48 protein-coding genes, 1 tRNA gene and 1 pseudogene (2 of these 50 running past the window's edge) are annotated in these 57671 nt (G+C 58.1%); 29 read left to right on the plus strand and 21 right to left on the minus strand.

Translation table 11 applies throughout. The features are described from left to right. The 3 genes from HMPREF2820_RS01240 to HMPREF2820_RS01250 all read right to left on the minus strand — a co-directional run. On the minus strand, window positions 1–466 hold the beginning of the coding sequence (locus HMPREF2820_RS01240) for a virulence RhuM family protein (RefSeq protein WP_083308392.1). The gene continues 572 nt to the left of window position 1, outside the view; 466 of the gene's 1038 nt are visible here — the first part of the coding sequence; it begins with the start codon at window positions 464–466; its stop codon lies off the left edge, out of view. Then, a complete protein-coding gene (locus tag HMPREF2820_RS01245; protein ID WP_070602374.1) occupies window positions 459–2036 on the minus strand; it encodes a type I restriction-modification system subunit M in 1578 nt (525 codons plus the stop codon). The genes HMPREF2820_RS01240 and HMPREF2820_RS01245 overlap by 8 nt, the downstream gene beginning before the upstream one ends. 98 nt (window positions 2037–2134) lie before the next feature. Next, on the minus strand, window positions 2135–3025 hold the full coding sequence (locus tag HMPREF2820_RS01250; RefSeq protein ID WP_246821362.1) for a class I SAM-dependent methyltransferase: 891 nt from the start codon (window positions 3023–3025) through the stop codon (window positions 2135–2137). A 93-nt stretch (window positions 3026–3118) separates the two neighbouring features. Here HMPREF2820_RS01250 and HMPREF2820_RS01255 point away from each other — a divergent pair, with 93 nt between their 5' ends. Continuing rightward, window positions 3119–4297, plus strand: coding sequence for a glycosyltransferase family 4 protein (locus tag HMPREF2820_RS01255; RefSeq protein WP_070602376.1), 1179 nt, complete (start codon window positions 3119–3121; stop codon window positions 4295–4297). On the opposite strand, the gene HMPREF2820_RS01260 is transcribed toward HMPREF2820_RS01255, so the two are convergent. Both HMPREF2820_RS01260 and HMPREF2820_RS01265 read right to left on the minus strand, forming a co-directional pair. Continuing rightward, a complete protein-coding gene (locus HMPREF2820_RS01260; RefSeq protein WP_070602379.1) occupies window positions 4277–6109 on the minus strand; it encodes an MmpA family trehalose lipid delivery protein in 1833 nt (610 codons plus the stop codon). The genes HMPREF2820_RS01255 and HMPREF2820_RS01260 overlap by 21 nt on opposite strands. 81 nt (window positions 6110–6190) lie before the next feature. Continuing rightward, on the minus strand, window positions 6191–7351 hold the full coding sequence (locus HMPREF2820_RS01265) for a cell envelope lipid trafficking protein PgfA (protein WP_048734381.1): 1161 nt from the start codon (window positions 7349–7351) through the stop codon (window positions 6191–6193). Window positions 7352–7547: 196 nt separating this feature from the next. Here HMPREF2820_RS01265 and HMPREF2820_RS01270 point away from each other — a divergent pair, with 196 nt between their 5' ends. Beyond that, entirely contained in the window at window positions 7548–8828 is a 1281-nt protein-coding gene (locus tag HMPREF2820_RS01270; protein ID WP_048734384.1) for an acyltransferase family protein, read from the plus strand. 6 nt (window positions 8829–8834) lie between these two features. On the opposite strand, the gene HMPREF2820_RS01275 is transcribed toward HMPREF2820_RS01270, so the two are convergent. The 3 genes from HMPREF2820_RS01275 to HMPREF2820_RS01285 all read right to left on the minus strand — a co-directional run bounded on the left by HMPREF2820_RS01275 (window position 8835) and on the right by HMPREF2820_RS01285 (window position 13346). Next, on the minus strand, window positions 8835–12446 hold the full coding sequence (locus tag HMPREF2820_RS01275; protein WP_070602382.1) for an alpha-(1->3)-arabinofuranosyltransferase domain-containing protein: 3612 nt from the start codon (window positions 12444–12446) through the stop codon (window positions 8835–8837). Between the two features lie 29 nt (window positions 12447–12475). Beyond that, the gene (locus HMPREF2820_RS01280) at window positions 12476–12670 is read right to left on the minus strand and encodes a DUF2613 domain-containing protein (protein ID WP_005510537.1); all 195 of its coding nucleotides are present in this window, start codon (window positions 12668–12670) and stop codon (window positions 12476–12478) included. 196 nt (window positions 12671–12866) lie between these two features. Beyond that, window positions 12867–13346 (minus strand): universal stress protein, encoded by a 480-nt coding sequence (locus HMPREF2820_RS01285; RefSeq protein ID WP_005510532.1) that lies wholly within the window; start codon window positions 13344–13346, stop codon window positions 12867–12869. 184 nt (window positions 13347–13530) lie between these two features. On the opposite strand from HMPREF2820_RS01285, the gene HMPREF2820_RS01290 reads away from it, so the two are divergent. The 10 genes from HMPREF2820_RS01290 (at window position 13531) to HMPREF2820_RS01335 (ending at window position 24029) form a co-directional block, all read left to right on the plus strand. Then, window positions 13531–14862: an MFS transporter gene (locus HMPREF2820_RS01290; RefSeq protein WP_083308393.1), complete on the plus strand. Its 1332-nt coding sequence runs from the start codon at window positions 13531–13533 to the stop codon at window positions 14860–14862. Window positions 14863–14918: 56 nt separating this feature from the next. After that, on the plus strand, window positions 14919–16088 hold the full coding sequence (locus tag HMPREF2820_RS01295; protein WP_070602383.1) for a sensor histidine kinase: 1170 nt from the start codon (window positions 14919–14921) through the stop codon (window positions 16086–16088). After that, on the plus strand, window positions 16085–16750 hold the full coding sequence (locus tag HMPREF2820_RS01300) for a response regulator transcription factor (protein WP_070602385.1): 666 nt from the start codon (window positions 16085–16087) through the stop codon (window positions 16748–16750). The genes HMPREF2820_RS01295 and HMPREF2820_RS01300 overlap by 4 nt, the downstream gene beginning before the upstream one ends. A gap of 91 nt (window positions 16751–16841) precedes the next feature. Then, window positions 16842–17231 carry a recombinase family protein gene (locus HMPREF2820_RS10995; protein WP_070429408.1) on the plus strand — a complete coding sequence of 130 codons (390 nt, stop codon included), beginning with the start codon at window positions 16842–16844 and terminating at the stop codon, window positions 17229–17231. Window positions 17232–17246: 15 nt separating this feature from the next. Next, window positions 17247–17714 carry a recombinase zinc ribbon domain-containing protein gene (locus tag HMPREF2820_RS11005; protein WP_224433374.1) on the plus strand — a complete coding sequence of 156 codons (468 nt, stop codon included), beginning with the start codon at window positions 17247–17249 and terminating at the stop codon, window positions 17712–17714. Window positions 17715–17798: 84 nt separating this feature from the next. Next, window positions 17799–19586 (plus strand): ABC transporter ATP-binding protein, encoded by a 1788-nt coding sequence (locus HMPREF2820_RS01315; RefSeq protein ID WP_070602446.1) that lies wholly within the window; start codon window positions 17799–17801, stop codon window positions 19584–19586. Further along, window positions 19583–21331 (plus strand): ABC transporter ATP-binding protein, encoded by a 1749-nt coding sequence (locus HMPREF2820_RS01320; RefSeq protein ID WP_070437222.1) that lies wholly within the window; start codon window positions 19583–19585, stop codon window positions 21329–21331. The genes HMPREF2820_RS01315 and HMPREF2820_RS01320 overlap by 4 nt, the downstream gene beginning before the upstream one ends. 34 nt (window positions 21332–21365) lie before the next feature. Next, window positions 21366–21962 (plus strand): MptD family putative ECF transporter S component, encoded by a 597-nt coding sequence (locus HMPREF2820_RS01325; protein ID WP_070437219.1) that lies wholly within the window; start codon window positions 21366–21368, stop codon window positions 21960–21962. Next, window positions 21955–22641: an energy-coupling factor transporter transmembrane component T family protein gene (locus tag HMPREF2820_RS01330; protein WP_070437217.1), complete on the plus strand. Its 687-nt coding sequence runs from the start codon at window positions 21955–21957 to the stop codon at window positions 22639–22641. The genes HMPREF2820_RS01325 and HMPREF2820_RS01330 overlap by 8 nt, the downstream gene beginning before the upstream one ends. Beyond that, complete coding sequence (locus tag HMPREF2820_RS01335) at window positions 22638–24029, plus strand: ABC transporter ATP-binding protein (RefSeq protein ID WP_070602388.1); 1392 nt, start codon at window positions 22638–22640, stop codon at window positions 24027–24029. Before HMPREF2820_RS01330 ends, HMPREF2820_RS01335 begins: the two co-directional genes overlap by 4 nt. Window positions 24030–24178: 149 nt before the next feature. Here the strand turns inward: HMPREF2820_RS01335 and HMPREF2820_RS01340 are convergent. Then, window positions 24179–24252, minus strand: a tRNA-Gly gene (locus tag HMPREF2820_RS01340). A gap of 208 nt (window positions 24253–24460) precedes the next feature. On the opposite strand from HMPREF2820_RS01340, the gene dcd reads away from it, so the two are divergent. Beyond that, window positions 24461–25042 (plus strand): dCTP deaminase, encoded by a 582-nt coding sequence (dcd, locus tag HMPREF2820_RS01345; RefSeq protein ID WP_005511764.1) that lies wholly within the window; start codon window positions 24461–24463, stop codon window positions 25040–25042. 201 nt (window positions 25043–25243) lie between these two features. Further along, window positions 25244–26626 (plus strand): UDP-glucose dehydrogenase family protein, encoded by a 1383-nt coding sequence (locus HMPREF2820_RS01350; RefSeq protein WP_070602390.1) that lies wholly within the window; start codon window positions 25244–25246, stop codon window positions 26624–26626. Here HMPREF2820_RS01350 and HMPREF2820_RS01355 read toward each other — a convergent pair. The 3 genes from HMPREF2820_RS01355 to HMPREF2820_RS01365 form a co-directional block, all read right to left on the minus strand. Then, window positions 26623–28065 (minus strand): YibE/F family protein, encoded by a 1443-nt coding sequence (locus HMPREF2820_RS01355; RefSeq protein WP_070602391.1) that lies wholly within the window; start codon window positions 28063–28065, stop codon window positions 26623–26625. The genes HMPREF2820_RS01350 and HMPREF2820_RS01355 overlap by 4 nt on opposite strands. A 556-nt stretch (window positions 28066–28621) precedes the next feature. Further along, window positions 28622–30004 carry a pyridoxal phosphate-dependent aminotransferase gene (locus tag HMPREF2820_RS01360; protein ID WP_306295413.1) on the minus strand — a complete coding sequence of 461 codons (1383 nt, stop codon included), beginning with the start codon at window positions 30002–30004 and terminating at the stop codon, window positions 28622–28624. Window positions 30005–30139: 135 nt separating this feature from the next. Then, window positions 30140–30676, minus strand: coding sequence for a YceI family protein (locus tag HMPREF2820_RS01365; RefSeq protein WP_070602394.1), 537 nt, complete (start codon window positions 30674–30676; stop codon window positions 30140–30142). A gap of 303 nt (window positions 30677–30979) precedes the next feature. On the opposite strand from HMPREF2820_RS01365, the gene HMPREF2820_RS01370 reads away from it, so the two are divergent. Together HMPREF2820_RS01370 and HMPREF2820_RS01375 are read left to right on the plus strand one after the other, a co-directional pair. Further along, window positions 30980–32101 (plus strand): CE1758 family FMN-dependent luciferase-like monooxygenase, encoded by a 1122-nt coding sequence (locus HMPREF2820_RS01370; RefSeq protein ID WP_070602396.1) that lies wholly within the window; start codon window positions 30980–30982, stop codon window positions 32099–32101. Beyond that, window positions 32101–32867: pseudogene (locus HMPREF2820_RS01375) on the plus strand (FMN reductase). The gene HMPREF2820_RS01370 and the pseudogene HMPREF2820_RS01375 overlap by 1 nt, the downstream one beginning before the upstream one ends. Window positions 32868–32917: 50 nt before the next feature. Here the strand turns inward: HMPREF2820_RS01375 and HMPREF2820_RS01380 are convergent. After that, the gene (locus tag HMPREF2820_RS01380; RefSeq protein WP_049191052.1) at window positions 32918–33109 is read right to left on the minus strand and encodes a hypothetical protein; all 192 of its coding nucleotides are present in this window, start codon (window positions 33107–33109) and stop codon (window positions 32918–32920) included. A gap of 518 nt (window positions 33110–33627) precedes the next feature. Between HMPREF2820_RS01380 and HMPREF2820_RS01385 the strand changes: the two genes are divergently transcribed. Genes HMPREF2820_RS01385 through HMPREF2820_RS01395 form a run of 3 tightly spaced genes read left to right on the plus strand, consistent with a single transcriptional unit; the run spans window position 33628 to window position 35549 of the window. Continuing rightward, the gene (locus HMPREF2820_RS01385; protein WP_016421574.1) at window positions 33628–34221 is read left to right on the plus strand and encodes a hypothetical protein; all 594 of its coding nucleotides are present in this window, start codon (window positions 33628–33630) and stop codon (window positions 34219–34221) included. A 45-nt stretch (window positions 34222–34266) separates the two neighbouring features. Next, window positions 34267–34941 carry a hypothetical protein gene (locus HMPREF2820_RS01390; RefSeq protein ID WP_070595699.1) on the plus strand — a complete coding sequence of 225 codons (675 nt, stop codon included), beginning with the start codon at window positions 34267–34269 and terminating at the stop codon, window positions 34939–34941. Between the two features lie 8 nt (window positions 34942–34949). After that, entirely contained in the window at window positions 34950–35549 is a 600-nt protein-coding gene (locus HMPREF2820_RS01395) for a hypothetical protein (protein ID WP_005511781.1), read from the plus strand. A gap of 140 nt (window positions 35550–35689) precedes the next feature. Here HMPREF2820_RS01395 and HMPREF2820_RS01400 read toward each other — a convergent pair whose 3' ends face one another. The 3 genes from HMPREF2820_RS01400 to HMPREF2820_RS01410 all read right to left on the minus strand — a co-directional run bounded on the left by HMPREF2820_RS01400 (window position 35690) and on the right by HMPREF2820_RS01410 (window position 41233). Continuing rightward, complete coding sequence (locus tag HMPREF2820_RS01400) at window positions 35690–36343, minus strand: response regulator transcription factor (RefSeq protein ID WP_016421571.1); 654 nt, start codon at window positions 36341–36343, stop codon at window positions 35690–35692. 133 nt (window positions 36344–36476) lie between these two features. After that, window positions 36477–37583 (minus strand): histidine kinase, encoded by a 1107-nt coding sequence (locus HMPREF2820_RS01405; protein WP_222865240.1) that lies wholly within the window; start codon window positions 37581–37583, stop codon window positions 36477–36479. 263 nt (window positions 37584–37846) lie between these two features. Continuing rightward, on the minus strand, window positions 37847–41233 hold the full coding sequence (locus tag HMPREF2820_RS01410) for a heterodisulfide reductase-related iron-sulfur binding cluster (RefSeq protein ID WP_070602399.1): 3387 nt from the start codon (window positions 41231–41233) through the stop codon (window positions 37847–37849). A 788-nt stretch (window positions 41234–42021) separates the two neighbouring features. On the opposite strand from HMPREF2820_RS01410, the gene HMPREF2820_RS01415 reads away from it, so the two are divergent. Then, on the plus strand, window positions 42022–42630 hold the full coding sequence (locus tag HMPREF2820_RS01415; RefSeq protein WP_049189446.1) for a YdcF family protein: 609 nt from the start codon (window positions 42022–42024) through the stop codon (window positions 42628–42630). A 6-nt stretch (window positions 42631–42636) separates the two neighbouring features. On the opposite strand, the gene HMPREF2820_RS01420 is transcribed toward HMPREF2820_RS01415, so the two are convergent. Continuing rightward, on the minus strand, window positions 42637–43413 hold the full coding sequence (locus tag HMPREF2820_RS01420) for an enoyl-CoA hydratase (RefSeq protein WP_070602401.1): 777 nt from the start codon (window positions 43411–43413) through the stop codon (window positions 42637–42639). 381 nt (window positions 43414–43794) lie between these two features. On the opposite strand from HMPREF2820_RS01420, the gene HMPREF2820_RS01425 reads away from it, so the two are divergent. Beyond that, window positions 43795–44853, plus strand: coding sequence for a chymotrypsin family serine protease (locus HMPREF2820_RS01425; RefSeq protein WP_016421566.1), 1059 nt, complete (start codon window positions 43795–43797; stop codon window positions 44851–44853). Window positions 44854–45076: 223 nt separating this feature from the next. On the opposite strand, the gene HMPREF2820_RS01430 is transcribed toward HMPREF2820_RS01425, so the two are convergent. Continuing rightward, window positions 45077–45808, minus strand: coding sequence for a YcnI family protein (locus HMPREF2820_RS01430; protein ID WP_070602403.1), 732 nt, complete (start codon window positions 45806–45808; stop codon window positions 45077–45079). Window positions 45809–46320: 512 nt separating this feature from the next. Here HMPREF2820_RS01430 and dnaK point away from each other — a divergent pair. From dnaK to HMPREF2820_RS01450, 4 genes are read left to right on the plus strand one after another with little or no spacing between them, the layout of a single operon-like run. Continuing rightward, a complete protein-coding gene (dnaK, locus tag HMPREF2820_RS01435) occupies window positions 46321–48162 on the plus strand; it encodes a molecular chaperone DnaK (RefSeq protein ID WP_016421564.1) in 1842 nt (613 codons plus the stop codon). 2 nt (window positions 48163–48164) lie between these two features. Next, on the plus strand, window positions 48165–48752 hold the full coding sequence (grpE, locus tag HMPREF2820_RS01440; protein ID WP_016421563.1) for a nucleotide exchange factor GrpE: 588 nt from the start codon (window positions 48165–48167) through the stop codon (window positions 48750–48752). Window positions 48753–48812: 60 nt separating this feature from the next. Then, window positions 48813–50009 carry a molecular chaperone DnaJ gene (gene dnaJ, locus HMPREF2820_RS01445; RefSeq protein ID WP_005511752.1) on the plus strand — a complete coding sequence of 399 codons (1197 nt, stop codon included), beginning with the start codon at window positions 48813–48815 and terminating at the stop codon, window positions 50007–50009. Next, window positions 50009–50419 carry a heat shock protein transcriptional repressor HspR gene (locus HMPREF2820_RS01450; protein ID WP_016421562.1) on the plus strand — a complete coding sequence of 137 codons (411 nt, stop codon included), beginning with the start codon at window positions 50009–50011 and terminating at the stop codon, window positions 50417–50419. Before dnaJ ends, HMPREF2820_RS01450 begins: the two co-directional genes overlap by 1 nt. Window positions 50420–50527: 108 nt before the next feature. On the opposite strand, the gene HMPREF2820_RS01455 is transcribed toward HMPREF2820_RS01450, so the two are convergent. After that, window positions 50528–52090, minus strand: coding sequence for an alpha/beta hydrolase (locus HMPREF2820_RS01455; RefSeq protein ID WP_070602404.1), 1563 nt, complete (start codon window positions 52088–52090; stop codon window positions 50528–50530). Beyond that, entirely contained in the window at window positions 52078–52395 is a 318-nt protein-coding gene (locus HMPREF2820_RS01460) for a hypothetical protein (RefSeq protein ID WP_070549985.1), read from the minus strand. The genes HMPREF2820_RS01455 and HMPREF2820_RS01460 overlap by 13 nt, the downstream gene beginning before the upstream one ends. 143 nt (window positions 52396–52538) lie before the next feature. Between HMPREF2820_RS01460 and HMPREF2820_RS01465 the strand changes: the two genes are divergently transcribed. The 3 genes from HMPREF2820_RS01465 (at window position 52539) to HMPREF2820_RS01475 (ending at window position 54826) form a co-directional block, all read left to right on the plus strand. After that, entirely contained in the window at window positions 52539–53387 is an 849-nt protein-coding gene (locus HMPREF2820_RS01465) for a carbon-nitrogen hydrolase family protein (RefSeq protein WP_070602406.1), read from the plus strand. 99 nt (window positions 53388–53486) lie between these two features. Further along, window positions 53487–54104, plus strand: a complete 618-nt coding sequence (locus tag HMPREF2820_RS01470) for a trimeric intracellular cation channel family protein (RefSeq protein WP_016421558.1) — start codon at window positions 53487–53489, stop codon at window positions 54102–54104. Between the two features lie 83 nt (window positions 54105–54187). Beyond that, window positions 54188–54826: a DedA family protein gene (locus HMPREF2820_RS01475; protein ID WP_016421557.1), complete on the plus strand. Its 639-nt coding sequence runs from the start codon at window positions 54188–54190 to the stop codon at window positions 54824–54826. Window positions 54827–54975: 149 nt separating this feature from the next. Here the strand turns inward: HMPREF2820_RS01475 and HMPREF2820_RS01480 are convergent, their stop codons facing one another. After that, entirely contained in the window at window positions 54976–55863 is an 888-nt protein-coding gene (locus HMPREF2820_RS01480; protein WP_070602408.1) for a fructose bisphosphate aldolase, read from the minus strand. Window positions 55864–56222: 359 nt separating this feature from the next. Between HMPREF2820_RS01480 and clpB the strand changes: the two genes are divergently transcribed. Beyond that, window positions 56223–57671 carry the 5' portion of an ATP-dependent chaperone ClpB gene (clpB, locus tag HMPREF2820_RS01485; RefSeq protein ID WP_070602410.1) on the plus strand. The gene runs 1131 nt beyond the window's last position, so 1449 of the gene's 2580 nt are visible here — the first part of the coding sequence; it begins with the start codon at window positions 56223–56225; the stop codon falls past the right edge of the window.

The raw sequence follows: 57671 nt of genomic DNA on the forward strand, positions 1-57671 counted from the left end.
AGCGAATATCACGAATACGCTCCAGCAATTCACGCCAATACGTTCCGCCTCCGCCCTCTTTCAGTCGCTCATCATCCATGGCGAAGCCCTTAACCAGGTATTCGCGCAAAACGCCTAGCGCCCACTGCCGGAACTGAGTACCCCGCAAGGACCTCACTCGGTAGCCCACGGAGATAATAACGTCGAGGTTGTAGTGTTTGACCTGGTAATTCTTTCCGTCGGCCGCAGTTGTTCGGAATTTCCGAACAACTGAATCCTCTTCGAGCTCACCTTCCGCAAACACATTTCTAATATGCTCGGAGACGTTCGCCTTCGACGACTGAAACAGCTCCACCATTTGGGTCTGAGTGAGCCAGACGGTTTCGTCGACAAGCCGTACCTCAATGCGAGTAGCGCCGTCGTCTGTGCGGAGCATCACCAGCTCGCCCGCAGACGCCATGTTCATGTCGCCGTTCATGTCAGGCATCGGTGCGGGTTCCCTCAAGGTCTGCCACAATCTCATCGATTGCCTCGCGCAGCTGGCGCTGGCGCTCCACGATGCCAACAATCTGCTTATTCAGCTCCACGATGTCAATGACCTCGCGGGTGTCCTCGGGTTCGACGTAGGAGGAAACTGCGATGTTGTAGTCGTTTTCTGCAATCTCCTCAGCGGGCACCAGCTTGGTGAAATACTCCACATCCTCGCGGGCAGTGAAGGCATCCAGAATCTTCTTCTGATTCTTCTCATTCAGTCGGTTCTTGTTACCACTGCGCTCAAACTCTGCGGAGGCATCGATGAAGAGAACCGAATTGTCCTTCTTCGACTTCTTCAACACGATGATGCAGGTCGCGATGGTGGTGCCGAAGAAAAGATCCGGCGGCAACTGAATAACTGTATCCACATAGTTGTTATCCACCAGGTACTTGCGAATCTTCTTCTCCGCGCCGCCGCGGTAAAGCACACCGGGGAACTCAACAATTGCGGCAGTGCCATTCGTCGCAAGCCACGAGAGAATATGCATCGTGAACGCCAAGTCTGCCTTCGACTTCGGCGCCAGGACGCCCGCCGGTGCGTAGCGCGGATCGTTAATTAACAGAGGATTGTTATCGCCCTCCCACTTGATGGAGTAGGGCGGATTGGACACAATCGCCTCAAACGGCTGGTTATCCCAGTGCGCAGGTTCAGTGAGGGTATTGCCCAGAGCAATGTCGAAATTGTCGAAGTTCACATCGTGCAAGAACATGTTGATGCGCGCAAGGTTATAGGTGGTCAGGTTGATTTCCTGGCCGTAGTAGCCCTCGCGGACACCGCCTTCGCCAAGCACTTTCTTGAATTTCAGCAGCAGCGAACCTGAGCCGACAGCTGGGTCGTACACCCTGTTCACACTCTTCTTGCCCACCACAGTGATTCGAGTCAGCAGCTCAGAGACTTCCTGCGGCGTGTAGTACTCGCCACCGGACTTGCCTGCCTGAGAGGCGTACATGCCCATCAAGTACTCGTAGGCATCACCGAATAAGTCGATGGAATTATCGTCGGCCTTCACAGTTAGCGGCATGTCGCGAATCTGCTTCATTAGCTCGTGAATCTTCTTGTTGCGGTCAATAACCGAATTGCCGAGCTTGCTGCTGTCCAGGTTTATGTCGTCGAAAAGCCCTTTCAGGTCGCCTTCGCTAGCGGTCCCCTGTGCGGATGCCTCGATATTTTTGAACACCTTTTGCAGTCGCTCGTTGAGGTTCTCGCGGTAATGCTCGTCCGCAGCTTGTTCACAGACGTTTGTAAAAAGCTCAGAGGGCAAGATGAAGTAGCCCTTTTCCTCGACGATGCTGGCCCGGCCCCATTCCGCATCTTCGTCAGAAAGGGAAGCGTAATCTGCGTCCTCATTGCCAGCGGCACGTTCGCCGTCATCGATGTATTCGGAGAGCTTCTCCGAGATGAAGCGGTAGAACATCATGCCGAGCACATAAGACTTAAAATCCCAACCATCCACGCTGCCACGCAAGTCGTTGGCGATGTTCCAAATAGTCCTGTGCAGCTGTGCCCGGTCTGCGTCACGCATAGTGAAAATCCCCGCTCAATCAGTAAAAATGCTTGAGCTCCCAGTCTAGTGGCAGACAGCACGAAGGCAGGGGAGCACGCTCCGAGAGAAACTGGCCCCTACCGCTTCCGCAGCACCAGCACCAGGTTCGACACCGCGAACTCGCGCAGCCCTGGCACGTGCACCATCCACCAGGCCCACCACGGGTGGTAGCGCGGGAAAGCGGCCAGCAGCTCGCAGTCGCCAGCCTCCGCCGCAGCGCGCGCCCACTTCAAACCTTCACCGCAACCGACCTTGAACAGGGACTCGCCAAAGTAGTTCTTCGGCCGCTTGCCGTGCTTCTTCTCATACATGCGCCGCGCGCGGTCGCCACCCAGGTAGTGCGTCATCCCCATCTCGTGGCCGCCGAACGGGCCGTACCAAATGGTGTACGAGTAAACGACCAGTCCGCCCGGCTTGGTTACACGCAGCATTTCCTCACCCATCGTCCATGGATCGGGCACGTGCTCGGCAACGTTCGATGAGTATGTCAGGTCAAAAGCATCATCGCGAAACGGCAGTTCCAGCCCCGATCCGCGTACCGACGACTCCAGCTTGATACCCGCCGCCGCCATCTCGCCCACATCTGGTTCACAGGTGTAATATTCCACGCCACGCTGGGCAAATGCTCGGCCAAAGTACCCAGGGCCGCCGCCGACGTCAAGGATGCGCTTGCCACGCAGTGCGGTATTCGTCGTAACGCTTGACGACGTGCCCCCTGCGCCCGGCGACTCCGCCGTACCGACGGTGCCCGTCGCATCCACCGCGCCCACTGAACCATCCGCGCCAGCCGCGATGCCTTCTAGGAGGCCGATGGTGTCTTCGGCAAGGTGCCCGTAGAAGATATCGGGATCGGTTTGCTCGTATTTGAAGTCGTTGAGCAGCCCAAATGAGCGCGACAGCGTAGCAAAGCTGCGCAGCTCTTTCAGAGCGGGCGGGACGATAAAAGCGGGAAAGCGAAAGCTGGTCACGTCAAACAATCTAATGGACTGGTTGGGTCTGGGAGTATGGATTTGAGCTAAAGCGGCAACGAAAGCCGTGCCGAGCGTTAGGCTCATATTGTTATGAAAATCTTATTGTTGTGTTGGCGCGACACTGGTCATCCCGAAGGTGGAGGTAGTGAGCGCTATTTGGAGCGCGTCGCAGGTTACCTTGCCGACCAAGGCCACACTGTGGTGTTCCGCACGGCCAGCTACCCAGGCGCACCGGCCCTTTCACGTCGTGACGGCGTGACTTTCTCCCGCGCTGGTGGAAACTTCTCCGTCTACGTGCGCTCCTGGACCGCGATGCTGGGGGCTAGATTTGGCGTGGGGCCACTTGCCAAGGCGCTCGGCGGCAAGCCGGATGTCGTGGTCGATACCCAAAACGGTGTCCCCTTTTTCGCGCGGATTTTCTCCGGCGCACCGACGGTGCTGCTGACACATCACTGCCACCGCGAGCAGTGGCCAGTGGCAGGGCCGATTATTAGCCAGCTGGGGTGGTTCATCGAGTCGCGTCTATCGCCGATGATTCACCGCCGCAGCCGCTACATCACCGTTTCCGAACCAAGTGCCGCTGAACTGGTAGAACTCGGAGTGTCGCCCGGGCGTATTGCGGTGATTCGCAATGGTGTGGACCCGATTCCGGAGGAGGTTCAGCCGGCCGAGATTATGGCTGACCTGTCGGAGTGTGACGGCCCAGCACCCCATCTGGTGACGCTGTCGCGTCTGGTCCCGCATAAGCAAATTGAGCACGCCATCGATGTGCTCGCAGATCTTGTGCAGGATCGTCCAGGTGCGATTCTCGATGTTATTGGCTCGGGGTGGTGGCACGACAATCTCGTGGAATATGCCCGTGACAAGGGGATTTCGGATCACGTGGTCTTCCACGGGCAGGTCACAGAGGCGGATAAACACCGCATCCTCTCCAAGGCGTGTCTGCATCTGATGCCTTCCCGCAAGGAGGGCTGGGGGCTCGCCGTCATCGAATCGGCGCAGCACGGCGTGCCGACGGTCGGTTACCGTTCCTCGGCGGGATTGCGCGACTCGGTCAACGACGGTGAAACTGGCCTACTGGCCAGCGATGAAGCTGACCTAATTACCAAGACACGACAGATTCTCGATAACGGCGAACTGCATCGCGCCATGTCCAAGGCCTGCGTCGCCCGTGCCGCAGAATTTGGCTGGGACAAAACCGGCGAGGCAGTTCTGAATGTCTTGGAAAACCCAACTCTGGACAATCTGCTACCTGCGGCGGGGCAGTAGCGCTTCCTTTACTCCAGCCAATAGTCCCGCCAGTAGCCCAGCGAGCAGGCAAAGAGTCCAGATTCCAAAGGCTATCCACGCAGCTGCATAGGCTCCCTGGCTTGGTTCTGTGGTCGGATCGATAACGCCGGGAACATGGTATAGCTGCAGGTCAGGTGTTTCATAGACGGGATCTAGCGCTGCCACAATGTCAGCGGAGTCGCCGAAGTTGCCGGGCGAATTCTCCACTAGGACCCAGCCAACGCCTTGGTCTCGAAGACTCTGGAGCGCAGACTCAAGCTCCTCGTGTCTCTTCGCACCACCGAGCAGCGTGCGCTCAACGGTTGTGGCTCCCTCGCCAGACACCGACTGCCCAGAGACAATCAGTTCGCCAGAGCTCACCACCGGAGCGGGCAAAATCTTCGTAGCCGGGTCGAGGACAGGACGCCCATTAATAATGCGGTAAGAACCGGCAGGTAGAACCGCAACGCGATCGTCGTCAAGCGCGACCACGCCGGAAACCGCCGACCAGCCCTCCCATGACGGAATGGGGCGAAGTGGAGCGACATCGGCGGGCAGCGTGGGGACAGCGGCGATGATGATGAGCGCGCTGACGCCAGTAGCCAACCACTGGCCGATATTGGCGGTGGCCCCGCGAGCGCGGCGTGCCAGGTATTCCGCACCGCTTGCGGCGAGGATGACATAGGCGGGGACGGCGAGCGCGATCCACTTTTGCGTATCACGAAGCAGGCCCGCGCCCGGGATGTGCTCCAGCGCCCAACCCATCATCAAAATGCCCGGCGTTGTTGCGGCGAGAGCGACGAGCATGATGGCTGTGGCGCCAGTGATAATCAGCCCCCGCCAGCGCTCTTGCGAATGCCAGGCACGACGGAATCCCAGACCCATAAGCACCAGGAGTGCCAGCACCATAATCGCCGAAAAACCAACCTCGCGCGTCAGTGGCACAGCCTGCTTATTCCAGATGCCACCCAATCCCAACAGGCTGCCGAGCGTGCCGACGTGTGCCTCTGCTCTGGCCGCAAATGCGGCAGCGCCAGCCGCATCGGAGGACCCAGCTGCACTCGGGTTCAGCAAAGATGCCACTAGCCACGGTGAACTGACCGCTACTGTTGTGGCCACAATCCAAGCGCGGTCGCGGTTATTGCGAGCGGTAACAATGCCGGTGATACCAGCTAAAAGGGCACCGGTCGGTGTGAGACCCGCAGCAGCAATGGCACTGGTGCGCCACAAGGCACTACCCATCTGCGTTGCCAGAACAACTGCCGGAAGTAGCAATACGGCGATGACCAGTGACCACTGTCCCTGGAGTAAACGCTCGACCACGAACGGGTTCCAGAGCAGCATCGTCGGTGCAATCAGCTGGCTGGCCAAGCTCGGAGTCATGGGTACAAGGCCCGCACCGGATGCGCTACTGGTGCCCGAGCCGTGGCGAGTGAACCTGCGGGCGAGCTCAGCAGCTGCAAGACCACCAATCAAACAGGCGCCCACCATGCCGAAGCGCACCCAATGGCTGGCATCCACAAAGTAGCCCAGTGCCCACAGTGCGGTGTCCTGCGGAACAGCTCGTGCCGCAGCGGGGCCGAGTCCCAGGGCCGCGTCGGTAAGCGGTGGGTGATTGGGGATGACCATGTCGCGCAGCAGAAACATCGGTGCCCCAAAGCGACCATCAGCCGGGGCCTTGTGAGGCACAAAGAGAGGCCAGCACACGGCAGCGGTCAGCAGGAGAATCCACGACAACACAAAAACCCAGGCGACTCGCTCCGAATGAGAGCGAGCCGACTGGGTCAGAGTAGTGCGGAAACGTTGTGTCACGTGCCCTATATTAAATTATTTTTCGCTTTCCTCAGTGAAACTTAGGGTAAGCGAGAGCCTGTGGCACCGTAGTTTGGCGTCTTAGGCGGACTTGCTGCGAACACGGAAGCCAATCACGATGAGAACCAGGCCGAGGATACCGAGGATCCACGGTGCGACAGTGCCGCCGATAGTCAGCGACTTACGTGCTTCCTTAGCGCGGTCCATCTGGCGGCCCTTGGAGCCTTCGTCCCACTGAGCGGTGTACTTCATCGCGGTACGGTTCTGCTCCTTGGCTTCCTTTTCACGGCCAGCCTTGGAAGCAATTTCTTCAGCTTCCTTGTCGTCCTTGGCGTAGAACATGAACATCTCTTCAGTACCGTTGACGATCACGCCAGAAGTCGGCTCGACGCGGACAGTACGGACGTTGGTGTAGTAACGATCCAGCTCGACGTCGTCGTCACCCTCCAGGCCCCACTTGTGAGCCGGGAAGCTCAGGCGCATGGAAGCCAGCGAGGACTTGTCAGCCTCGGTGAGCTTGCGGCCGTCGCGAGTGAAGTGCTCGGTCAGGGACTCGTAGAGGTTCTGCGGCGGAATGGTCATGGAGTACTTGTAGACCTTGACGCCATCCTGAGTTTCCTCACCGACAAAGTCAATCTCGAAGTTACGCATCGCCTGGACGTCGTAGTACGGGTAGGACTTCTTCTCAGCACCAAACGGGAACTGGTACTGGATGCCCGGACGGGTGAACGTCGGCGGCTTGGTGTCCGAACCACCCTGCGGTGCGTTAATAGCAACGCTGGAGATCGGGTCATCTACCGGGTACGCAGTGCTGCGGTCAACAGTGATGCGGTCGAGGGTCGCATTGATGAGGTTCTTCGGCTCTTCGCGGTCATCGCGCAGCAGAGTGGTACCGACCTGGAGAGTTGCAATCTTGTCGTCAGCCGGCTCCTCAATCTCAACGTGGCGCTTCGACTGCATCGGAGTCTTGTCGTTGATGAAGCAGTGGACCGGGAGATCGCGCTTCTCTTCGTCCGTCTCTGCCTTGCAGCGCGGGTCATTCTTGCGGTTTGGCGTTGGCTCATTCTTGCCCAGCTGGCTGGAGTCCAACAGAGTGCCGTCGCGCACCTCCGTGATGGTATCGCTCACAGTGTCAAGTGGGATGACCCGGAGGCGAGGCACCAGGAAGGTTGGCAGAAGGACGGCAATGACAATCAATGCAGCACCGATAATAATCAGTGCATGTCCGAGAGTTCTCTTCATCAGCGGATAGTCCTTTAACTGTACGTAACTTTCTGCTGCAAAACCTAGCAGGAAGTTAGGAGTTATGTGGTGTGTTTTTTAAAAATAACTTGTCGGGAAAACAAAAGAGTTTTGGAAAAACCGGCCTGAACAGGACTTATTTCATAATAAAATACAAGTGATTTTACTCATTCCGGTATCCGTGTAAGAAAGTACTATGACGTCCAAGGCATTTGCGGCAGCGCCGAACGCTGGGCAAGACACAGTGTCGAGCTCTGTGCCGAACTCTACGCCGAACACTGCATCCAGCTCGGGATCCAGCACTGCATCGAGCTCTGCCACCATATTCCGCCCAGGCTTCCTGCCTTCGCTGGAGGGCCTGCGAGCTGTGGCTTCGATGGGCATCATCGGCACGCACGTCGCATTCCAGACCGGGCATGATGTGGGAGCCCTGTGGGAGCGCATCCTCGGCCGCTTCGACTTCTTCGTGGCCGTATTCTTCGTGCTGTCCGGATTCCTGTTGTGGCGTTCTCACCGCTCGGGTTACGGCGGAATTCCCCGTCGTAAAGCATTGTCCGATGCCGACGGCGGACGGAAGAAGAGCTGGGCGAAGTACTACAAGAAGCGCGTCGCGCGCATTATGCCCGCGTACTGGGTGCTAGTGCTTATTGTGCTCATCGCACTGCCGGTGGGGCGCGGCGCGGATCTCAAGATTTGGCTAACAAATCTGACGCTGACACAGGTGTATTTCTCCGGCTCGCTGCACGGTGGGTTGACGCACCTGTGGTCGTTGTCGGTGGAGGTCGCGTTCTACATCTCGCTGCCGCTGTTTGCCATTGGGCTTAGCCGGTTGGACCCGCATCGCCAGCAGGGGCGCCGCATAGTGGCAATTTCCCTGCTTGCGATCTTGAGCTTCGGCTGGCCCTACCTGCCACTGCCGTACCCAGAAGGCGTTAACCCGCATATTCAGCCGATTGCCTACTTTTCCTGGTTCGCAGCTGGCATGATTCTCGCCGAGCTGGAATCGCTCCAGGGCGTCGATACCGATGCCGCCCGCGCGAAGGTGGAGACCATGCAGCGCTGGGCACGCCGCCGTTCGCTGTGGCTGGCGATCGCCGTTGGTGCGCTGGTTCTGGCTTCCTACCTGGGTCCCGAAGGGCTAGTCGAGCTCACCAACTGGGAATTCACCCGCCGCCTGCTGTGCGGTCTGGTCTTCGGTGCCGCCATCATCGGCCCCTGGACGATAGCGCCGGAGTCTCGCTTCCTTGAACACCCCATCATGCAGGCGCTAGGGCGCTGGTCGTACGGTATCTTCCTCTGGCACGTGGCGATGCTCTCCATTGCATTCCCGCTGCTTGGCGTGAAGCTGTTCACCGGACATCTGCTCAGTGTCACCATTGTCACGGTCGCACTGTCGATTCCGGTGGCCGCCGCCTCCTACGCGCTCGTCGAGGAACCTGCCCGCCGCTTCTTCGCACGCGTCTGGGTCAACCGCTAACGGCTTTTAATCAGCGGTGTTGTCGGTGTCGCTAGCATCTCTGTCGGTGTCGTCATCAGCACCGCTACCGGAAAGCATCGAGCAGCACGCCACGATTGTCAGCGCCGCCGTCAGCAGTAACTGAAGCGGCCAGCCGGCACCGGCGTAGTCATCCTTTGGCCATGGGTTCGCCGCCAGCACCAAGCCCGCAATCGACATCGTCGCAGCAAGCGCCACAATTAGTGCGTTTCGCACGTTCAGCCATGGCTTGACGACGTCCCCACGCTTCCGTGCCCAGAAAACCGCACCAAGGGTAGCGGCAACCACGACGAGGGCAACGACCACACCAGGCCAGCTGGATACCAGGGTCACTGTCGCGGCAGCCGCAATGCCAATAGCCGCCCGCGGCAAGTCATTGCCCAGCGAAGATACGGAAATCGGGGCGGTGAGAGCGAATCGTCGCCAAGCGAAAGCCAGCCCCACAGCGACCAGTGCGTACACAGCTGCGAGTGCGCCGCCTGCGAGGATTCCAGTACGCCAGGTCTGCTGCGGTGGATAGGTCAGCTCGACTGCACCACCAATTCCAGCCGGAATTGTCCAACCCTGCTGCCAACCAGAGACCGTTACCGGCTTCATGGCGGCACCTCCGACACGAAGCTCGTGGCCGGCATTGACAGAGATTGGCAGCCACACGATGCGATCGTGGTCGGCAGGGTCAATAGGACTGTTCAGGTCGATTGGCGTGGCTTTCTGCTGCTCGGCTGACGGCGCGAAGTAGCCAGTCGAGGTGAGCGATACCCAATCGGACTTGGCATCGATGCGCCATGGCCCCGGCGAGAGCTCAATCTCTTCACCACAGGTCAGCTCGCGGTGATCAGAACCGTCACCTCGTTGGAGGCTGGCCCACGGGTCTCCGATGCTGCTGCGGCAGGTATCAGCATCGACCTTCACCTTTACCGGCTTCGGAACGGTGAACAGGCGCACCAGCGTGCCCTCGTGAATCTCCTGGCCAAAGACCCAACGCTGAGCCAGCGACGAGGAATTCGGTACCACCGGGACACGAACCGGCGTGAGGTCCTCTGCTATATCCTCGGCGGAAAGTCCCGCCTCTTCATCGGAATCGGAGTTGGTGGATTCGAATGCGTCGAAGCCAGTGTCCCGCTTTGGAATCACCAGTCCTAGCTCGGAGATAGCAAACCCCACAGGAGCAATCTTTGCTGTGATGCGCACAGATGTGGTCTTGCCGCCGGGCAGCGGAATGTGGGTCGTCTCACCCGGGACCAACTGTACGGAGCTGGAAGCCGTATCGGTCTGGATGCGCAGTTGCGCCGGAACGCGAGCACCGGTCAGGCTGAGCACTGCGTTATCGGTCGGTTCCTTCCACGACAGCTTGACCCACTCAGCCTGACTCTTGCCTGCCAGGGGTTCCCACCAGGTAGAGGTGTCGCCGTCGAGCATTGCGTTGACCGAGTGGTCAGCCGATGCACCACCGACGTTGTATGGCTCAGAGGCCGACGATGAAACCTCAATTGTGGCGCGACCCGTTGCTGTCTGCGTCAGTGGCAGTCCCGCGACGGGGTAGTCCGGAACGAGGTTGCGGACATATGAGTCCTCGTCTTCGGCCAGGATTGCCGACTCCGCTCCGACGACTTCACCATAGTTGCGGCCGCGGCGTGCGGGAGTGTCGGTGACAGTGCCGGCGTTCTTACCGGACAGGATGCGCACCGGGGCATCGGAATCGACCTCATCAAGCCGCGGGAGCACTTCAGGACCACCGGCGACCAGCGGCACCTGTGTAGTGTCCACCAACCGCGGCGAAAGGGCGTGATTGCGCAGCTCCTTCGGGCCCGCGCCCCAAATCTGGATAGCGGTATGGCCGTCCTCGTCCGTGAACTCCGCCACCTTTTCCATGGTCGGGGAGTCCTGCAGCGTGGAGGTGATGGCGCGCGGCGAATCGCCCCTCGAGGTAACTCTCAAGTCGTGGCGGACCAGCACATAGCCGATGCCATTGTTGCGCAGGGTGGCATCCAGTGCCGGTACCTCGCGGCCCCGAGTCAGCGAATTGCGCAGACCATCGAGGCCGCGAATCGCCTCTGGGGGTACTAGCGGCACGGTATCGCGGACGGCCCAGGGCACGTCGGCAAGCGGCTGGAGCGGTTCGTCGCGAGTATTGCCCCATGTCTGATCAGCAAACGGAGATGACGGCATCACCAGCGTGCGGGTGTCCTCGCCCTGCTCATTCAGCCAGTCGGCCGCTTCGTGCCAGTAGCCCGGAACCTCGGAAAAACCGCCTGCCGGAGCGAGACGGGCGCTCCACGCAGGTGCGGTGGCACTGGCGATAACCACCAGAACCAGCATCGATGCGATAGCGCGCGGGTGCTTCTCAGGGTGCAGCCACTGCTGCCAGCCAGTGGCTGCTGAATCGCTCGCCGTCTCGTTCTTGTGCTCGTTCGCCGGCTCTCGCCACGGCCATGGCAGCTGGGCTGTCGCATGAGCGAAGCCGATAACAAGTGGCAGGCGCACAATTGTGTCGAATTTGTGCAGGTTGCGTACTGCTGCGAGCGTGGAATCGAGCACCTCTCGAGCCGATTCCCACACCAGCCCGAATGGCTCCGTCCAGGCCGCCATGATGACAAGCCCGATCAGCAGCATCATCAGCCACATCCGACGCAGCGGCAGTGAGCGCATGACCAAGCCAAGCAGACCAATCGCCGCCACAGCCAGAGTGGCGTAAATGAGGATGGGCTCCGCGACCAGAGCATTTCCGCCGACTCGCTCGAAAGAGACAAACGGGGTCCACGAGGTGGAACCGCGGAGCGTCTCGCCGAGACTCAACCAACGAGTGGTCACGCCGGAGGACTCAATGTAGTCCGTAAACGGTGGCGAGTACTTGCCCAGCAGTAGTAGCGGCACGATCCACCACATGCTGACCGCTGCACACGCAGCCAGCCAACCGCCGAGCATCGCCCACGCACGCCCGCGGCGAGGCCCCGTAAAAGCGAAGAAGAGCAGCATTAGACCTGCGGGGATGCAAGCCGCCGCTGTACTGACCGCATTGACCGCGCCAGTGCACAGTACCGCTAGACCGGACAGCAATACGGCGCGGGCAGTCGCGCGCCAGGGCAGTTCCTCGCGCCGGGCCGCGACCCGCAGGAGCGGAAGCAGAATCCACGGTGCCAGCGCTACGGGCCAGGTCTCGGACGAAATCGCGCCCAACGTCGTAATCACCCGCGGCGACAACGAGTACAACAACGCCGCCAGTACGCGAGAGGTATGCGTGCCGACGCCTATAGCTTCGGCCACGCGATATGCGCCAGTAAAAGCCAAGCAGAGAGTAAGACTCCACCACAGCGCCTGGATGATCCAGCCGGGCGCTAGGACATCGGGCAGCAAGCTGAACAGCGCGAAGAATGCGCCCTGTGGAAAGAGATAGCCATATGCCTGGTTTTGGAGCTGTCCCAGTGGCATGGTGTCTGACCACATGTTGAGCGAGGCGGACAAAAACCCGATGGGGTCTTCTGTCAGGTCGTGCTTTGTGTCAGCGACAGTCTTGCCGGGGGACTGGATGAATGCCAGCAGGCACAGCAAAACCCACCAAGGTACAAGCACGCGCTTACGCGCTCGAACAAAGGTGGGCATAGCGTTAAAGGAGGGTTAGCGTTAAGGGCTTAACGCTGACCGTACTCGACACCGCCAAGCAGAGCGTCATCGGTGGAAACAGCCTGTGCTTCCGGAATTCGGTCTTCGGTCAGAGCCTGGCCGATGCCGAAGATAGCGGCACCACCGAGAAGGGCACCAATGAGCGCCGAGGCCAGGGCAGGGCCAACGCTACGACGCTGCTCGGAATCAGTTTCGTATGCCATGTTGAGGACTCCTCGTGTGCATTAAGTCAATACTGTTTATAAAACTACACTCTGTGACATCTGTAAACCAGTGGAACAGCTGGGAATCTCTCCCTGCCTTGAATTTTGGGTGGTTTCAGCGGTCATTGAGTTTTCTTAGTTGAGAGATTAACCCATTTTCTATCAGCTAAGTAAGTTTTTAAAAATTTTCTAGAAATTATTCCTTTTCCCCCGGAACGACAAGGACCGGGCGGCCAGCATTCTTCAGCAACGCGTCAGAGGTCGAGGCGGTAAACAGACCACGCAAACCAGTCACACCGCGAGTGCCGGAGATAATCACGCCCGCATCGAGGTCGTGAGCTGCATCGACGATGGCCGACCAGATAGTAGTTTCGGTCTCTACCAAGTAAGGCTCGGCGACGAAGCCGGCCTCAGCGGCAATCTGCACACCCTCACGGCAAATACGAACAGCCTCGTCGTGTGCCGGATCGCCGTCTTCAGTAGTGGCATCCCAGTCGGGCTGCATCATGCCGGAGGCGCCAGCAGTGCGAGCAGCAGCACGCTGTAGGGGCTCCCAGGCAGTCAGAATGTAGGCCTTCTTAACGCGCAGCAGTTTTCCGGCGTAGGCCAGCGCCCGCTTGGCTTCGTCGGAGCCGTCATAGGCAATGAGCATGGAATCAGAAATCGGTTCAACCATTTTCAGTTCAATCCTTACGTCAGAGATAGCCGAAAGACTGTCAATAGATACAGAAAAAGAGATGTCGCTGTAGTCCAGGATAGGACAACAGCGACATCGAGTACGTCAATCTTTAAAGCTACTCCGAACGAGCGGCTTGAATCAGATAGAGAGTCATTAACAGAAAGCGGTAACGTCCACTGTTATGGCAGCAGAACAAAATCCAGGGCAACCTCAATCAAAAGTTCCTGGGTCCTCGAAGAACGCCATTGCACTCGGCGTCCCCGTCCTTGTCATAGCCGTAATCGTTGCGGCGCTGAACTTGCGACCGAGTATCGCGTCGATCGGTCCGGTGCTCGATCAGCTCCTCTCCGACCTCGGCGCATCCTCCGCCTTTGGTGGTCTGATTACGGCCATTCCGGGGCTCGCGTTTTTCGCGATTGGGTTGTCCGCGGTGTCCGTCGGCAAGCGCATGGGTTTAAGCGGCGCACTCACACTGTCTGCAGCGTTGCTATTCGTCGGTCTTGCGGTGCGCCCGTGGGTGAGCAGCATCTGGCTATTCCTGTTGTTTACTGCGTTGTCGGTTGCTGGCATTGCGCTGGGAAATGTGCTGCTACCTGCGTGGATTAAGGTGCACGGCGGTCGCCATACGGTCGTGCTGATGATGCTGTACTCCAGCATGCTCGCCCTCGGCGGTGGACTGGGGCCGGCGACGGCATTTTTGATTAGCGATTCTCCCGAGACATCTGCAGGTGGTATCGAAATGTGGCGCTGGGCGCTTGCCGCATGGGCAATCACCGCCCTGGTGCAGCTCGTCGTGTGGTTGCCGCTGCGTGCACGCATCGGATTCGACTACCCGAAGGCGCCGGTCAGTGCCTCGGCAAGCACACCAATCTGGAAGTCACCGACAGCCATTGCACCGGCAGTTTTCTTCGGCGTGCAGTCGATGAACGCCTACGTGCTCATGGGCTGGATGCCGAAAATGCTTATCGACGCAGGTATCAGCGTAAACATAGCCACTGCAGCGTCCATGATTGTTCAAGGGTTGGGCATCATCGGCGGACTGCTGATGCCGCCGCTGATTGCACGGCTCCGCACCATGTCCTACGTTGCCTTTGTTCTCGGCTGCCTTTTCTTCCTCGGCTATCTGCTGATGATTCTTATCGACCAGCGAGGAGCGGCAGCAACTGGTGCGGGATACGCTATCGGCGCTGCGTTCCTGCTGGGTGTGGGTGGTTTTTGTTTCCCCATGGCTATCGCGCTGATTCCGGGCCGCACGCGCAGCCATGAGCTGACCGCGCGGTTGTCCGGCTTCGTGCAGCCAATCGGCTACATTTTCTCCGCAGTCGGGCCATTCCTGGTGGGCGTGGCCGCCGGAACCGCGGAAACATGGACCCCCATTCTGATTGTGCTGCTTGGCACCACCGTCGTGCTTGCAGTGCTTGGACTGATTATCGGTCGGCCAACGTTCATCGATGACGAATTGGCCGACCGTGGTATCGGAGAAAAGAAGCCGGGACGTATTCAGCTCGACTGATTTTAGGGGAGTTAGCTCCACTGTATTTGAACCCGGGCCAACTTAGCTTTGAACCTATGACAAAGAAAAAGAATTTAATCGCGCTGGCCTGGAGTTTTATTCTCGGCCTGCTGTTCATTCCGGGTTTGATTGCCTCTGTTGTGCTTCTGCCGTGGATTCCGCTCATCGGCCGAGGTGCCGACTGGCTCTCTCGCTGGGTGGCATCGTGGTCCGGCACCCCGATTGCCAACCGCGTGACCAATCGTTGGTTCGACATCCGCAACTTCGTCAACTTGCTCGTCCAGTTGGCCATTGGCTTTGTCACCTTCACAGCGTGGGTCGGCGGTGGTTTTACTGTCGGAGTGCTCTTCGCTGCACCTTTCCTGGTTGATGAAGTGCAGTTTTTCAGCTGGACTCTGACGGATCCAACACAGAAAATTGCTGTTGCCTGGGTTTTCGCCATCCTCTTTTTGGCGCTGACCATCGCCATCAACTTCGGTGCCGGCCTGCTGTCCATTTGGCTCTCCCGCGTCATCCTCGCACCATCCAGCGAAGAAGTTACCCAATCCCGCGACGTGCTCATTGACTCCTTCTCCGGTGAGCGCCGCCGCATCGAACGTGAGCTTCACGACGGCCCTCAGCAACATCTGACCGCCCTGAAGCTCAACATCGCCGCTGCTCGCATGGGTAAGACTGAGGAAGAAGTGACCGAGGCGCTCACCGCCGCCGATAACAATGCAACGCAGGCGCTTGCACAGCTGCGCTCCGTGGTGCTTGGCATTGCCCCGCCGGTACTGTTTGAAAATGGACTGGTCGCTGCCGTGAGGGAGCTGGCAGCGCACTCCGGAATGCAGGTGTCTGTCCGTGAAAATGGTGTTTCCGACTTCGGTCCGCTCGATGAGACCACAGCGTTGCTCGCGTACCACTGTGCAGCGGAAGGACTGACCAATGCCACTAAACATGGCCATGCCCATCGGGCTGACATCACTCTCGCGGTTCAGGCTCCGAAGAAGGCGCTCGTGTCCCATCTCGGTACGCTTACGGTCACCGTGCGCGACAACGGTGAAGGTCTGATGGAACCATCGGGGGCGGACGCTGCAGACGTCGTAAAGCATGGCAATGGAACCGGCATTGCGGGCTTGCGTGAACGGGCGGCAGCGCTCGGCGGAACCGTATCGCTCGCCAACGCAGATAGTGGTGCCGAATTGCGGCTGGAACTGCCGATTCGCCAAGGAAGGACACGATGAAAGTACTGCTGGCAGAGGACTCCGTACTCCTGCGCGAGGGGCTGACCGGTCTGCTGCGAGCGCTGGGGCACGAGGTCGTCGCCGTCGGCGATGCGGATCAGCTGCTCGCCACCGCCGAAGGGCAAGCGTTCGATGTCATCGTCACCGATGTCCGGATGCCGCCGAACATGCGTGACGACGGACTGCTCGCGGTCTCCACACTTCGCCAGGACACCCCTGACCAGCCGGTTGTGGTGCTCAGTCAATACGTAGCGGCCAGTTATCTGGATCGCCTGCTGCAGCATGGTGGCTTTGGGTACCTGCTTAAGGAACGCGTCTCGGATGTCGACCACTTCGTCGCAGCACTGGAAGAAGTGCGTGGTGGTGGTACCGTGGTTGACCCTGAAGTGGTCGCAACGCTGCTTACTGCAAAGCAGGACGGCATCGCCGCGCTGACCCCGCGCGAGCGCGAAGTGCTCGACCTGATGGCGCAGGGGCTTAGTAATAAGGAAATGGAAAAGCGCCTGGTGCTGACCGCTGGTGCAGTGAGTAAGCATGTGGCGAATGTGTTTTTAAAGCTCGGCTTCCAGCCGGAGGATAGCAACCGTCGTGTTAAAGCAGTGTTGCGGTGGCTGAGATACACTGCACCGTCGCCGTCGCCGTCGTCGTCGCCGTCGGCTTAGGTTGCGCCCCTGAATCAGCTCCATACCCACGCAAAAGCCCCCGCGCCGACTCCTTCGAAACGGGAGTCGGCGTGGGGATTATGGGTAATTGGTGCTACTCGGATATAAGAAAGGCGAGGGTGGAAGCCTCGTCATCGACGAGACGCAGGCTCCGACCGTGCGGTTGATCTACCAGCTGTTCCTTGATGGGATAGCGATCAGTGAGATTAAAACCGAGCTCGCTGCCCGCAAGATTCTCACCCCGCGCGGGAAAGAAGTGTGGTCAACCTCGACAGTGTGCTCCATCCTGTCCAACGAAAAATACAAGGACGACGCCCTGCTGCAAAAGACGTTCACCACCGATTTCCTTACTAAGAAGATGAAGGTCAACGAAGGCGAAGTACCCCAATACTATGTATCAGGTAATCATGAGCCGATTACCGAACCGCGTATCTGGGATCAGATGCAATACGAACTCGCCACCAGGCATGGCAACATATAGTCAGCGAAAGTCGGGTTGTTCTCCACCCGGCTGGAATGTGCTCGGTGTGGGGCGTGGTATGGGCGTAAAACGTGGGCGTCGAACACGAAATGCAAAGACGCAGTTTGGCAATGCAACCATAAATACACAGACGAACATCCCTGCAGCAGCGCGACGGTGAAAGACGAGCAGATCGAAGCGCTGATTGCGGAAAACCAGCGGTGTGCGCTCGACCAGGACGCCTGCCAATCCGCGTACGCCGAACTCGATACTACCTACCGTAAGACGCTCGCACGTAGAACAAGCCTGGAAAAAGATATCGCAGCGAACACCGCCAAGCACGCCGCCATCACCACAACCCTGAATGATCTGACAGGGGAACCTGTGAGCGAGTTTCACCCCGCACAATGGAGCGCACTTATCGACCACGCCATTGTCACCGAGGACGCGATCCGGTTCGTGTTCCGCACCGGTGAACAGGTGAGGATTGCCCTGAAAGGGTGATGTTCGTATCAGTTGACGTGCACAGTAGACACACCTCCCAGAAATATAGTAAGGTTAGGCATGCCTAAGAAGGATGGTGCTTACGTGAACGAAAGTGCAACGGATCAGGTTGTTGAAGGCGAGTATGGGTCGGCGAAGGAAAAATCAGTCGCTGGCCAGAACGCGATCCGTCAGCTATCGCAGCCGGTGAAAGGCAAACTGTTTATCGCGCAGGCCTTAACGTTCGCCTCTGGGGTGTTGGCTATCGCACCCTATGTGGCTTTGGTGGAGCTGGGAGCTGCGCTGATGCAAGACCGGGTGGACCCGGCGCGGGTGAACTGGATCGTGATGCTCCTTGTTTCTGCTTACATGGCGCGGTTGACTTTGTATTTTGTTGCGTTGGGCGTGACGCATTTTATTGACCTGTCGTTGCGTAATCAGATGCGTCGGCAAATTGCCGCCCGAATGTCGACTGCTCCGCTGTCGTGGTTTACCCGCGAGGGCGAAGGGAAGATCCGCAAGACCATTCAGGATGATACGGCCACGGTGCACACAGTGATCGCACACGGGCCGATCGAGAAACTGAACGCAATCGTCTCCCCGCTCGCCTTGTTGGCCTATGCGTTCGTGGTGGATTGGCGGCTCGCTCTGCTGTCGATTGCGACGATTCCGGTTTATGTGGGCATGTATGGCATGTCGATGCGTGGGATGAATGAGAAGACCGCGGAAATGGACACCAAGCTTGCTCAGGTTTCGGCAACGATGGCCGAGTTCGTTGCCGGTATCTCAGTGGTGAAAGCGTTCGGCAAGGTTGGCCAAGCACATAAAGCCTATTTAGATGCAGCTAACGAGTTTTCTAAGTTCTACCGGGCGTGGTGTATGCCGCTGGTGTCGATGTCGGTCGCCTCATTTTCGTGGGTGTCGATCCCGGTGTTGTTGATCGTGAACCTTGGCGGTGGCGCGTTGATGATGAACGCCGGTTGGGTGAGCATCTACGAGGTGATAGCGACGACGTTGATTGCCTTGGTGCTGCCGGGAGCGTTGATGGCAGTCGCAACCATCGCCTGGTCTTATCAGCTCGCAGGTTCAGCGGCAGTACGGCTGGTGAATGTCATGGAGCTACCGGCGTTGAGTCAGCCCGATGCGCCACAGACACCACACGGTCATGATATCGAGATTCGGGGTGTGTCGTATGCCTATGACGACACCCAGGCATTAGACGAGGTGAGCCTGAGCATTCCGGCAGGCACGGTGACCGCGCTGGTTGGCCCGTCGGGTGCGGGGAAGTCGACGTTGGCGAGTTTGATGGCCCGCTTTGATGACCCGGACGCTGGCACGATCACCATCGGCGGGGTTGATCTAAAGAGCATTTCCCAGGATGTGTTGTATTCGACGGTCGCATTCGTCCTGCAAGATGCACAGCTTATTCGCGACACCATCCACAACAACATTGCCCTGGGCGCGCGAGACGCAACCTTGGATCAGGTGCGGCAGGCGGCGAGAGCAGCGCAGATCGACGAGTTCATCATGAGCCTGCCAGATGGTTACGACACTGTGTTGGGGGAGGACACCCACGTTTCGGGCGGGCAGGCAGCCCGTATCGCGATCGCCCGGGCGCTCATGGTTGATGCCCCAGTGTTGGTGCTGGACGAGGCGACGGCGATGGCGGACCCGGAATCGGAATCGAAAATCCAACAAGCTCTCTCGACTCTTGCCAAAGGCAGAACCGTGATTGTGATCGCCCACCGACTGGCCTCGATCAGGGGCGCGGATCAGATTGTCGTCATGGAACGCGGGGGCATTGCTGTGGTCGGTAAACACGACGAGTTGTTGGGTAATGCGCACTATCAGGCACTTCTTGCCCAAGGTGCATGCGAGGAGATGACACGATGAATCAACTATTGCTGCCACGCTTTAAGCGTTTGATGGAACCCGCCTCGTGGCGAGACCTTTCGGTTGGTCAAGCGTGGGGTGCGGTCTCAGGACTGTGTCACGGCTTTGCCCTGCTCGCGCTACTCCCTGCAGCAAGCGCCTTGGCGACCGGAATGCCGGTGTGGGGGCTGTCGTTTTGGGGCTGGCTCATCGCCTTGGCGGTGTTCGCGGTGCTGGGCGTGGGCACGGAGTTTTATGGCATGCGCACCGGCTATATCGGCGCGCTTGGATTCATTCACGACGTCCACCAGGCAGTAGGTAACAAAGTAGCCCGCCTACCGTTGGGAGTGTTCGATTCGGGTAGCTCTGGACGGCTGTCGCGCATGGTCACCCAGGAAATGATGAACTTGGGCGAGTCGGCGGCACATTTCATTTTCTCTCTCGTCCAAAAACTCTCGGCCGTGCTGGTGATCACTGTGGGAACCTGGTTCTGGGATTGGCGGCTGGGACTGACCTTGACGATCGCGTTCCCGATCATGCTTGCCTTCCTCCATATTTCCCGTGTGCTTCTCGATAAGGGCAAGAAGGTTTCCGAACCAGCCGAATCGGAGCTGGCGGCTCGCATGGTCGAATTCGCCACCTGCCAAGGCGCGCTGCGCTCCTGCCATGTCGCCGACGACTACCCGGCCCTTGATCGGGCATTCAAACAGGCTGACCGCAAGGGTCGCAAAGCATTGTGGATCGAAACACTAGCGAACCTGATTAATGGGATGTTCGTTCAAGCGCTCATTGTGGTGATGATCTGGCTGACCGCCCAACTCGCCCTCGGCGGGCAAATGAATGCGCTGAACGCCGTGGTCACAATCGGCATGTGCCTGCGGTTCACCACCATGCTCCAAGACATCGGTGGCTGCATGACCGGGCTGGAAGAACGCCGCCAGCAGATGAACCACGTCGACAAGGTCATGGATGCCCCCGAACTGTCCGAACCCGATGCCTCTACACCGATAAACGCCCCTGGTGATGTTCGTTTCGAGGACGTCACCTTCGGCTACGATCCGGACACCCCGGTTCTCCGTGATATTTCCTTCCATGTCCCGCAAGGTGGCATGTGTGCCCTGGTTGGTCCATCTGGGTGCGGGAAGACGACGATCGCCCGGTTGGTTGCACGTTTCTGGGATGTGCAGTCCGGCAGCGTGCGCGTTGGCGGAGTGGACGTGCGCGAGCAGACCACCGAAGATTTGATGCGCCAGGTGTCTCTTGTCTTCCAAGACGTCTACTTATTCAACGACACTCTCGAAGCCAACATTCGCCTTGGCAACCCAGAAGCCACCGATGAAGAAATCAGGTGGGCCGCTGACCTGTCGGGCGTGACGGAAATCGTCAACCGCCTCCCAGATGGCTGGAATTCATTGGCGGGTTCTGGCGGGCGTGCACTGTCAGGTGGGGAACGGCAACGCGTCTCTATCGCTCGCGCCTTGGTGAAGAAGGCCCCGATCGTGCTTTTCGATGAGGCCACCAGCGCATTGGACGCGGAAAATGAAGCCAATATTGTTGCGGCGATGAATGAGCTACGCAAGCACTCCACGCTGATCGTGATCGCCCACAAACTTGAAACCATTCGACAAGCTGACCAAATTATTGTGCTCTCCCACGGTGGGCGTATCGCCCAGCGCGGGTGCCACGACGAGCTGGTCAACCAGCCGGGTCAATACCGCGATTTCTGGCAAGAGCGCATCAACGCAGGCGGATGGCAACTCGTCTAAACACAGCGCATATCAGCACATAAAAGGAAAAACTATGTCCACACCCACATCCTCGCGCCTCAACGCGCGCGACTTCATCAATATCGGCGTCTTCACTGCCTTGATGTTCGTCATCGTGTTTGCATTCGGAATGCTCGGGTTCATTCCGGCTGCCATGTATGCCGGCTTCTTGCTTTCTATCCTCGTTAACGGCATCGTCTTTGCGCTGTTTACTGCCCGCACTCCGAAGATGGGGGCGTTGACAATCATGCTGATTATCATCGAAATCCTCTTCTTCGTGACCGGCCACTGGGTGGGAGGAATTGCGATCGCCGCTGTGTTCGGCCTGCTCGCTGACTTGGTGATCACCAAGGGGCCGAAGAGCGTGAAAGTTCGTGTCCCGCTGGCATATGCACTGTTTATTCTGCCGATCTATGTTTCCCCGTGGATTCCGCTATTTATGAACCAAGACGCATATATGTCGCAGATCGCCGAACAAATGGGTGCCGAGTATGCCGCCAAGATGGCACAGGTCGTCACGATTCCGATTCTGCTGGGCTTCTTCGGTGTGATGCTCATCGTGGGCTGGCTTGCTGGTCTGTTGGGAACCAGGGTCGCGCGCAAACACTTTGAACGGGCCGGTCTTGTCTAAACTTCCCGACCCGCGCACCATTATCGCAGCGCTCGTCATCGTCTCCACCACGATCTACAGTGCCTACTCGCCGTGGTTCGTGTGTACTCTGGGCGGATTCGCCGCCGTGATGCTGACGAGCGCTACGATCAACCCCAACACGCTCGTGCGCCCGAGCTGGGTGGCCGTCTACCTGGCCACGTTTGCGGCTCTCGGCACACTCGTCTTCGTGATACCCCTGGTCTGGAAATCAACAGCCAGCGCGTTCCTCGTGCTGTTTCTGCAGTGGATGTGGCGATTCAGCGTCAGCGCAGGAATGGGAGCCTACGCGATCGGCGTAATCCGACCCGCCACCTTGCAAAAAGCACTCGCCAGCTCACGAATCCCGACCTGTTTCACGATCCCGATCTCAGTCGCGTTACGTGTGCTGCCCGTGATCGGCCACGAAGTTAAAGCGATCTCAGATGCCATGAAACTACGCGGCATGTCCGTGCTCTCACTGCGTGCGGCGCAATACTTCACAATCCCTCTGCTATCGACCGTGGTACGCAGCGGGGACGAACTGGCATCGGCCGCCCTCGTGCGCGGACTGGGCGGAACCGCAAAGCCCACCTCAGTCACAGTCGTGAAATTCCGAGTGGTCGACGCAGTCATTCTGCTCATCGTTATCGGCTTCGCGATATGGAGAATCGTCCTATGACAATAGCCCAAGCAACTAGGGTCACCTTCACCTATCGAGGAGCAGACCACCCCTCAATCAACGACGCAACCATCACCATCACACCCGGAACCGTCACCTTGCTGTGTGGCGCATCCGGGTCAGGAAAAACCACCGCACTACGGCTATTTAACGGGCTCATCCCGCACTTCCACGACGGCGACCTTACCGGAAACGTCACAGTCGACGACATTGACGTGGCACAAACAGACCTGCCACGCCTTGCCCACCACTGTTCGACAGTGTTTCAAAACCCGCGCACCCAGTTCTACACCACCCACGTGCGCCAAGAACTCGCCTTCGGCCCAGAAAATCTCGGCCGCGACCCGCAGGAGATCTGTGCCCGCATTGACGAGGTCGCAGCCGAGTTAGGTATCGCCGACCTGCTGGAATCCCGCGTCACACAACTATCAGGCGGACAGATGCAACGCGTGGCCTGCTCCGTCGCCATGTGCAACAACACGTCGCTGATCGTCTTTGACGAGCCAACCGCGAACTTGTCCGCTGACGTTATCGACCAACTCGCCACACTCATCGCCAGGCTCAAAGCCGATGGACACACCATCATCATTGCTGAACACCGGCTAAGTTTCCTTTCCGGGATCGTCGACCGTGTCTACTGCTTCGACAAAGGCAAGATTGTCCTCACCGCAACCGGCGAAGAGTTCTACGCTACCTCGGATGAGGAGCGCAAACAGCTTGGGCTGCGATCCCTAGTGCCCGTATCCATGCCGAGCCTGCCCGAACCAGAAGGTGAAGGGCTCACAATCGACAACCTCGCCTTTGCCTACCGCCACGGAAACACAGTCCTCAATATTAACCACGTGTTGTTTCCGGCAGGGAAAATCACGGCACTCCTCGGCCCGTGCGGGTCAGGCAAATCAACACTGGCACGCATTGTTTGCGGACTAGAAAAAGCCAAACATGCATCCATCACACTCGGCGGACAAAAATTCACCAGCCGCGACGCCTACCTTGTGATGCAAGACCCTACCCGACAGTTGTTCTCAGATACCGTCATCGACGAAGTCACGCTCGGCACGACCAAAGCCGAAAAGCAACACATCGATGCCCACGCGATCCTTGAAGAACTCGACCTTGCCGACCACGAGGCTGATCATCCGCAAGCACTCTCTGGCGGGCAACGTCAACGTCTGGTTATTGCTACAGCGCTTGCTGCGAACAAGAAAGTTTACATCTTCGACGAGCCCACGTCCGGTGTTGGCTACAAACACCTTGTCGCGATTTCCCGAGTAATGCGTAAACTCGCTGACACTGGTGCCGTCGTCATCGTCATCACCCACGATGCTGAACTCGTTACCGAGGTCGCCGACCACGCTATCCACCTCGACCAAATCAACGCCTGCTAACGCAAACGCTCACTCAGCCGAAAGAGAGGAAAGTGTTTCTACAGGTCAGAGTTAACGCGCTATACACTCGCTAACGCAAGCGATTTTCTTGACCCCCTTGGGGCATACTCGCTAACGCAAACGCCTACTTATCATTTTCGACGTCTAAGTGGAGCCGATGACGGGAATCGAACCCGCGCCGCCTGCTTGGGAAGCAGGAGTTCTACCATTGAACTACATCGGCACACAGTAGGCGGAATGATTAAAAGCACGCCACGGGATTGGCACAGTAGGTGTGGCATGCAGGAAATCAGTCGCCCTCTGTAACTTCAATGTAGCACTCTCGATTCGCGTCGAAAAAAATTGGTTGGCAGCAGCTCCGCTGAATTTATCGCGGGCATATCCTGCAACCCGCGCACGCTGTGCATTACAGAGCGGTTAAGCTGGTCTATGTGTTGCTCTCAGATCGTGATATTCGTGCCGCTATCGATGCCGAAGGCTCCGGCCATCTCGGCATTGATCCTTTTGACCCGAAGATGATTCAGCCTTCGTCCATCGACGTGCGTCTGGACAAGTTCTTCCGAGTTTTTAACAACTCGCAGTACACGCACATCGATCCGAAGTTGCCGCAGGAAGAACTGACGTCCCCGCACGAGGTTCCAGAAGGGCAGCCCTTCATTCTTCACCCGGGCGAGTTCGTCCTGGCATCGACCCTGGAGTACTTCACTATTCCTCCGCACCTGGCAGGCCGCCTGGAAGGTAAGTCTTCGCTGGGGCGTCTGGGACTGGCAACGCACTCGACCGCCGGCTTTATTGACCCAGGGTTTTCAGGCCACATCACGCTGGAGCTATCCAATGTGGCGAACTTGCCTATCGCACTGTGGCCGAACATGAAGGTCGGCCAGCTGGCACTGTTTAAGATGTCCTCCCCGGCGGAGGTACCGTATGGCTCCGGCAAACTCGGTTCGAAGTATCAGGGGCAGCGCGGCCCGACGCCGTCGCGTGCGTACCTGAACTTCCGCGATGAGGAATAAGGCACCTGAAACTCGGGATATGAACTCGGAATATAAATGAATTGTGAATAGCCCCGAGTGAATTCTCGGTGAAGAAATGGAAACAATTGTTCAATAAAGAGTTTTCGCAGTTGGAAAGCCTAAATATGGGCCTTTAGTTCACACCATTTAAGGGTTAAATCGGCTTGAGGGCCTTTTATCTTTCGATAAATAATAGCCCTTATGCGTATTACGGTTATTGGTACGGGTTACCTTGGCGCCACTCATGCCGCGGCAATGGCGGAGTTAGGCCACGAGGTTCTCGGCGTAGATGTTGATCCCGCCAAGATTGAGGCATTGTCCGCAGGTCAAGTTCCTTTCTTTGAGCCTGGCTTGCCCGAACTGCTAAAGAAGCACGTTGAGTCGGGGCGACTACGTTTCACCACTAACTACGACGAAGCCGTTGAATTTGCGAACGTCCACTTCGTAGGTGTCGGAACTCCGCAGGTTAAGGGCTCGTACGCCGCCGATGTTCGCTATGTGGACGCAGCTATTACCGAATTGGCTAAGCGCGTCGTCGGCAAGCATTTAGTGTTTGGTAAGTCCACTGTGCCCGTCGGTACCGCACCGCGCCTGCAGGAGCTGGCTGCGAAGATGATCGGTGAGCGCGCCGCAGCCGGTGATGAGCAGTTGAAGAACACCAGCCTCGAGATCGCCTGGAACCCGGAGTTCCTGCGCGAGGGCTTCGCGGTAAAGGACACCCTGGAGCCGGACCGTGTGGTGCTGGGCACCCAGAAGCCGGGCATGATCCTCAATGGTGCTGGTCAGGAGGTCGAGTCAATCGCTGAGGACAGCCTGCGCGAGTGCTTCGGTCCTATCTTCGAGCGCGAGACGCCGCTTATCGTCGCGGACACTGCCACCGCAGAGCTGGTGAAGGTGTCGGCGAACGCATTCCTCGCCACCAAGATTTCCTTCATCAACGCGGTCTCTGAAATCTGTGAGGTCACAGGTGCGGATATCACTACGCTTGCCGACGCCATCGGTATGGATGCCCGAATTGGCCGCCGCTTCCTCAACGCGGGTCTGGGCTTCGGCGGCGGTTGCCTGCCGAAGGATATCCGCGCATTCATGGCCCGCGCCGGTGAGCTGGGCGTTGACCAGGCGCTGACCTTCCTGCGTGAGGTCGATGCAATCAACATGCGTCGCCGTGAAAAGACCGTTGACCTGGTACGCGGTAGCTTCGGCGGCTCGCTGCTCGGCCACACCGTGACCGTGCTGGGTGCGGCTTTCAAGCCGAACTCTGACGATGTGCGTGACTCCCCGGCGCTGTCGATTGCCGGTTCGCTGTCTCTGGCGGGCGCTTCGGTAAGCGTTTACGACCCGCAGGCCATGGAGAACGCCAAGAAGAATTTCCCGACCTTGGAGTACGCACCGAGCATCGAAGCTGCCCTGGAAGGCACGGAGATGGTTGTCGTCGCCACCGAGTGGCAGCAGTTCCGCGACATCGACCCGGTGGCTGCGAAGAAGCTGGTCAAGCGTGCAGCAGTGCTCGACGGCCGCAACTGCCTGCCAGCCGACCAGTGGCGTGCCGCAGGCTGGGATGTCACCTGCCTCGGCCGCGGCTAAATGCTAGCCGCCCTCGAGCGCTTCGGAAACTTCATACCCTCCGGGGCCACGGTATAGGCGGCGATGAGGGTGGTAATCGGCACTGCGAGTACCAAAGCCACCGCACCGATGGTGGAACGCAGCAGCTCTGTGGCCACGACATCGGAGGTCAACGACTGCATCAGCGGCCGGTCGGAGACGCTTAACAAAATCGATAGCGGTAGTGCGGTGCCGAGGTACGCCAGTACCAGTGTGTAGACCATCGACGCGATGTGATCGCGACCGACGCGCATTGCCGAGCGGAAGACCTCCATAGGCCGCGACCGCGGAGCTGCTTCGTAAAGCTCCTGGACGGTCGATGCCTGGGCGATGGTGACGTCGTTAAGCACGCCCAACGCGCCGATGATGAATCCCGCCAGAAGCAGACCTGTGACGGAGACGTCAGGCAGGTAAAGCTGAATGAGCAGGTTGTCCTCGTTGCCGAGACCACGTAGCTGTGACGTGGAGATTGCAAGGTTGGCCAGGCCTGCCGCCAGCACCATCGTGGTGAGTGTTCCCGCCAGTGCGGAAGCTGACTTCCAGTTGATGCCATGTACGAGGAAGAGCACCGGGAAGAGGATCGCCGCGCCCGCCGTGATAGCCAAGGCCACAGGATCGCCACCGCGTAGCAGTGCCGGAACCAGGAATCCCATCACTGCGGCCAGCGTGATGCCAAGACCAATGAGGCTCAAGACTCCGCGAGTCATGCCGACGAGGATGATGAGAAGTACTGCCGCGCCGAGCCACAACCAGATCGTCGTGGTGCGATCCATGTCCAGGAAGGTGTAGGTGTTTCCGATGTTAGCGGTGTCGACAACCTGATGAGGTGCGAGGTCGACGACATTAGTGTCGGTGGCAGGAACCTCGGGAGCAGCGGGGGCAGCGGGGGCAGCGGGGGCTTCTGCGCCGGATTCAGGTGCTGGTTCCTGCTCCGGGGCTGGAGCTGGGGCCGGAGCCTCTGCATCAGGAGCAGGCTCACCCTCTGCGCCCTCAGGGGCAGGCGCGGGCACAACTCCGGGAGCCGGTGTCATCAACCCCGAATCCGGCACGGAACCATTGTCGACAGCTCCGGTACCGGCCGCGTTTGGACGGTGAATTGCCAGGACGACCTTGTCGCCCTCCGCCAGCTCGATTTCTCCGGGCAGGCCGGATGCCTCCAGAAGCGTCTTCTTGCCCTCGTCTGGGCCCGAGGTCAGCTCAATGACCGAGAGCTGGCATTTCGGCGCCGCGGGGTCATTGAGGGAGGCCGCCAGTCCTGGCCGCGGCTGGTCATCGAAGACGCGTCCGTTGTCAGGCGAATTGCACGCGCCGACGCTGTGCTTTACGACGGTTCCCTTGACCGTCTCTGCAGCTGACGTCTGTGACTGCAGGAATCCCGGCCCTGGGCTCGGAGCTTCACCCGATGGCCAGAGCCCAATCACTGCGAGGAAAGTGGCAATACCAGCAACTGTAAGAACTGTGGCCAGTAAGCGACGTGCTCTTGTGGGGGTGTGCCGCGGTTTCGTTGGTTTTGGTTTGGCTTGTGCAGGTTCGTTTTGCCGTACCGGTGCTGTTGGCTGCGCAGTTGCTGCCGGCTGCGCTGGTTCTGCATGTCGAGCAGGAGCTACCGGAGTTGTCCGACGGGGGCTATTCGAGGCATTGACAGCCCGGAACCGGCCGGTAGGGGAGCCGCTGTTCGAGTTCTTCAGTACGTCGAGATGCGCACCAATGTCGGAACCCGGAGCAACGCGAAAAGGTTGCTGGGTGTCAGAGTTCATTGAATCTTTTGAATGCCTGCCCACCCTTAATAACCTAATCGCTGCACCAGCACCGGAAGGCGTACCGCCATTCCGGCGTGCCGGGCCGTGGTCATCAGCGCTATGGCCCACCTATCGATGCAATACTCACTCATCGATGCGCTCCAGTGTGGCCATAAGTGAATAGCGCATCGATATGTGAGAAGGGAAGAACCAGCAGCGTGCGCAACCTTAAGTACTGCTATTGCTTGTAGCTGACCAGGAAGTTGCCCAGACGCTCGATGGCTTCCTTCAGGTCGCGTGCCCACGGCAGGGTGACAATTCGGAAGTGATCCGGCGTCGGGTAATTGAAGCCAGAGCCGCCGACCATCAGGATCTTCTCTTCACGCAGGATGTCGAGCATCAGCTTTTCGTCATCGTGAATTTCGTAGACGTTCGGATCCAGCTTCGGGAATGCGTACATGGCGCCCATCGGCTTTACGCAGCTCACGCCTGGAATTGAGGTCAGTCCCTCGTAGGCGACATTGCGCTGCTCCAGAAGGCGACCGCCTGGCAAGATTAGGTCCTCGATGGACTGGTAGCCGCCAAGTGCCACCTGAATGCCGTGTTGAGCAGGGACATTCGGGCATAGACGGGTGCTGGCCAGCAAGTTGATGCCCTCGATAAAGCCCTCTGCGTGGCGCTTCGGTCCAGTCAGCACCATCCAGCCAGCGCGGTAGCCGGCCACACGGTAGGTCTTGGACAGGCCGTTGAAGGTGATACAGAGCAAATCCGGGGCCAAGGAGGCAGTGGAAATGTGCTCTGCATCGTCGTAGAGGATGCGGTCGTAGATTTCGTCGGAAAGCAGCAGGAGTGAGTGCTCACGAGCGATATCGACGATGGCTTCGAGTGTCTGGCGTGTGTAGACCGCGCCGGTCGGATTGTTCGGGTTGATGATGACAATCGCCTTCGTGCGATCCGTCACCTTCGAGCGAATGTCTTCGACATCAGGGGCCCAGTTATTCTCCTCATCACACGTGTAGTGGACGGCCTTGCCGCCGGCGAGGGTGGTTGCCGCCGTCCAGAGCGGGTAATCCGGAGCTGGAATGAGGACCTCATCGCCCTCGTTGAGCAGCGCCTGCGTGGTGATGGAAATCAGCTCGGAGACGCCGTTGCCCAGCCAGACGTCGTTGACGTCGAAACGGGGGAAGTCCGGGTCCATCTCATAGCGCGTGACGACGGCACGGCGTGCGGAGTAAATACCCTTGGACTCGGAGTAGCCCTGTGCGTGGGGGAGGGCGCGGACCATGTCCTGCACGATGGTGTCAGGTGCATCAAAGCCGAACTTTGCCGGATTGCCGGTGTTGAGCATCATGATGCGGTGGCCGTCGGCCTCCATCTGTTCGGCGAGAGTAGTCACCGGACCGCGAATGTCGTAGAGGACGTTCTGCAGCTTGGAGGATTGGTCCAGTGTCTTCAGTGGAGTGCGGCGAGGTGCCCTGATGTTTCCACGACGGGCGGCAACACGGGCAGCACGGGACTGCTCGGCCTGAGCGGCCTGCGCAGTCTGAGCGTCCTGCGTTGTCTCGTTGGTGGTTTCGGTGCCCTGGGAAGTGTCTTTACTGGAACTCACCTGTCTAAGCATGCCACTTTTTTGCTCCCGCACCATGCTTTTCTCACAGCGGGGGCAGATTAATTGCACATTGATTGCGCAAAAGCGCCCTGCAGGAGGATGCAGGACGCTTTACTGGGTTGCGGGCTGCTGGATCCCGCCTGCTAGTTACTGCTTAACTGCGGAGCCGTCGATCTGCAGGGAAATCTCGTTGCCAAGGAGCAGGCCGCCAGTCTTAATAGGAGCATTGTAATCGATGCCGAAATCGGTGCGGTCAATCTTGGTGGCTGCCTCGAAGCCAACGCGAGTCTGACCCCATGGGTCTTCAGCGGAGCCGAAAATGTCGACATCCAGGGTGACCGGCTTGGTGATGCCGTTGATGGTCAGGTCGCCGGTAACGGTGGCCTTTTCTTCGCTCTGGAGCTCGATAGCGGTGGAAACGAATTCGAAGGTTGGGTTTTCGTCGGTGCCGAAGAAGTCCTTCGAGCGCAGGTGGTTGTCGCGCTCCTCGTTGTTGGTGTTGATGGAGCTCGCCTGAATGGTCGCCTTTGCCGTGGATGCCTCCGGCTTGTCAGCGTCGAAGGTAATAACGGACTCAAACTCAGTGAACTGACCGTGGACCTTAGCGATCATTGCGTGACGAACGGTGAATCCAACGGTGGAGTGCTGTGCATCAAGAACGTAGTTGCCAGGCTGAAGAGCCATAGTGAATCTCCTAAAAGTTAAAAGTATCTCGAATGTTTCGAAGTATTTTTGTCCGCCGGAACCAACTTCCGGTGTTGACGTGTCAACGATAACTCTAGATGTGATGATGTGTCAACAAAGTTCAAAGAAAATGCCGAATATTTTTTAGAAGCGCACATCCGGTCGGGCGATTGGTTCGGGGTTTTGTCATGACTGGGCGAGGCTCCTTTGGTTGGAGGCGGTTCATATGGGGTTGTTTTAAGTGCTTATGCCCAGCATAACAAGCGTTGACATGTCAACAACTGCTATTTAGGATTGAGAATTATGCAATTCGGAATTTTTACAATTGGCGACGTCACAAAAGATCCCACGACTGGACAAATCCCTACTGAACATGAGCGAATTAAGGCAACTGTCGCCCTAGCGAAGAAGGCCGAAGAGGTCGGCCTCGATGTATTTGCTACTGGCCAGCACCACAATCCACCGTTTGTGGCACCGGCGAATCCGCCGATTTTATTAGCCAACCTCGCAGCACAGACCGAAAATCTGATTCTGTCGACCTCGACAACGCTGATTACCACCACCGACCCCGTGCGCATCGCCGAGGATTACGCCTACCTCCAGCACCTTTCCGAAGGTCGCATTGATCTCATGATGGGCCGCGGCAACACCGGGCCTGTTTATCCGTGGTTTGGCAAGGATATTCGCAAGGGAATTCCGCTGGCCATCGAGAACTATCACCTGCTGCGCACCCTTTGGCGTGAGGAGAATGTGGATTGGCAAGGTCAATTCCGCACTCCGTTGCAGTCCTTTACGTCCACACCGCGCCCGCTCGACGGTGTAGCACCTTTCGTGTGGCACGGCTCAATCCGCTCCACTGAGATTGCTGAGCAGGCCGCCTTCTATGGGGACGGCTTCTTCCATAACCACATTTTCTGGAATATCGAGCACACCACAGCCATGGTCAACCTCTACCGCCAGCGCTATGAGCACTACGGTCATGGTGCTGCTGATCAGGCAATCGTCGGGCTTGGCGGTCAGGTCTTCGCCGCTGAGACGGAGAAGAAGGCCAAGGAGATTTTCCGCCCATACTTCGACAATGCCCCGGTCTATGGACATGGGCCATCTCTGGAAGAATTCGAGAACATCACTCCACTGACCGTCGGCACGCCTGAGCAAATTATCGAACGTTACCTGGGCTATGCAGATGCCGTTGGCGACTACCAGCGACAGCTTTTCCTCATCGACCACGCCGGCCTGCCGCTGGAAATGGCGTTGGAACAGGTTGAAATCCTGGGAACCGAAACCGTTCCGGTCCTGCGTGAAGAGTTCGAGCGCCGCCGCCCGGCGCACGTGCCTTCCGACCCGCCGACGCATGCCTCGCTGGTTGCCGAAGGCGTAGATTCCCCGCACCTTCTCGTCCGCCCGGCTGAAAGGAATCAGTAGTGAAAAAACTCGTCGTCGTAAGTGCCGGTGTTTCCGATCCATCAACCACGCGCATCCTTGCCGACCGCATCGCGGAGGCCGTCGAGGCGCAGGTCTCCAAGCGTGGCGAGGGGTCCAAGTTGAGTACGTCGAGCTGCGCGAACTCGCTGTCAGCCTCGGCACTGTGATGTCCACAGGGCTTTACGACGAAAAATTGCGCGCCGCCCTCGATACTGTCAGCGGTGCTGATGGATTGATTGCCGCGACCCCGGTGTTCGCAGCGTCCTACTCTGGGTTGTTCAAGATGTTTTTCGACGCCCTGGATAAGGATGCGCTGACTTCCATGCCGGTCATTATTGCTGCGACGGCTGGCACAGCACGACATTCGTTGGTGCTGGAGTATGCGATGCGTCCGCTGTTTAGCTACCTGCGCGGCACGGTTATGCCGACTGCTGTATTTGCAGCCACTGAGGACTTTGGTGCTGGCGATGGTGCCGGAAATGGCGCCGGCGGAGTGTCCGGCGCGGAGATGAATAATCGCGTGGTGCGTGCAGCTCGTGAGCTTGCCGAGTACCTTGTCGGTGTTCGCTCGGCAGTAGTCGGTTTTGGTCCAGATTTTGGGAACGAAGCTGAAGAAAAGGGTGCGGAGCATTCAGCGGGCGGGGCCAGCGAGGGGAATCGGGGTGTTGGCGAGCCGAACCAGCGACGCAGTACAAACACGCGGGTGGATACTAATGTCACGGATTTTGCCACACTGCTAGAGGGGCTCGACGGCACCGCGAAGTAGCCGCGCTCACGTGAAGGGGCGGCAGAGGAGGGGTAGGGGGTCAGCGCTCTTTAGCGGCACCACGGGAGGTTGTAGTAGTCGCAAGAGAAGGTATCGGAAAGAGCGTATTCCTTAACCTGCAGGTCGTCGCTGCTGGTTGTAGCTGTCGGTGCTGCGGTAGCGGCCGGAGCGCCGGTCAGCGCGCTCAGGGAAAGTGCTGCGGATGCAATGGTGGTAGCAAGAACGGAAGTGCGTCGAAACATTAGGTAGTACTCCGAAAGATATCTGCCTCGGCAAAGTGTCAGGGCTTTGTGGACTGCCGGACTTCGCCAGTGATTAATAAAGAAATCATAACTATTTAATCAAGAGTGTGAAGTGTGGAGGTCTCTCTACCTGCCCGCGCCTGGGGGTGGCTATTCGGCTACTCTCTGGTGTCTTTATGTAGGTGGGCTAGTGGCCGAAATGTTGATTGTCTAGTACCAAGTGGCCGACCGAGGCATTTTTGAATTGGTTCAAAAGGCGTAGTTCTGATGCGATTGAATTGATCGCCGAAATCTTATTGTGGCGCCCATAATCGCTGGTCAAGGTCAATTAGATGTCGTATTTTCGCGTGGTAGAAATCGGTGAGATTCCATTTTTACTATGTGGATAATCGCTGTGGCCGTCGTAAAGCGCGTCGAAAATTTTCCATTACAAAACGCTGAATTTCGACTTACCTTTGCAGGTGTCAGTTCAAGTATTTCCTTACGAGTTGCTCGTCACATCCTGAAAGGATTTCGCCGTGAAGAAGACCCTGCTCTCCGGCTCCATTGCAGCCCTGGTTACCATGTCCTCGCTGGCTGTCGCCCCGATGGCCGAAGCTGCCCCAGCCCCTACCCCGGGCACTGTCGGTGGCACCTGCTCCGTTGAAGGCCAGTCCGGCCAGTCCCTGAAGATCACCGGCTCGAAGTTCGAGGTCGAAGGTACTGCGACTGTCGCTAACTACGGCGACACCGACCTGCCGCTGACTCAGACCCTGAAGGAAGGCAAGACCAAGTCCTGGAACGTCGGCGGTTCGGTCGACTTTGATCTGCTCAAGCTCTTCCACGTCACCTTCAGTGCCGGCTACCAGTCCACTCAGACCTGGGAAGTTGGCCAGACCCTCGGCCCGTACCCAGTCAAGCCTGGCTACACCGGTGTTCTGGAGTATGGCTTCCTGAACCAGTCCTTCGAAGGCACTCACCTGACCTGTAAGGGCGGAAAGTGGATCGACGCAGGTCGTCCGTACTGGGGCACCATCCCGAAGGAGCGTCACATTCGCGTTTCCATGCGCGCCAACGAAGCTGATCGCTCCGTCGACGGTGCTGCTCCGCAGGTCAAGGAGTACGCCGTTTAAGGCGGCCAGAGCCCCTAAAGCCTCGAAGTAGAAGGAAGTTTCTCCATGTTGAGCGTGAAAAAGAAGGCCCTGGCCTGCGCGGTGATGGGTGCAAGTCTTCTTGCGCCAGGCATCGTTGGACAGGTCGCGGCGACCCCGCTGACCCAGACCCCTGACCAAGATGAGCACCACACCGGTTTCACCAACACGGATAAGTGTGACCCGGTCAAGGATGCCAAGCGTCACCCCTGGGAGCAGTGGATTACCGACGAATGGGACCGCTACAACGGCACTAACTCATTCACCAACCGCACTGACCGCCCTATTCAGTACACCCTCGAGGTGACAGAGGGAGTCAACGAGTCTGTGAAGGCCATGAGCTCCGGAAATATGTGGGACGTGTTCCTCCACGGGGTGAAGAACAAGTACGGCATCGTCGAGGTCAGTCAGTGGTCGGTTGGCGACAAGCTGGGCCCGGTGACCGTCAACCCCGGTGAGACTGTTCGCGCAGACTACGGCGTGCACATGAAGTCCTTCATTGGCCGTGTTCGCACCTGTGACCAGAAGACCGGCCTGTGGCGCGGTGAGCCCTACTTCGGTGAGTACAACGGCAAGGGGCCGTCGACTCGCTTCGTGGTCTGGCACAAGACCACCAAGGAGGGCGAGCACCGTCAGCAGTGGGCGCCTGTCAGCGGTAACTCCGGTGACGGCGGCCCGGCATCCGCCACGATTAACGACTAGGAGCAGTTATGAAAAAGCGTGTTGTCGCCATGTGCTTGACGACGGTCTTTGCGCTCGGACTCGGTGCTCCGACAGCGGTGGCCGCCCCGAATCCAGGAGCCGGTGAACCGTTCGCGCCGGAGGAGTGGGTACCAGTGCCCAAGCCGGCGGCAGTTGACCGCGGTCCGGCACCGGGAACCACTTGTGAAGCTCCGGGTTCGGTGGCTGAGTTCGTGGAAATCACCGGCTCTCGCTACGACGTTGAGGGCGTTGTCTCTACGAAGAATGACATCGGTGATGAGCCGATTCCGCTGACGCAGACCATCAAGGAGTCCAAGACCAAGAAGTGGTGGACCAATATCTCTGTCAGCGTGAAGGTCAGTAAGGAGCTCAACCGCAAGTACTCCTGGGAATACTCCCGAGAGATGGTTTGGAGCCTCGGGCAGAAGATCGGACCATACGAAGTGCGCAAGGGTGAAACTGGTCGTCTGAGCTGGGGATTCCTGGTTGACGAGTTCGCCGGACAGACAGTTCGCTGCAACGCCAACTCGAAGACGTGGGAGCCAATTGGGCGCAGCTACTTCGGTGTGGCTCCGCGCGAGCGACATGTCGAGGTGACCATCCAGTAGTTACACAGTTCTCTCTCCACACTCAGCACGGGTAAAAGGGGCATATTCACGAAAGCGAATATGCCCCTTTTTGCTATCTATCTCGGGCTTGCAAAGGCTCGATTCAGAGCCGCTACCCGGCCAAATCTCAGAGCCTCTGGTTATTCTGCGGCAGCGGATGCCGGCGGGTGGAAGCCCGCATCTATTGCTTTCAGCGCCAGGTCCAGGCGAGAGGTAGCTCCAAACTTATTGAACATGCTGGAGAGGTGCTTCTTGATAGTGCCCGGCGACTTGCCGAGTTCCTTGGCGATGTCGTGGTTTGACTTACCGCGGCAGATTAGGCCGAGAACCTCTCGCTCGGCTTGAGTGATCTTGTACGAGGAAATGTTGCGGGACGGCAGAGTTTTAATCAGCCGAGTCGCAGAAATCGGCGAGATGACGGTGCCACCCTGGAAGACATCTTCAACGGTGCCAATGACAGATTCCGGGCGGGCAGTTTTGAGAATGTAGCCATTTCCGCCGAGACTCAAGATTTTCAGCATTGTTTCATCGGTATCAAATGAGGTGATAGCGATGAATTTCGGTGGATTCTCCACCTTCTTAATGCGCTCAAGTAGCTCAACGCCGTCCATGTTGGGCATATGAATATCGGTCAAAACTACGTCAACGCCACCACGGGCAATAATGTTGAGAGCCTCGTGGCCATCGCTGGCTTCATCGACCACGGTGATATGCGGTGCCTTCTTGAAATAGGTTCGCAGCGTCGAGAGTACAAGTGGGTCGTCATCGACAATGAGAACCTTAATGTCAGACATCCGCGAACCTTTCATAGAAGTTATAAAAACCGAACAATATCTGTCATCGTGTGATATTACTACGCTAACCAGGACTTTTCGAGAGATATCTTCGTCACAGGCGGCTACTGCACCAATCTTACGCTAGCGTAACCTACTGGTTGGTAGGTGGCATGTGGAGTTTGCAATTCCACACATTTCCTTCTCGTTCTGACGTGATGGAACCGTCCCACGGTCGCACTCGCCGATGCAGTGAGGAAAGCCCCAAACCGCTCGAGAGCATCGCCCGCGGCAGAAAATGCGGTAGCGCCTTCGATATCTGATTGCTGATGTCGAGCGTGAAGCCATCTTCCTCGTTGCTCAGCGCCAGAATGTGAACGTTCGTTTGCGGTTCGCCGTACTTCTGAATGTTCGTGCAGAACTCCGACAGCGCCGGCGAGATAACCTCTGAAATCTGCGTCAAAGAGGGCTCGGTTTCAATCTTCGTGGCCAGCGAAACGTTAAACCCAGCTTCCTGCAGTTCATCCTTGGCCTGTTGAAGCACCCTGCTCATGCTGGGGACTCGCTCATCCTGGCCGATAGCGGAGGTCAAAGAACTCTCGTCGTCAGCTGATTTCAGCAATGAAAGCAACTGGCGAAGCTGTAGCAGGCCTTCTCGGGAGGTCTCTGCGATGTCCTCCAGGGATTCTTCAAGTTTTTCATCGGTCCCTTCTCGCTCGATGGCGAGCGCCTGCGCCAGCATGGTTACGCGAGTAAAGGACTTGGCAGTGGAGTCGTGCAGTACGGTCGCCAACTCAAGGCGTTGCTCTTCCAGAGCGCGGTTAGATTCAATCGTTGCCCGCCGGCGTTGTTCTTTGTAGCGACTGCGCATCATGCCGATGGCGTAGGCAATTACAAAAAGCAGTGTTGTCACAAAGGTCGCGACATGGTCACGTGCGAAAGTACTTGTGTTGACGTCGTAGTTTGAGATCACCAACAAGAGCAACGCAGTGATCCTCGCCGGCATCTTGTTGTTGTTAGCACGCATCACTTCCACGATGAGAAGCGCGCAGAAAATCTGCATTGGAGCCTGCTCTGTGGGAAGGAAAGTCAATGCCAAGAAATTCGCTGGGACAACCACCATGGCAAAAAGTGGCAGATAGGTCGCCACTGCAACAAGAATGACCTGAAGGCCACCGATAATGGTCGGCAACAACAGATCAGAGTTGCTCTCGCGGAAAATTAGCGCATCGAGAGCCGTGAGAACCAGCGCAATGACCATCTCCACTGACCCCGGAGTCCTCAGAAAGTCCCTTATCTGTGACAGCGATTTCTTAATCACTACGCCAAGACCTCTTTCCACACCACAACGCGGTCATCTCTAACGGGATGCAGTAATCAATATGCAGTAATCAATATATTGTCAGTGCGGTTGAGAGTGCCATTTGCATGATTAATGCCGTGGCGCAGGGATCGTCGTAAAGCACAAAAAATCCGCCCGGGAAGAATAACCTCTCGGGCGGATTCCTGCTTACTTAGCGAGCGCTACTTACGTCGCGCCGATCCTGGCAGCGGAACTCCGTGCTGGTTGCGCGGAAGGTTCTTAGCGCTTGCCGACGGCGCCTGCGTCTCCTCGGCTGGGGTCTCAGTGGCCTGCTCGGTGGAGGTGGCATCTTCCGCCGACTGCTGTTCGGTAACCTCTGGTTGCGCCGGAGCCTGCTCTGCCTCTGGCTGAGCAGGAGCCTCCTGAGCTTCGGTTTCCTCTGCTGCCGGGGCAGGGGTGCTAGCGACTGGCTTGGCCTTGCGTGCGCCACCCGGGATTGGAGCGCCCTTGCGTGCGCCGCCCGGAACCGGAGCACCGGATGCGGTCTTCGGCTGCTCAGCTGCTGGCTGCTCGGACTCGGTGGCCGCTACTTCAGCAGCGGCTTCCTCGGCGGGAGCGGTTTTCTCGGCCTTCGGCTTCGCGGCCGGAGCTGCCTTCTTAGCGCCACCCGGAACCGGAGCGCCCTTGCGTGCGCCACCCGGAATCGGAGCGCCCTTCGTTGCCTTCGGAGCCTCAGTCGGAGCTTCGGTTTCTGCAGCTGCTGGCTCTGCCTGCGCGGCCGGTTTAGCGGCCTTGGCGCCGCCCGGAACTGGAGCGCCCTTCTTGGCGCCGCCTGGAACCGGGGCACCGCCCTTGGCACCGCCTGGCTTCGGAGCGCCGCCCGGAGCTGGAGCACCCTTCTTGGCACCGCCTGGGGTCGGGGCGCCGCCCTTTGCACCACCTGGAACCGGTGCGCCGGCCTTGGCACCGCCTGGCTTCGGAGCGCCACCCGGAGCAGGAGCACCCTTCTTGGCGCCACCCGGAGTTGGTGCGCCGGCCTTGGCACCGCCTGGCTTTGGAGCACCGCCTGGAGCTGGAGCGCCCTTCTTGGCGCCACCTGGGGTCGGTGCGCCGCCCTTGGCGCCACCCGGCTTCGGAGCACCACCCGGCTTCGGAGCACCACCCGGCTTCGGAGCACCACCCTTGGCAGCAGCGCCTGCAGCAGCACCAGCAGCTGCGGCACCAGCGCCGGCAGCGGAAGCCTTCTCTGCCTTCTTCTTCTCGGCAGCCTCAGCCTTCTTGCGCTTAGCTTCCTCTTCCTCGAGGCGCTGACGCTCTTCCTCTTCAGCCTTCTTTGGATCGACCCAGCCACGCTCCGGCTGCTCAATCCACTCCGGTTCGCGTGCCTGCGGCAGCTCGCCGTCGACCTTCACGGAGTCGCGGAGCATCTGGGCGATGTCCAGGACCTCCGGCTTCTTCTCGTCGTCCTCGATGACGTTGTTGACGCCATCGTTCATCATCGTCTTACAGAACGGGCAGCCGATGGCAATTGCCTCAGCGCCGGTTCCGACAGCCTCTTCGGTGCGGTTTACGTTGATGCGCTGACCGATGGTCTCTTCCATCCACATGCGAGCGCCACCAGCACCACAGCAGAAGCCGGTGTTCTTATTACGAGGCATTTCGACGAGGTTGGCGCCGGACGCGCCAATCAGCTCACGCGGAGCCTCGAATACCTTGTTGTGGCGGCCCAGGAAGCATGGGTCGTGGTAGGTGACCTGGCGGCCCTGACCCGAAGCAACCGGCTGCAGGCGGTTAGCACGAACCAGCTTGTTCAGCAGCTGGGTGTGGTGGACAACTTCGTACTGTCCACCCAGCTCCGGGTACTCGTTCTTGAAGGTGTTGAAGCAGTGCGCACAGGTGACGACAATCTTGCGCTGCTTCGGCGGCACACCGTCGAAGACCTCGTCGAGCTGCTCGATGTTCTGCTCAGCCAACATCTGGAAGAGGAATTCGTTACCAGCACGGCGAGCGGAGTCGCCAGTACAACCCTCGGCCTGGGAGAGCACAGCGTACTTCACACCTGCGGTGTAAAGCATCTCTGCAACAGCCTTGGTGGTCTTCTTCGCATTGTCGTCGTAAGCACCGGCACAACCGACCCAGAACAGGTACTCGGTATCGTCGAAGCTCTCGACATCCTCGCCCCAAATCGGGACAACGACGCCTTCCTTGCGGACCTCATTGATCCAGTCGGCGCGAGTGGAAGCGTTCTGGCCCCACGGGTTGCCCTTGGTCTCAAGGTTCTTGAACAGGCCAGCCAGCTCGGTCGGGAAGTCCGACTCCACCAGGACCTGGTAGCGACGCATATCAACGATGTGGTCGATGTGCTCAATGTCAACCGGGCACTGCTCAACACAGGCACCACAGTTGGTGCAGGACCACAGAACGTCCTGGTCGATGATGCCCTCGTCGCCGTCGCCAACCAGCGGCTTGGTCAGGAGTGCTGCGCCAGCACCTTCGCCCTCGCGAGCGGTTTCGATGGTCTCGCCAGCCAACAGGTACGGGGCAGAAGCGTAAGCGTGGTCACGCAGCTGGTTAACCAGCAGCTTCGGGGACAGCGGCTTGGAAGTGTTCCATGCCGGGCACTGCTCCTGGCAGCGACCACACTCGGTGCAGGAGGTGAAGTCCAGCAGAGCCTTCCAGGAGTGGTCGGTGACTACGCCGGTGCCCATGGAGTCAACCTCCGGGTCAGCCTCTTCCAGGTTCAGGATTTCGCCGTTAGAGGTCATCGGCTTAGCCCCAGCGAGGGCGTTGTAGCCGTCAGCGTTGCGCTTGAGCAGGATGTTGGCGAACGCCAGGAAGCGGTGCCATGCGACACCCCAAGTTAGGTTGCGGCCAACAACGAAGAGCCAGACCATACCGGACAGCAGCTTAATCAGCGCGAAGATGGACACCATGACTTCGGAGGCCGGCAGAATCTGTGCGATACCACCGGTGACGAAGTTCGCCCAGGTCCAGACCTCGGCGCCAGTGTGACCGTGGTCGCCGTAGGTAGCCAGCTTGGCAGCCTTGACGAACATCATGCCCAGGCCCTCGATGAGGACGACGGCCTCAACGAAGTAGGCAGCCTTGGCGTTGGATCCGTAGAAGCGGCTCAGACGCTCCTTGCCCAGGTTGGTCTGGCGGACGAGAATCAGTGCCAGGATGCCCAGGGTGGTGCCCAGGCCGAGCAGTTCGTCGATGAAGTGCCAGGCGGTCAGATTCCTGAGGATTGGCCAACCACCGGCTGGCCAGAAGGTCTGAATGTACGCCTCGAACCACACTAGGGAACCGAGGAGGAAGCCCACCATGACGAACCAGTGAGCCACAGCAACGCCGGGCTTCTTGGCCATCTTGGTGTGACCGACGATCTCTCGGATCATGGTCCAAATACGGGTTCCCCATTCACCGGTGTGACCGTACGTCTTTTGGCCCACCATGATGGTCTTCACCATATGGGTGAATCCCTTAATAAAGATGAACCAGCAGGGCAGGGACAACAGGACGCCAATAACGCCGACTGCGACGGTGAATCCGGTAGATTCCGGAATCGCCGTGTCAGCCGTCGCCGCGGCGAGGTTGAGCACGCTCATAATGTTCCTTCTAGGCTGGCTCAGCCAGGGTGATGGCTGAGTGAAAATAGTTCTCTTGTGAGTTCTATCACGAGCCGCGGACGCTTACCTAACTAATGTGCAAAATAGTGCTGAATTCATCGATACACGGTGTAACCAGCGGTTATTTGACGAATTACGCAAAAAAATCGTTGTTTTATTCGAGAGGGGTTCGAGGGGGTTGACGCCTTCGCTTGACGACGGCGCGCGGCACTTTCGTCGTCACGCATTTGTAGGCGGAAGTGGCGGCGGAGTTGCGTGTATGTAGTTGTCGAGTGTTGTCGATTCGATGTTTTGCGGACGCATTGTGGGGGTAGTGCTGGAGTGCAGGGGTGGGGCTGTGTTGCGAGGTGGAGAAGATGTTCGGTGGCGTGTTGATTTTTGAAGATTGACTGAAGCGGACATCTATTCACATGCGTTACATCCTTAACTTAAATAACAATAGTGACTTCTGTACCTGTGTTTTGGTGGATAATTTGCTATTGGATCCCGGGATTTGCTGGCAGTTAACGAAAAAGTCATTAAATGTAACTCACTTTTATGAATCCCAAGTGGATTTAAAAGCCTCTACGTCCGCAATTTACCTGGTAGGCGGCGTGCTATTTTGGTGGCGAAGAGAGTGCCTGGCCACCCCCGCGTAATTCTTATGTAGGTGCCATTTTGTGTAGCGCCTAGTATTAGCGGCGTGATACTGCGGATTTATCCGCCTGATTCTAAATGGCATGTGGGGTATGGATTTTTCCGTGCCACTTTTCTTGAGAGGGACTTTAATGGCGCGATCTTTCCGTGCAATCGCTATGGCTGGAGCTGGCCTTATTCTTACTGCGAGTGCGGTCTTTGGCTCGGGCGCAGTGGCAAACGCCAATCCGGTCAGTGCAGTCGCAGTCAAGGCGTTCAATAGCTCGCTTGCGACTCCAGTGGTGGTTTCCCCGGTCGGACGTGCAGCTGCGGAGACTGCGTTACTTGATCCTCAGGTGCCGATTATTGTGCTCGGGGCCCGTCTCAATCCCGACTGCAGTGCTCCTGCTGTGTTGACGTCCCGATTGGAAACTGCACGTTCGCTGGCGCTGCGTCATCCGCTTAACCCGGTCGTCGTCACGGGTGGTCGTACTCGGCCGGGCTGCCAGACTGAGGCTGAGTACATGCGTGATGCGCTTGCATCTATGGGAGTGTGGAAGCGACGAATCACGATGGAAACAAACTCAGACTCCACCGTTGAAAACGCGGCAGGCACTGCATACCTTGCAGGATCGGGAGCCCGTGGCGTTCGTGCTGCTGTCATTGTGACTTCTCCAACGCACACACCGCGTGCACGAGACACCTATGCTGCCGCCGACAACTCGGCTCTGTGGCTGGCAGTCCCGTCGACTGTGAACTAGCAGTTTCTAGGAATTGGTGAAGTTTGCCTCGCGCTTTTCAGTGAAAGCGGCCATGCCTTCCTTCTGGTCATTGGAGGAGAACAGGGAGTGGAAGGTGCGACGCTCAAAGAGCAGTCCCTGCGACAGCGTCATTTCGTAGGCCTGGTTGATCTGTTCCTTAATCTGGGTAGTGGCAACCAGAGACTTCGACGCAATGGTGTCGGCGACTTTCAGGGCCTCGTCGAGAAGCGCGTCCGGCTCGACGACGCGGGCGACCAGACCTGCGCACTCAGCTTCCTCGGCACCCATCATGCGGCCGGTGAGGCACATCTCCATTGCCTTAGCCTTGCCGATTGCGCGGGTGAGACGCTGCGAGCCGCCCATGCCCGGAGAGATGCCGAGGTTGACCTCAGGCTGACCGAACTTGGCCTTAGCGCCAGCGATGATGAAGTCCGCCATCATAGCGACCTCGCAGCCACCGCCCAGGGCGTAGCCGTTGACGGCGGCGATAACTGGAGTGCGGACGGAAGTCAGAACATCCCAACGTGCGAACCAGTCAGAGACATACATCTCGGTGCCGGACTTGTCCGCCATCTCCTTAATGTCCGCACCTGCGGCAAACGCCTTCTCGGAGCCGGTGATGATAATCGCGCCGATTCCCGAGTCGTTGTCGAAAGCGGTGGCTGCTGCGCCGATCTCTTCCATGGTCTTGTGGTTCAGGGCGTTCAGTGCCTTCGGGCGGTTCAGGGTGATAATGCCGACGCGACCTCGGGTTTCGGTAAGGATGTTGGTGTACTCGGACATATTCGTGTCTCCAAAGCGGTAATAGAAATCAGGTTGTAAGCGAGGTTACCCGTGGGGCCGGATTTGGGTGGGGCTTTACGACGATTACATCGGTGCTTTCCTGGATGGGAAAGCGACGGCAGGGTAGGTCAGTGTGATCGGGAATCTGTGTTTGTGGCGTTTTGTGGCCGGAGCTGGGCTAACGACGTTATAAGAAAGTGCCGAAAACTTATTCACCTTTTGATGCCGAATGGAAGGTTTCTTCTTATACTTACGACGAAGCTAGCAGTCCAATCGCGACAAAAGCTCATCAAATGACCGAAAACCTACGTAAAAGTTTGCACTCGCGGGCATATGTGGGTCCATCGATCGAAATGACTTAAGCGTCACAGGAGTATTGATATGAATCCGGAAATGGAGACACGCTCGCTTACATCATCGAGTGTCGGTTTGGTTACCGAGGGAAGCGGTAAGAGGGGCAAGTCATTCAAGCGACGAGTTTGGGCTTCCACAATCGCGGCTTTGCTGGCAGTGGGGTTGAGTGCATGCGATGCAGATTCTTTGAAAAACGCTATGGGGGTCGGAGAAAGTTCTTCAACATCAACTTCGCAGGAAGAAAGTGCAGGGCAGTCTCAGGGGGATGACAGCCAATCTTCGACTAGTGCGCCCAGTTCGGGGATGGAAAAACCCGATGATAGTTCCGATAAATCGGACACCGGTTCAGCGGAATCGGGCACCGATGTTGAGGGAATGGGTGATGGTTCGACCAAACTGGAGCCTAGTAATCCAGAGAATGAGAAAATCTACCGCAATAGTCAAGGATGGGAGTTCCTCGAAAACTCAGCGCTTATTGCGCCGGGAGCTCGTTTTCTTGTGAAGGGGGCTGGTGATTCGACTTCATCCTGTTCCTTTGCGTGGTGGGTGTACAACAAGGATGAACCCCAGCGGCACTACATCACAAGTGCTGGGCACTGCGGGAATAAGGGAGACAGCGTATACGTAGAGGATGAAAAAGGGAAGTTCTATAAAGTCGGACAATTTGTCTGGAGGTCGTTTGACCTGGAGGCTAAGAACAACCCGACAGATCATGCATTGATTGAGTTGACTGTTAACCCTAAGAATGTTTACGGCACTCCCATGCTTAAGGGGGCGGAGTTAGCTGGCTGGGCAAGTCCTCAATGGCTCGAGCAAGAACAACCTCGCGTTTGCCGTCTTGGGTACCGTAGTGGGCTTTCATGTGGCCCCTACAAAGAGACTGTGGGGAGTTACATGTTCGGATTCGGAAATATTTCGGACCATGGCGATTCTGGCGGGGCAGTTTGGGCTGTGGATCCAGAAGACCCAAACCGGATTTATGCAGTGGGGATGACAAGTTACGGCTTCCCTCATGACGCAATTTCAAATGGTGCTGCAGCTCTATCTCCGTTGATTAAGCAGTTTAATTTGACCATTCTCCAGTGACTCGCGCGCTAGGTTGAGCTGCTCTTGATGGGTTGGACCGGAGGTCCGGCAGCTTTCTAGCGGAGGGTGTTTGGTCGCGGAATGACGAAAGGGTCTGGTTCCAATTAGCTATCGGAAACCAGACCCTTGAATCCTTATTCGCTTAGAAAACCGTTTCAAAACCTCAATGGTTCGTCCGTGCCGGGTAAAGGCGGGAAAACTGTTCAAGAAATGTCAAAGCGATTTAACCTCGCTTACGCAGTGAAATCACCAATGCGGCAATACCGGTCAGTGCGCCCACGAGGCCGAGTCCCAGGCCCCAGCCACCAAGCGTGCTGCTTGAGTCCTCGCTGGTAGTAGCTGCGGAATGCTCCACGTTGCCCGAGTGGTTATCGCCGTGCGCTGTCTCGCCGGTGCCATGACTGTGGCTGTGGTCGTGACCGTGGCTATGTTCATCGTCTGCCGACTTCTCAATCAGCTCCACGGTTGGAACCGGGTAATCGCTATCGTGGTCCTTTTCAGCCCAGTTCATCGAACCCTTTTCACAGGTTTGCAGCGTCGGCACCTCAACCGTCGACGGCTTTGCATTATCAGCCACCTTCACGCTGAGCGTCAGAGAATCCTTCAGGTCCGACGGCAGTGGAGTCTTTGCGGTGTAGATGACCTTCTGCACCTTTTCATTCTCGCCAGAGCCGGTCGACTCCTTCGTGACATCCCAGTTCGCGTTCATGTTCGGCGTAACCTTTTCGAACTCCTCCGGGATGGTGAACTCGACCTTCGTCGTCGGCGAACCGTCGCAGCCATGGCCGACCCCGAAAGCCAGATCTGCGTAGCCGCCAATCGGGGCAGACGACGGGGTTGCATGCACATGTGCGGATGCAATGGCAGGGAAGGCGAGGGTTAGTGCGGCGCTTGCCGACGCTACTGCGAGCCCACGGAAAAAGGGGAAATGGTGTCGCTGTGCATTCTGAGGCACGAAAAACTCCTAAATAAGTGGGATGAATTCTTGGCTCAATCGCCCCGTAAATGGGGAGGATTTAGACATGTATTAGTGGAGCCGCCAGAGCTGATTCGGTGTCAGGCCATGGGGTAACAAGGACATGGCCTGTTGATGAGCCGGTGGCTGCAAAACACGTCAGGGGATTAGTCGGTTCGCTTTGCACGAAAGTTCCCAGGGCTAGTGCTAAGAAATTCCCGCTGGAGGCCGAAGACAGGATTTTGTATAGAAAATTGCGCTGTCGGCTACCGTGGGTGGCTTTAGCGCATAGTCTTGTAAAAATCTTCTATCGCGGTGACCTGCGGTGATGAAGGTTTTTCTAGAAAAGTTGAGTCGAGTGGGAATAACTTTGTCCCATAGTCCGTTGCACAGCATGACAAACATTGAGTCGGACACACTCAAGTTTGCTTGACAGATTTTCTACGGCAATGCAGACTTGAGCGCGTAAGACTTAAGGGCAATTCTTTTACTCTTTTAGAAAGGTGTTCATCATGGGACGCGCTGTTGGTATTGACTTGGGTACGACGAACTCCTGTGTCTCCGTCCTCGAGGGCGGCGAGGCTCAGGTGATTGCGAACGCTGAGGGTTCGCGCACCACTCCGTCGGTGGTTGCATTTGCAAAGAATGGTGAGGTCCTGGTTGGCCAGTCCGCTAAGAACCAGGCTGTCACTAACGTTGATCGCACTATTCGTTCGGTCAAGCGCCACATGGGTACTGACTGGAGCATCGAGATTGATGACAAGAAGTACACTCCGCAGGAGATTTCCGCTCGTACGCTGATGAAGCTGAAGCGCGACGCTGAGTCTTACCTGGGTGACGACGTCACTGATGCGGTTATTACCGTTCCGGCTTACTTCAACGACGCTGAGCGTCAGGCAACCAAGGAAGCAGGTCAGATTGCTGGCCTGAACGTCCTGCGCATTGTCAATGAGCCGACTGCTGCTGCACTTGCTTACGGTCTGGAGAAGTCCGACAAGGAGCAGACCATTCTGGTCTTCGACCTCGGTGGCGGTACCTTCGACGTCTCCCTGCTGGAGATTGGCGACGGTGTTGTTGAGGTTCGCGCAACTGCTGGTGACAACAAGCTCGGTGGCGATGACTGGGATCAGCGCATCGTTGACTGGTTGGTTGAGAAGTTCCAGTCCAGCAACGGCATTGACCTGACCAAGGACAAGATGGCTCTGCAGCGTCTGCGTGAGGCTGCTGAGAAGGCCAAGATTGAGCTGTCCTCCTCGCAGCAGGCATCTATCAACCTGCCGTACATCACCGTTGATGCTGACAAGAACCCGCTGTTCCTGGACGAGACCCTGTCCCGTACTGAGTTCCAGCGCATCACCTCTGATTTGCTTGACCGCACTCGTAAGCCGTTCCAGCAGGTCATTGCTGACGCTGATGTTCCGGTTTCCGACATTGACCACGTCGTGCTGGTCGGTGGTTCCACCCGTATGCCGGCAGTCTCTGAGCTGGTCAAGGAACTGACCGGTGGTCGTGAGCCGAACAAGGGCGTTAACCCGGACGAGGTTGTCGCAGTTGGTGCTGCTCTGCAGGCCGGCGTTCTGCGCGGTGAGGTCAAGGACGTGCTGCTGCTCGACGTCACCCCGCTGTCGCTGGGTATTGAGACCAAGGGCGGTGTCATGACCAAGCTGATCGAGCGCAACACCACAATCCCGACCAAGCGTTCGGAGACCTTCACCACCGCTGAAGACAACCAGCCGAGCGTTCAGATTCAGGTCTTCCAGGGCGAGCGCGAGATGGCTGCTGCCAACAAGCTGCTGGGCTCTTTCGAGCTGGGCGGAATCGCTCCGGCACCGCGTGGTGTTCCTCAGATTGAGGTCACCTTCGACATCGACGCCAACGGCATTGTCCACGTCACCGCTAAGGACAAGGGCACTGGTAAGGAAAACACGATCACCATCCAGGACGGCTCCGGCCTCTCCAAGGAGGAGATCGACCAGATGATCAAGGACGCTGAGAAGCACGCTGACGAGGACAAGAAGCGCCGCGAGGAGCAGGAAGTCCGCAACTCGGCTGAGTCCATGGCTTACCAGACCCGCAAGTTCGCATCGGAGAACGAGGACAAGGTTTCCCAGGACATCCGCGACCGCGTTGAAGAGGCCGCCAAGGAAGTCGACGAGGCTTTGAAGGGCTCCGACATCGAGGCCATCAAGTCCGCCGTCGAGAAGCTGTCCACCGAGAGCCAGGAGATGGGTAAGGCCATCTACGAGGCTCAGGCAGCTGAGGGTGCAACCGCAGCCGAGGGCGCTGAGGCCGCTGACGCTGACGACAACGTCGTTGACGCTGAGGTCGTCGACGAGGACGAGAAGGACAAGTAAGAATGACTGACCAGGATCAGGGAAACCAGCCCACCCCGGAGGAGCCGGCCAACCTGGCCGATCAGGTCAACGAGGTCTTCGAGCAGGCCAAGCTTGACGACGACGTGGAGCCGGCGACCGAAGGTGCCGCCGGCGACACCGCCGCGGAGGAAGCTGCAGACCCAGTTGCAGCCATCCAGCGTGAGTTGGATGAGCGCACGGAGGACCTGCAGCGCCTGTCGGCGGAGTTCGCAAACTACCGTCGTCGAGTTGACCGAGACCGTGAAGCCGAGCGCGTACAGGCGAAGGCAAAGCTGGCTGGAGAACTGCTGGTTTTGGCTGATGACCTCGACCGGGCTGAAGAGCACGGCGACTTGGCAGACGGCACCCCGCTGAAGGCTTTCGCGGATAAATTCCGTGGCGTGCTGACCGCACAGGGTGTTGAGGAATTTGGTGCCGCAGGAGAGGAGTTCAACCCGGACATCCACGAGGCTGTCCAGGATCTCTCCGAAGGGGATGACAAGGTTCTAGCCAATGTGCTGCGCAAGGGCTACCGAATTAATGACCGTGTCATTCGTACGGCGATGGTAATCATCGGCGATCCGCAGTAGCGGAGACACAAGTGACGCAGATTTCTTTGAATTAGTTTTTCTGAAAGGAGGAGATGCACCATGACTCAACGGGAATGGGCAGATAAGGACTATTACGCTGACTTGGGCGTCTCTAAGTCTGCGTCACTCGACGAGATTAAAAAGGCCTACCGCAAGTTAGCCCGGGAGAACCACCCGGATAAGAACCCGGGTAACAAGGCCGCTGAAGATAAGTTCAAGCGAATCTCCGAGGCATACTCGGTGGTCGGTGACGAGGACAAGCGCCGCGAATACGATGAGCTGCGTGCAGCTCTCGCAGGTGGTTTCCGATTCCCCGGTGCCGCAGGTGCCGGCGGAGCCGGTGCTGCCGGTGCACGTGGATTCGACTTCGACGTGTCGGATCTCTTCGGCGGAGGTGCCGGATTCGGTGGCAATGCTGGTGGTGCAGGTGGCCTAGGTGATTTCCTGGGCGGCTTCGTAAACCGCAATGGTGGCGCTGGTGCTGCCGGGCGGCAGAAGGCCCGCCGTGGTGCGGATGTGGAGACAGAGATTACGCTCGATTTCCGCGAGGCTGCCCAAGGTGTCACCATCCCGCTGCAGCTCACCAACCCGTCGCCATGCACGAACTGCAATGGTTCGGGTGCAGCGCCGGGAACCTCACCGGTGACGTGTACCACCTGTCATGGTTCGGGATATGTCAAGGAGCAAAAGGGGGCCTTCGGCTTCTCCAGTCCGTGTGCGGACTGTGGTGGCCAGGGCACTCGTATCGAGAACCCTTGCTCGCAGTGTAACGGCACCGGTGTGACCACCCGCCGTCGTACCATCACCGTTCGCGTCCCCGCAGGTGTGGTGGACGGCCAGAAGGTCCGTCTTGCGGGCCAAGGTGAAGCGGGACTGCGGGGGCGTCCGGCCGGTGACCTCTTTGTCACCGTTCATGTTCGCCCGGATGAAGTCTTCACCCGCAGCGGCAACGACCTTGAGGTCACGGTGCCCGTGAGCTTCGGCGAGCTCGCACTCGGCGGCACCATTACCGTGCCGACGTTGGGTGACAAGATTCGCGTGCGTGTCCCGGCTGGCACAGCCGATGGCCGAACACTGCGTGTGCGCGGTCGAGGAATCCCGAAGCGCAATGGCACTCCGGGTGACCTGCTGGTAACCGTGCGTGTGAAGGTGCCGACCAATTTGGACGACAATGCCACTTCGGCATTGCGCTCCTACGTCGAAGCGGAACGTGCCAGCGGGTTCAATCCTCGTGAGGGTTGGGCAGGTGCGAAATAATGTCCGACAACACTGAGGTCTATGTCATATCCGTAGCCGCGAATCTCGCGGGCATGCATGCGCAGACGCTGCGTAATTATGACCGACTCGGGTTGGTAACTCCGCAGCGAACCTCCGGCGGAGGTCGGCGCTACACCAAACGCGATGTGGCGCTGCTGCGTGAGATTCAGCGTCTGAGTCAGGAAGACGGCGTCAACCTGGCCGGTATTAAGGCCATCATCGACCTGACTGAGCGGGTGGATTCGCTTGAGCAGGAAAATGCAGAACTGCGAGAGCAGCTCTATCAAGCAAAGGCACAGGCTCGTCGTTCGCGAGGCGAACTGGTCCACGTCCCACGCTCTACGGCAGTGGTGATGTGGGAGCCGCGCACACGACGCCGGCACAAAGACAACCGCGGTGGGGAAAGGTAATCCCACACGGCTGAGTGAACGGACTAACCAGCGTCGCCTGGTTAGTCCGTTTTCTTTTGGCTTGTTAATTTGGGCCGTGGATTCGCAACCGCTGATCTGAGAGACCGGTCAGCTGTCAGTTAGCCACCGGTTGGCCTCGCGGGTGAAAACTTCGTCGTCAAAGTAGTGTTCGATGTGTGGGTTGCCCTGGATGTGCCGATACTTTTGAGGAATATCCTGCACGGGAGTGACCATGAATTCGGCCAAGTCTCGCATGGACAGGCCACGCTCACTCAGGTTGAGTGCGTACGCGCCGAAATCCTTATCCGCTGGGTTTTTCCCATGAATCCCCAGTTCGGCAGGAATACGAATGGGGTCCATCGGGGACGTCGCCACTGCCACACGGTGGCTATTTTCATCTTCGGGTCGGACTGTTCCGTCCGGCTTGAGTAGTTTCATGTCGTTTGCGCGCTCCAGTCCGGGGCCAACACCTGGCGGAGCTATGAGCAGCACCCTATCCGCGTAGAGGCCACTACCAAGGGAAGCCTGCGAGACCACCGTCGCCCCATAGCTATAGCCGGCGACAACGTGCCGCTGAGTAGAAGACGTGCCGTGGCTAGTAAGGCCGCCGGCGATCGCAGTGTCACCACTATCGACGCCACCGGAACGCTCAATCAAACCAGCTTGCAAGTGCTGCAGGCGCTCAGCGGCAAAATTGTGATACTCGGTGCGTATGGCCTCACGGAGGTCGGGCGGCGCGTCATAGGAAAACAACACCACCGCCACATCCTCCGGATCTTCACCGGCGGCGTGGAAGGTCGCGGCTACGCGCTCGAACTGCCTGCTAGCGTCCTCCGCGCTAGAGCTGGTGCCGGGGACGAGAGTAATCACAGTCGATGCTCGCTCAACGTCACCGAACGCAATCGCAGAATGTCCAGGCGAGGACTCCAATAGTTGTCCAGGAGGCAGCCCCAAAGACCGGGCGCGAGCGGACATGGCAGCGTCTATCTCCGATAGCGGTCTACTCGAATACGCCCCAGTCAATCCGCTCCCAACTTCCAAGTCCCAACCACCGTCAAGCCCTCTGTCAGCAGGGTTGCCAGTACCACTGCCAGCCTGTGATGGCTGCAATCTACCCGAGCCGCTAACTCCGCTTGCCACCAGTGGTGAAAGAGCTGATATTGCGCCCGCCGCCTTCTCATCGAGTCGGTTGAGTTCAGCCAAAGCCGACTGAATCCGAAGCTGCGAGGTTGCACGCCATTCGGCCATGGTGAAAGGCCCGGAAAGAATTTTGGGATGAACGAGGCTGCGCGCAATCGTAGAAAGCATGCCCTCCGGCGGAGTCACCGCACCAGAAACCAGGTTCACCTGAAATCCCAGGTTGGTTGCCTGGTTTACCGCGTCGGTAAGTTCGCGGATGACGTCGTTAAGCATGGCGGCGGTGTCGCTGCAGCAGGCGGCGAGACGTTCGAGCGCGACACTGCTCCGGCGTAGACGCGTGGAGCTGTGGGTGACAGAAATCTCGGCGGCGCTGCGGTTGTCGCCGGCGAAGTCGTCCTCTGAGAGCGCGTTGAGTGCGCCCTGGGAACTGTCGGCGGAATCGGCGAGGGCGCGTGCCCCGGAACGCAGTGCCCGGGCAAGCGTCTCCAGCGAATCCACATGCCACAGCAGTGCTTCGCCTACCGTGACCATGACAGCTTTTCCAAGGCGGCGGACTGGTCATGCTCGTGCGCGAGAGCGCTGACAGCGAGGGCATCGGCAGCCTGCGCAATAACGTCGATGTTTGTGCACGCGGCAAGCAATGATTCCGACCACTTCCCACAAGTAGTGGAGACAGCGGGGACAATCCGTGAACCGGGCAGGGCAGAGGTGAGCTCGGCGCTTCCTGGGGCAGCTGCGACGATGGTGGAAAGGCCATCAATACGAGTGGAAATCTGCTGGTAGGAACGGCTTAAGGCGGATAGTTGAGCTGGGTTTACTGTGATGTGTTCGGCCATGTTTTTGATTCTGCTGGGTGGAGTAAGGCAGCGGAAGACCATCTTCAGCGAACTGTGGATAACTCTGAGCGGAAGCAACGCAGGAAGCCGCGCTGTGGATAACTTCAGGGCGGTCAATCCGGGGTAGTCGGTAGCATTTAGGCATGCGTATTGCACTGGCTCAGTTGGAATTGTCAGCGTCGGTTGAAGAGAATCTGGACGCGGTGAAGGTGACTATCGCGCGGGCAGCACAGGACAACGCCGATTTGGTGGTTTTCCCCGAGGCCACGATGAAGGCGTTCAATTCCGGTCGCCTGGATGTCGTGGCGGAGTCCAGCAGCGATAGGTTCGTAGCGGAGGTCTCGCAGGCCGCTCACGATGCCGGAATCAGCGTGGTGGTCGGCATGTTCCGCCCGGCAGATGAAGTGGAACGCGACGGTAAGACGATGCACCGCGTCTTCAACTCGCTGCTTCTGGCTTGGCGTGATGAGGACGGCCCCGGTGTCGAGTTCTACGACAAACTCCACCTCTTCGACGCTTTTGGGTTTCGCGAATCGGATACTGTCGCGCCGGGCAACGCGCACGTGGTCTGTGATGTCCCGCTTGCCGACGGATCGTCGGTCGCCCTCGGTCTTGCGACATGCTTTGACATCAGGTTCCCGGAGCAATTCATTCAACTGGCCAACCTGGGCGCAGAGGTCATCGCGCTGCCTGCATCGTGGAATGACGGCCCGGGCAAGGTAAGGCAGTGGCAGACGCTGGTGTCGGCACGCGCACTGGATAGCACTTGTGTGATTGCGGCAGTCGATGCGGCCCGGCCTGATGGGGCGAAGGCCGCGGGGAAAGATGAGGGGCCGACCGGCGCGGGGCACTCCATGTTGGTCAATGCGGACGGCGGAGTTATTGCCTCGGCGGGCTACGACCCGCAGTTGCTTGTGGCCGATGTGGATATAGCGGAGGTGGAGCGGATTCGTCGCTCGATTCCGGTGCTGGAGATTCGCGATCAGGGCTAGCTGGGAAGCGATGAAGAGGGCCGAGTCGAGGGGGCGAAGATTGCGGGATATTAGCCTATAGTTCTACCGATTCGGGCGAAGTCATTTATATTTCTTATCATGCTGCTCCACATCCTCTGGGTCATCGGAATTACGGCTGAAGGCGTCACCGGCGCACTAGCGGCCGGTCGAATGCGCATGGATCTCTTTGGAGTTTCAACAATTGCGTGCATGACTGCTATCGGCGGCGGTACCCTGCGCGATGTCATTCTCGGTCACTATCCGTTGGTGTGGGTTGCAAGCCCGCAATATTTGCTGGTTATCGTCGGTGCAGCACTGATTACGGTGCTGTTGGCCGACTTCCTGATGAAGCACTTTCGGGTCGTGTTCTTGGTCGCTGACGCAATCGGCTTGTCGGCGTTTTCCATCATTGGTGCCCGCGTGGCCATGGAAATGGGGCACGGCGTCATCATCGCTATTGTCGGCGCCGTTCTTACCGGTGCGTTTGGAGGTGTGCTCCGCGACCTGATGTGTGACCGCGTCCCGCTGGTGTTTCAAAAGGAGCTCTATGCCTCCATCGCAGTCGTCGCGGCGACGCTTTACTACGTGCTCGACATGGTTGGCCTGCACGAGAACATCAACATCATCTGTGCGGTGCTGTCCGCACTGTTCATTCGACTAGCGGCGCTTTGGCGTGGCTGGTCGCTGCCGGTATTTGACTATCAGGGGCGCGATTAAAACACAGTACCCAGAAAAACTCTCAGCAAAATACTCTAATTAGCTCAGCAGAATCGATAGTTGTTGCTGAAAAGATTGCCGTTATGGATTTTTCTGGATTCCTCTCCGGTATCGGAGACCCCGAAGCTCTACTCCAGGGGTTTGGCCCTTGGGTGCTTGCGGGGCTTGGACTCATCATCTTTATTGAGTCCGGTGTGCTCTTTCCTTTTCTGCCCGGTGACTCGCTGTTGGTCACTGCTGCCGTCTTAAGGTCAGAGCTAGATGTCCACACCTGGCAGGTGCTGGTTATCGGTATTATTGCCGCGGTGCTGGGTGATCAAGTCGGTTACTTCTTAGGCCACTCCTTCGGCCGCAAACTGTTCAGCGACAATGCCAAGGTGCTCCGAACTAATCGGCTGGAAGCGGCCGAGAAGTTCTTTGCCAAGTACGGACCACTGTCGTTGGTGCTGGGGCGATTTGTTCCCATTGTGCGCACCTACGTTCCGCTGGCTGCGGGCACTGCGAATATGCCCTACGGAAAGTTCATCGGCTGGAATGTCACCGGTGCGATTGGCTGGGTCGCCAGTATGGTCGCTGTTGGTGTGCTGCTGGGCAACATTCCGGGAATCACCAGTTCCATCGACAAGATCATGTTGCTGGTCATTGCAATTTCCGTGCTACCGGTTGTCATTGGTGGTGTGAATGCGCGTCGTAAAGCAGCTGTTGCGAAGCGCTCGGTGTAGGACGGTGCTGTCGTAAGGGCAGAGGCACCGACAGAAAAACTCCCGCACCAGGTTTTCTTGGTGCGGGAGTTTTTAGTTGCGCTAGCGACTATCTAGAGGTGCGCACAAGCGTAGATGCACAGCGAAGCGCAGATGCACAGCGCGGACGATTAGGAAATCGAAGCCTCGTAGATGCCCTTGACGGACTCAGCCATAGTTGCGTTGAAATCTTCGTCGGACTGCTGAGCGGACAGGCCCTCAGACAGTGCACGGGAGAAGGAAGCAATCATGCCGTGGTTGCGGGACAGGCGCTCGTTGGCGTCCTCGCGCTCGTAGCCACCGGACAGGGCGACAACGCGCATGACCTTCGGGTGCTCAATCAGCGGCTTGTACAGGTCATCCTTGGTCGGGATGGAAACCTTGATCATGACCTTCTGGTCATCAGCCAGGTCATCCAGGCCAGCGAGCAGCTCGCGCAGGACGATGTCCTCAGCCTCTGCCTTGTCAGCAGCGTTGATGTCGACCTCCGGCTCCAGGATCGGAACCAGACCGTGGGACAGAACCTGCTTGCCGAACTCGAACTGCTGGGCAATGTTGGCCTTGATGCCCTCTTCGTTTGCCTCAGCAATGAAGGAACGCATCTTGGTACCGAAGATGCCCTTAGCGACAGCGCGCTCCAGCAGCTCATCCAGGCCCGGGCACGGCTTCATAAGCTGAACGCCGTTTTCCTTGTCTGACAGGCCCTTGTCAGTCTTCAGGAACGGGACGATGCCCTTCTTTTCCCACAGGTACTGAGCGGTCGGGATTCCCTCAATGTCGCGATCCATGGTCTGCTCGAAGAGAATCGCGCCAATAATCTGCTCAGAGTTGAAGGACGGGGAAGTGATGATGCGGGTACGCATCTGGTGAACCAGGTCGAACATTTCATCTTCGTTCGAGTACTGATCCTCGTTGATGCCGTACAGGCGCAGAGCCTTCGGGGTAGATCCACCGGACTGGTCGAGAGCGGCGATGAAGCCCTTGCCCTCAGTCATCTGACGTGCCTGCTCGATGTTCATTCGAGTCCTTTCGTGAGAATGAAGGAATGTCACCTACCAGGGTAACCAAAACAGTATGAGTGCGCTGTCCACCCATCACTCACATGGGGGAAGTTGAATCCGGCGGGAGTGTGCTGGTGAGGACGTCGGGCGGTGTGTCGGAGTGTGTTCGCACGTGGTTTCTGGAGCTTTCCAACGTTTTCTAGTGCTTTCCGGCGCGCTACTACGCTTAACGACGCTGCCGAGCTCAATCCTTTTTGCTATAGATGTGGTGTGAATCACAGTCGGAAATTGAAAAATTTGAAGTTGAGTGGAACAGACTCAAGGCTGAGTGCGTTATGGGTAGTGAATGGCAAAGTTGAGTCAAAGGGGCGCAAGTTATGAGTTTTACACCAACAACTAAGACTGGAGAAGTTCTCCAGGAAGCTATGAAGGCCGCGACCAACGCGGGTAACCCGGATATCCGGCCTGGGCACATTCTGGTAGCACTGCTGGAGCAAAAGGAGAGTATTGCGGCTCCACTGCTTGAAGCAGCGGGCGTTAATCCTTCTGGGGTTTTGACCCGCGCTAAGGAGCTGGTCGCGGGGTACCCGTCGGCAAGCGGGGCGAATATGGCGAACCCGCAGTTTAATAGGGACGCTGTTAATGCACTGAACGCCGCCGAGGAGCTGGCGGGGGAGCTGGGAGACGAGTACGTTTCCACGGAAATTCTGCTTATCGGTGTAGCAACTGGCCAGTCGGAGGCGGCAACTGTGCTGCAGTCGGCGGGTGCTACTGCCGAGGCGTTAAAGGGTGCGCTGACTAGCGTGCGTGGATCGAGGAAGGTAACAACGGAAAATCCGGAAGAGCAGTACCAGGCTCTGGAAAAGTATGCGACGGACTTAACCGCGCGGGCACGTGAGGGCAAGATTGACCCAGTTATCGGCCGCGATGCGGAGATTCGTCGCGTGGTACAGGTCTTAAGTCGTCGCACCAAGAACAATCCTGTGCTCATTGGTGAGCCGGGCGTTGGTAAGACGGCCATTGTAGAGGGGCTGGCACGGCGCATTGTTGCAGGTGATGTGCCGGAATCTCTGAAGGGCAAGACTCTGATGAGTCTGGATTTGGGCTCTATGGTCGCCGGTGCGAAGTACCGCGGTGAGTTCGAGGAGCGCCTGAAGGCGGTTCTGGACGAGATTAAGGAATCCGACGGTCAGATTATTACCTTCATCGATGAGATTCACACCATCGTTGGCGCTGGCGCCACGGGTGATGGCTCGATGGATGCGGGCAATATGATTAAGCCGATGCTGGCTCGTGGTGAGCTGCGTCTGGTCGGTGCGACGACCCTGGATGAGTACCGCAAGTACATCGAGAAGGATGCTGCGCTGGAGCGTCGTTTCCAGCAGGTCTTTGTCGGTGAGCCGAGCGTTGAGGACGCCATCGGTATTCTGCGTGGTCTGAAGGAACGCTACGAGGTCCACCACGGTGTTCGCATCCAGGACTCCGCGCTAGTGGCTGCAGCAACGCTGTCGGACCGCTACATCACATCCCGCTTCCTGCCGGATAAGGCTATCGACCTGGTTGATGAGGCCGCATCGCGTCTGCGTATGGAGATTGACTCCTCACCGGAGGAAATCGACTCCGCAGAACGCATCGTGCGCCGCCTCGAAATCGAGGAAATGGCCCTGGAGAAGGAAACTGACATCGCGTCGAAGGAACGCCTGGACAAGCTCCGTGAGGAACTTGCAGATGAGCGCGAGAAGCTCAACGCTCTGAAGACTCGCTGGCAGAACGAGAAGTCCTCGATTGATGATGTCCGCTCCGTCCGCGAAGAGCTCGATGCCCTG

Source organism: Corynebacterium sp. HMSC064E08 (assembly GCF_001811805.1).
Taxonomy (GTDB): domain Bacteria; phylum Actinomycetota; class Actinomycetes; order Mycobacteriales; family Mycobacteriaceae; genus Corynebacterium; species Corynebacterium jeikeium_D.

Bases quoted from the DNA above. Each gene is read 5' to 3' on its own strand.
- HMPREF2820_RS01245 (WP_070602374.1), bottom strand. From the start codon at position 2,036: ATGCGTGACGCAGACCGGGCACAGCTGCACAGGACTATTTGGAACATC.
- HMPREF2820_RS01255 (WP_070602376.1), top strand. From the start codon at position 3,119: ATGAAAATCTTATTGTTGTGTTGGCGCGACACTGGTCATCCCGAAGGT.
- HMPREF2820_RS01265 (WP_048734381.1), bottom strand. From the start codon at position 7,351: ATGAAGAGAACTCTCGGACATGCACTGATTATTATCGGTGCTGCATTG.
- HMPREF2820_RS01270 (WP_048734384.1), top strand. From the start codon at position 7,548: ATGACGTCCAAGGCATTTGCGGCAGCGCCGAACGCTGGGCAAGACACA.
- HMPREF2820_RS01275 (WP_070602382.1), bottom strand. From the start codon at position 12,446: ATGCCCACCTTTGTTCGAGCGCGTAAGCGCGTGCTTGTACCTTGGTGG.
- HMPREF2820_RS01280 (WP_005510537.1), bottom strand. From the start codon at position 12,670: ATGGCATACGAAACTGATTCCGAGCAGCGTCGTAGCGTTGGCCCTGCC.
- HMPREF2820_RS01285 (WP_005510532.1), bottom strand. From the start codon at position 13,346: ATGGTTGAACCGATTTCTGATTCCATGCTCATTGCCTATGACGGCTCC.
- HMPREF2820_RS01290 (WP_083308393.1), top strand. From the start codon at position 13,531: ATGGCAGCAGAACAAAATCCAGGGCAACCTCAATCAAAAGTTCCTGGG.
- HMPREF2820_RS01295 (WP_070602383.1), top strand. From the start codon at position 14,919: ATGACAAAGAAAAAGAATTTAATCGCGCTGGCCTGGAGTTTTATTCTC.
- HMPREF2820_RS01300 (WP_070602385.1), top strand. From the start codon at position 16,085: ATGAAAGTACTGCTGGCAGAGGACTCCGTACTCCTGCGCGAGGGGCTG.
- HMPREF2820_RS01320 (WP_070437222.1), top strand. From the start codon at position 19,583: ATGAATCAACTATTGCTGCCACGCTTTAAGCGTTTGATGGAACCCGCC.
- HMPREF2820_RS01325 (WP_070437219.1), top strand. From the start codon at position 21,366: ATGTCCACACCCACATCCTCGCGCCTCAACGCGCGCGACTTCATCAAT.
- HMPREF2820_RS01335 (WP_070602388.1), top strand. From the start codon at position 22,638: ATGACAATAGCCCAAGCAACTAGGGTCACCTTCACCTATCGAGGAGCA.
- HMPREF2820_RS01350 (WP_070602390.1), top strand. From the start codon at position 25,244: ATGCGTATTACGGTTATTGGTACGGGTTACCTTGGCGCCACTCATGCC.
- HMPREF2820_RS01360 (WP_306295413.1), bottom strand. From the start codon at position 30,004: ATGCTTAGACAGGTGAGTTCCAGTAAAGACACTTCCCAGGGCACCGAA.
- HMPREF2820_RS01365 (WP_070602394.1), bottom strand. From the start codon at position 30,676: ATGGCTCTTCAGCCTGGCAACTACGTTCTTGATGCACAGCACTCCACC.
- HMPREF2820_RS01370 (WP_070602396.1), top strand. From the start codon at position 30,980: ATGCAATTCGGAATTTTTACAATTGGCGACGTCACAAAAGATCCCACG.
- HMPREF2820_RS01380 (WP_049191052.1), bottom strand. From the start codon at position 33,109: ATGTTTCGACGCACTTCCGTTCTTGCTACCACCATTGCATCCGCAGCA.
- HMPREF2820_RS01390 (WP_070595699.1), top strand. From the start codon at position 34,267: ATGTTGAGCGTGAAAAAGAAGGCCCTGGCCTGCGCGGTGATGGGTGCA.
- HMPREF2820_RS01395 (WP_005511781.1), top strand. From the start codon at position 34,950: ATGAAAAAGCGTGTTGTCGCCATGTGCTTGACGACGGTCTTTGCGCTC.
- HMPREF2820_RS01400 (WP_016421571.1), bottom strand. From the start codon at position 36,343: ATGTCTGACATTAAGGTTCTCATTGTCGATGACGACCCACTTGTACTC.
- HMPREF2820_RS01405 (WP_222865240.1), bottom strand. From the start codon at position 37,583: ATGGTCATTGCGCTGGTTCTCACGGCTCTCGATGCGCTAATTTTCCGC.
- HMPREF2820_RS01410 (WP_070602399.1), bottom strand. From the start codon at position 41,233: ATGAGCGTGCTCAACCTCGCCGCGGCGACGGCTGACACGGCGATTCCG.
- HMPREF2820_RS01415 (WP_049189446.1), top strand. From the start codon at position 42,022: ATGGCGCGATCTTTCCGTGCAATCGCTATGGCTGGAGCTGGCCTTATT.
- HMPREF2820_RS01420 (WP_070602401.1), bottom strand. From the start codon at position 43,413: ATGTCCGAGTACACCAACATCCTTACCGAAACCCGAGGTCGCGTCGGC.
- HMPREF2820_RS01425 (WP_016421566.1), top strand. From the start codon at position 43,795: ATGAATCCGGAAATGGAGACACGCTCGCTTACATCATCGAGTGTCGGT.
- dnaK (WP_016421564.1), top strand. From the start codon at position 46,321: ATGGGACGCGCTGTTGGTATTGACTTGGGTACGACGAACTCCTGTGTC.
- grpE (WP_016421563.1), top strand. From the start codon at position 48,165: ATGACTGACCAGGATCAGGGAAACCAGCCCACCCCGGAGGAGCCGGCC.
- dnaJ (WP_005511752.1), top strand. From the start codon at position 48,813: ATGACTCAACGGGAATGGGCAGATAAGGACTATTACGCTGACTTGGGC.
- HMPREF2820_RS01450 (WP_016421562.1), top strand. From the start codon at position 50,009: ATGTCCGACAACACTGAGGTCTATGTCATATCCGTAGCCGCGAATCTC.
- HMPREF2820_RS01455 (WP_070602404.1), bottom strand. From the start codon at position 52,090: ATGGTCACGGTAGGCGAAGCACTGCTGTGGCATGTGGATTCGCTGGAG.
- HMPREF2820_RS01460 (WP_070549985.1), bottom strand. From the start codon at position 52,395: ATGGCCGAACACATCACAGTAAACCCAGCTCAACTATCCGCCTTAAGC.
- HMPREF2820_RS01465 (WP_070602406.1), top strand. From the start codon at position 52,539: ATGCGTATTGCACTGGCTCAGTTGGAATTGTCAGCGTCGGTTGAAGAG.
- HMPREF2820_RS01470 (WP_016421558.1), top strand. From the start codon at position 53,487: ATGCTGCTCCACATCCTCTGGGTCATCGGAATTACGGCTGAAGGCGTC.
- HMPREF2820_RS01475 (WP_016421557.1), top strand. From the start codon at position 54,188: ATGGATTTTTCTGGATTCCTCTCCGGTATCGGAGACCCCGAAGCTCTA.
- HMPREF2820_RS01480 (WP_070602408.1), bottom strand. From the start codon at position 55,863: ATGAACATCGAGCAGGCACGTCAGATGACTGAGGGCAAGGGCTTCATC.